The organism is Grimontia hollisae CIP 101886 (assembly GCF_000176515.1).
Classification (GTDB): Bacteria; Pseudomonadota; Gammaproteobacteria; order Enterobacterales; family Vibrionaceae; genus Enterovibrio; species Enterovibrio hollisae.
Genome location: NZ_ADAQ01000010.1, coordinates 229,621 through 287,291 on the forward strand (window position 1 = coordinate 229,621; position 57,671 = coordinate 287,291).

The 57,671-nt window shown below is 48.8% G+C and carries 48 protein-coding genes and 1 pseudogene (2 of these 49 only partly in view); 18 read left to right on the plus strand and 31 right to left on the minus strand.

Going from position 1 to position 57,671, the window contains the following annotated elements; all coding sequences use genetic code 11:
- Positions 1-427 carry the 5' portion of a hotdog fold thioesterase gene (locus tag VHA_RS05845; RefSeq protein ID WP_005502702.1) on the minus strand. It extends 2 nt beyond the left edge of the window, so only the first 427 of its 429 coding nucleotides appear in the window; its start codon is at positions 425-427; its stop codon straddles the left edge of the window (only 1 of its three bases is visible, at position 1).
- A 190-nt stretch (positions 428-617) separates the two neighbouring features.
- Here VHA_RS05845 and VHA_RS05850 point away from each other — a divergent pair, with 190 nt between their 5' ends.
- The gene (locus VHA_RS05850; protein ID WP_005502703.1) at positions 618-1,427 is read left to right on the plus strand and encodes a M48 family metallopeptidase; all 810 of its coding nucleotides are present in this window, start codon (positions 618-620) and stop codon (positions 1,425-1,427) included.
- Positions 1,428-1,493: 66 nt separating this feature from the next.
- Here VHA_RS05850 and VHA_RS05855 read toward each other — a convergent pair whose 3' ends face one another.
- The 6 genes from VHA_RS05855 to VHA_RS05880 all read right to left on the minus strand — a co-directional run bounded on the left by VHA_RS05855 (position 1,494) and on the right by VHA_RS05880 (position 8,534).
- A complete protein-coding gene (locus VHA_RS05855; RefSeq protein WP_005502704.1) occupies positions 1,494-1,922 on the minus strand; it encodes a PAS domain-containing protein in 429 nt (142 codons plus the stop codon).
- A 2-nt stretch (positions 1,923-1,924) separates the two neighbouring features.
- The gene (locus VHA_RS05860) at positions 1,925-2,935 is read right to left on the minus strand and encodes a response regulator (protein WP_005502706.1); all 1,011 of its coding nucleotides are present in this window, start codon (positions 2,933-2,935) and stop codon (positions 1,925-1,927) included.
- Positions 2,936-3,128: 193 nt separating this feature from the next.
- Positions 3,129-3,803: a hypothetical protein gene (locus tag VHA_RS05865; protein ID WP_005502707.1), complete on the minus strand. Its 675-nt coding sequence runs from the start codon at positions 3,801-3,803 to the stop codon at positions 3,129-3,131.
- A 132-nt stretch (positions 3,804-3,935) separates the two neighbouring features.
- On the minus strand, positions 3,936-5,765 hold the full coding sequence (locus tag VHA_RS05870; RefSeq protein ID WP_005502708.1) for a hybrid-cluster NAD(P)-dependent oxidoreductase: 1,830 nt from the start codon (positions 5,763-5,765) through the stop codon (positions 3,936-3,938).
- Between the two features lie 87 nt (positions 5,766-5,852).
- Positions 5,853-7,424, minus strand: coding sequence for a hypothetical protein (locus tag VHA_RS05875; protein WP_005502709.1), 1,572 nt, complete (start codon positions 7,422-7,424; stop codon positions 5,853-5,855).
- 219 nt (positions 7,425-7,643) lie between these two features.
- Entirely contained in the window at positions 7,644-8,534 is an 891-nt protein-coding gene (locus VHA_RS05880; protein WP_005502711.1) for a LysR substrate-binding domain-containing protein, read from the minus strand.
- Positions 8,535-8,733: 199 nt separating this feature from the next.
- Between VHA_RS05880 and dgcN the strand changes: the two genes are divergently transcribed.
- The 5 genes from dgcN (at position 8,734) to VHA_RS05905 (ending at position 12,940) form a co-directional block, all read left to right on the plus strand.
- Positions 8,734-9,759 (plus strand): N-acetyltransferase DgcN, encoded by a 1,026-nt coding sequence (dgcN, locus tag VHA_RS05885; RefSeq protein ID WP_005502712.1) that lies wholly within the window; start codon positions 8,734-8,736, stop codon positions 9,757-9,759.
- The gene (gene dgcA / locus VHA_RS05890; protein ID WP_005502713.1) at positions 9,749-10,684 is read left to right on the plus strand and encodes an N-acetyl-D-Glu racemase DgcA; all 936 of its coding nucleotides are present in this window, start codon (positions 9,749-9,751) and stop codon (positions 10,682-10,684) included. The genes dgcN and dgcA overlap by 11 nt, the downstream gene beginning before the upstream one ends.
- Before the next feature lie 177 nt (positions 10,685-10,861).
- Positions 10,862-11,995: an acyl-CoA desaturase gene (locus VHA_RS05895; RefSeq protein WP_005502715.1), complete on the plus strand. Its 1,134-nt coding sequence runs from the start codon at positions 10,862-10,864 to the stop codon at positions 11,993-11,995.
- 110 nt (positions 11,996-12,105) lie between these two features.
- Positions 12,106-12,573 (plus strand): GNAT family N-acetyltransferase, encoded by a 468-nt coding sequence (locus tag VHA_RS05900; RefSeq protein ID WP_005502723.1) that lies wholly within the window; start codon positions 12,106-12,108, stop codon positions 12,571-12,573.
- 85 nt (positions 12,574-12,658) lie between these two features.
- Positions 12,659-12,940 carry a hypothetical protein gene (locus VHA_RS05905; protein WP_040528298.1) on the plus strand — a complete coding sequence of 94 codons (282 nt, stop codon included), beginning with the start codon at positions 12,659-12,661 and terminating at the stop codon, positions 12,938-12,940.
- A gap of 178 nt (positions 12,941-13,118) precedes the next feature.
- Here VHA_RS05905 and nleH read toward each other — a convergent pair whose 3' ends face one another.
- Entirely contained in the window at positions 13,119-14,111 is a 993-nt protein-coding gene (gene nleH, locus VHA_RS18395) for a type III secretion system effector kinase NleH (protein WP_005502725.1), read from the minus strand.
- Between the two features lie 328 nt (positions 14,112-14,439).
- On the minus strand, positions 14,440-15,420 hold the full coding sequence (locus VHA_RS05915) for a CobW family GTP-binding protein (protein WP_005502726.1): 981 nt from the start codon (positions 15,418-15,420) through the stop codon (positions 14,440-14,442).
- Positions 15,421-15,695: 275 nt separating this feature from the next.
- Here VHA_RS05915 and VHA_RS05920 point away from each other — a divergent pair, with 275 nt between their 5' ends.
- Complete coding sequence (locus VHA_RS05920; protein WP_005502727.1) at positions 15,696-17,081, plus strand: TldD/PmbA family protein; 1,386 nt, start codon at positions 15,696-15,698, stop codon at positions 17,079-17,081.
- Positions 17,081-18,424 carry a TldD/PmbA family protein gene (locus tag VHA_RS05925; protein WP_005502728.1) on the plus strand — a complete coding sequence of 448 codons (1,344 nt, stop codon included), beginning with the start codon at positions 17,081-17,083 and terminating at the stop codon, positions 18,422-18,424. Before VHA_RS05920 ends, VHA_RS05925 begins: the two co-directional genes overlap by 1 nt.
- A 59-nt stretch (positions 18,425-18,483) precedes the next feature.
- Here the strand turns inward: VHA_RS05925 and VHA_RS05930 are convergent, their stop codons facing one another.
- The 5 genes from VHA_RS05930 to VHA_RS05950 all read right to left on the minus strand — a co-directional run bounded on the left by VHA_RS05930 (position 18,484) and on the right by VHA_RS05950 (position 22,137).
- Positions 18,484-18,957, minus strand: coding sequence for an NYN domain-containing protein (locus tag VHA_RS05930; protein ID WP_040528347.1), 474 nt, complete (start codon positions 18,955-18,957; stop codon positions 18,484-18,486).
- Positions 18,958-19,072: 115 nt separating this feature from the next.
- A complete protein-coding gene (locus VHA_RS05935) occupies positions 19,073-19,930 on the minus strand; it encodes an alpha/beta hydrolase (protein ID WP_005502730.1) in 858 nt (285 codons plus the stop codon).
- A gap of 76 nt (positions 19,931-20,006) precedes the next feature.
- Positions 20,007-20,603: a TetR/AcrR family transcriptional regulator gene (locus tag VHA_RS05940; protein WP_005502732.1), complete on the minus strand. Its 597-nt coding sequence runs from the start codon at positions 20,601-20,603 to the stop codon at positions 20,007-20,009.
- A gap of 96 nt (positions 20,604-20,699) precedes the next feature.
- Positions 20,700-21,599, minus strand: coding sequence for a 1-aminocyclopropane-1-carboxylate deaminase/D-cysteine desulfhydrase (locus VHA_RS05945; protein ID WP_005502733.1), 900 nt, complete (start codon positions 21,597-21,599; stop codon positions 20,700-20,702).
- A gap of 64 nt (positions 21,600-21,663) precedes the next feature.
- Positions 21,664-22,137: an Lrp/AsnC family transcriptional regulator gene (locus VHA_RS05950; protein ID WP_005502734.1), complete on the minus strand. Its 474-nt coding sequence runs from the start codon at positions 22,135-22,137 to the stop codon at positions 21,664-21,666.
- Between the two features lie 130 nt (positions 22,138-22,267).
- Here VHA_RS05950 and VHA_RS05955 point away from each other — a divergent pair.
- Positions 22,268-22,774 (plus strand): annotated as a pseudogene (locus VHA_RS05955) (hypothetical protein); the annotation flags it as partial.
- 171 nt (positions 22,775-22,945) lie between these two features.
- On the opposite strand, the gene VHA_RS05960 reads toward VHA_RS05955, so the two are convergent.
- Positions 22,946-23,257, minus strand: a complete 312-nt coding sequence (locus VHA_RS05960; RefSeq protein WP_040528299.1) for a hypothetical protein — start codon at positions 23,255-23,257, stop codon at positions 22,946-22,948.
- Between the two features lie 289 nt (positions 23,258-23,546).
- On the opposite strand from VHA_RS05960, the gene VHA_RS05965 reads away from it, so the two are divergent.
- The 5 genes from VHA_RS05965 to dgt all read left to right on the plus strand — a co-directional run bounded on the left by VHA_RS05965 (position 23,547) and on the right by dgt (position 32,550).
- Entirely contained in the window at positions 23,547-26,771 is a 3,225-nt protein-coding gene (locus tag VHA_RS05965; RefSeq protein ID WP_040528301.1) for an ImpA family metalloprotease, read from the plus strand.
- A 191-nt stretch (positions 26,772-26,962) separates the two neighbouring features.
- A complete protein-coding gene (dctP, locus tag VHA_RS05970; RefSeq protein ID WP_005502738.1) occupies positions 26,963-27,991 on the plus strand; it encodes a TRAP transporter substrate-binding protein DctP in 1,029 nt (342 codons plus the stop codon).
- Between the two features lie 378 nt (positions 27,992-28,369).
- Positions 28,370-28,720 (plus strand): hypothetical protein, encoded by a 351-nt coding sequence (locus VHA_RS05975; RefSeq protein ID WP_226926503.1) that lies wholly within the window; start codon positions 28,370-28,372, stop codon positions 28,718-28,720.
- Between the two features lie 218 nt (positions 28,721-28,938).
- The gene (locus VHA_RS05980) at positions 28,939-30,936 is read left to right on the plus strand and encodes a methyl-accepting chemotaxis protein (RefSeq protein ID WP_005502743.1); all 1,998 of its coding nucleotides are present in this window, start codon (positions 28,939-28,941) and stop codon (positions 30,934-30,936) included.
- Between the two features lie 153 nt (positions 30,937-31,089).
- A complete protein-coding gene (gene dgt / locus VHA_RS05985) occupies positions 31,090-32,550 on the plus strand; it encodes a dGTPase (protein WP_005502745.1) in 1,461 nt (486 codons plus the stop codon).
- 9 nt (positions 32,551-32,559) lie between these two features.
- Here dgt and VHA_RS05990 read toward each other — a convergent pair whose 3' ends face one another.
- The gene (locus VHA_RS05990; RefSeq protein WP_005502746.1) at positions 32,560-33,186 is read right to left on the minus strand and encodes a TetR/AcrR family transcriptional regulator; all 627 of its coding nucleotides are present in this window, start codon (positions 33,184-33,186) and stop codon (positions 32,560-32,562) included.
- 142 nt (positions 33,187-33,328) lie between these two features.
- On the opposite strand from VHA_RS05990, the gene VHA_RS05995 reads away from it, so the two are divergent.
- The 3 genes from VHA_RS05995 (at position 33,329) to VHA_RS06005 (ending at position 42,784) form a co-directional block, all read left to right on the plus strand.
- On the plus strand, positions 33,329-34,420 hold the full coding sequence (locus VHA_RS05995; RefSeq protein WP_040528302.1) for an efflux RND transporter periplasmic adaptor subunit: 1,092 nt from the start codon (positions 33,329-33,331) through the stop codon (positions 34,418-34,420).
- Between the two features lie 6 nt (positions 34,421-34,426).
- Positions 34,427-37,513: an efflux RND transporter permease subunit gene (locus tag VHA_RS06000; RefSeq protein ID WP_005502748.1), complete on the plus strand. Its 3,087-nt coding sequence runs from the start codon at positions 34,427-34,429 to the stop codon at positions 37,511-37,513.
- Positions 37,514-38,227: 714 nt separating this feature from the next.
- Complete coding sequence (locus tag VHA_RS06005; protein WP_040528304.1) at positions 38,228-42,784, plus strand: SslE/AcfD family lipoprotein zinc metalloprotease; 4,557 nt, start codon at positions 38,228-38,230, stop codon at positions 42,782-42,784.
- 149 nt (positions 42,785-42,933) lie between these two features.
- Here the strand turns inward: VHA_RS06005 and VHA_RS06010 are convergent, their stop codons facing one another.
- The gene (locus tag VHA_RS06010; protein ID WP_005502751.1) at positions 42,934-43,950 is read right to left on the minus strand and encodes a protein kinase domain-containing protein; all 1,017 of its coding nucleotides are present in this window, start codon (positions 43,948-43,950) and stop codon (positions 42,934-42,936) included.
- Between the two features lie 404 nt (positions 43,951-44,354).
- Between VHA_RS06010 and VHA_RS06015 the strand changes: the two genes are divergently transcribed.
- Positions 44,355-45,788: an alpha/beta fold hydrolase gene (locus VHA_RS06015; RefSeq protein WP_005502753.1), complete on the plus strand. Its 1,434-nt coding sequence runs from the start codon at positions 44,355-44,357 to the stop codon at positions 45,786-45,788.
- 167 nt (positions 45,789-45,955) lie between these two features.
- Here VHA_RS06015 and phnP read toward each other — a convergent pair whose 3' ends face one another.
- From phnP to VHA_RS06085, 14 genes are all read right to left on the minus strand, one after another.
- The gene (gene phnP / locus VHA_RS06020) at positions 45,956-46,714 is read right to left on the minus strand and encodes a phosphonate metabolism protein PhnP (RefSeq protein ID WP_040528306.1); all 759 of its coding nucleotides are present in this window, start codon (positions 46,712-46,714) and stop codon (positions 45,956-45,958) included.
- Between the two features lie 104 nt (positions 46,715-46,818).
- A complete protein-coding gene (phnN, locus tag VHA_RS06025; protein ID WP_005502759.1) occupies positions 46,819-47,391 on the minus strand; it encodes a ribose 1,5-bisphosphokinase in 573 nt (190 codons plus the stop codon).
- 15 nt (positions 47,392-47,406) lie between these two features.
- Positions 47,407-48,543 (minus strand): alpha-D-ribose 1-methylphosphonate 5-triphosphate diphosphatase, encoded by a 1,137-nt coding sequence (gene phnM / locus VHA_RS06030; protein ID WP_005502761.1) that lies wholly within the window; start codon positions 48,541-48,543, stop codon positions 47,407-47,409.
- A gap of 15 nt (positions 48,544-48,558) precedes the next feature.
- Positions 48,559-49,266 (minus strand): phosphonate C-P lyase system protein PhnL, encoded by a 708-nt coding sequence (gene phnL / locus VHA_RS06035; protein ID WP_081455994.1) that lies wholly within the window; start codon positions 49,264-49,266, stop codon positions 48,559-48,561.
- A 23-nt stretch (positions 49,267-49,289) separates the two neighbouring features.
- Complete coding sequence (gene phnK, locus VHA_RS06040; protein ID WP_005502765.1) at positions 49,290-50,075, minus strand: phosphonate C-P lyase system protein PhnK; 786 nt, start codon at positions 50,073-50,075, stop codon at positions 49,290-49,292.
- Between the two features lie 26 nt (positions 50,076-50,101).
- A complete protein-coding gene (locus VHA_RS06045) occupies positions 50,102-50,989 on the minus strand; it encodes an alpha-D-ribose 1-methylphosphonate 5-phosphate C-P-lyase PhnJ (RefSeq protein WP_005502767.1) in 888 nt (295 codons plus the stop codon).
- Positions 50,986-52,086: a carbon-phosphorus lyase complex subunit gene (locus VHA_RS06050; RefSeq protein ID WP_005502769.1), complete on the minus strand. Its 1,101-nt coding sequence runs from the start codon at positions 52,084-52,086 to the stop codon at positions 50,986-50,988. The genes VHA_RS06045 and VHA_RS06050 overlap by 4 nt, the downstream gene beginning before the upstream one ends.
- Positions 52,077-52,685, minus strand: a complete 609-nt coding sequence (phnH, locus tag VHA_RS06055) for a phosphonate C-P lyase system protein PhnH (protein ID WP_005502771.1) — start codon at positions 52,683-52,685, stop codon at positions 52,077-52,079. Before phnH ends, VHA_RS06050 begins: the two co-directional genes overlap by 10 nt.
- Positions 52,682-53,134: a phosphonate C-P lyase system protein PhnG gene (gene phnG, locus VHA_RS06060; RefSeq protein WP_005502773.1), complete on the minus strand. Its 453-nt coding sequence runs from the start codon at positions 53,132-53,134 to the stop codon at positions 52,682-52,684. The genes phnH and phnG overlap by 4 nt, the downstream gene beginning before the upstream one ends.
- Positions 53,135-53,830: a phosphonate metabolism transcriptional regulator PhnF gene (phnF, locus tag VHA_RS06065; protein ID WP_005502779.1), complete on the minus strand. Its 696-nt coding sequence runs from the start codon at positions 53,828-53,830 to the stop codon at positions 53,135-53,137. It abuts the gene before it with no gap.
- 61 nt (positions 53,831-53,891) lie between these two features.
- Positions 53,892-54,680 (minus strand): phosphonate ABC transporter, permease protein PhnE, encoded by a 789-nt coding sequence (gene phnE, locus VHA_RS06070; protein WP_005502780.1) that lies wholly within the window; start codon positions 54,678-54,680, stop codon positions 53,892-53,894.
- A gap of 71 nt (positions 54,681-54,751) precedes the next feature.
- Complete coding sequence (phnD, locus tag VHA_RS06075; protein WP_040528310.1) at positions 54,752-55,747, minus strand: phosphonate ABC transporter substrate-binding protein; 996 nt, start codon at positions 55,745-55,747, stop codon at positions 54,752-54,754.
- Between the two features lie 27 nt (positions 55,748-55,774).
- A complete protein-coding gene (gene phnC / locus VHA_RS06080; protein ID WP_005502782.1) occupies positions 55,775-56,617 on the minus strand; it encodes a phosphonate ABC transporter ATP-binding protein in 843 nt (280 codons plus the stop codon).
- Positions 56,618-57,011: 394 nt separating this feature from the next.
- Positions 57,012-57,671 carry the 3' portion of an acetate/propionate family kinase gene (locus VHA_RS06085; RefSeq protein ID WP_040528312.1) on the minus strand. The gene runs 546 nt beyond the window's last position, so the window shows 660 of its 1,206 coding nt (coding positions 547-1,206); the start codon falls outside the window, past its right edge; the stop codon is at positions 57,012-57,014.

Here is a 57,671-nt window from a genome sequence, read left to right on the forward strand (position 1 = left end):
ATTTTCCTTTGTGCTGGAGTACAGCCATGGTCAGGCGACTGGTACACACCAACCGGCCACGCTCATCGGTGATCTCAATCTGCCATACCTGAGTTGTTGCCCCCAGATGAACCGCTTTCGCCGTGCCGATAACAAAACCCGAGCGCATTGCACGAATATGGTTGGCATTAATATCCAGACCGACACAATATTTATTTTCTTCCACGGCCATATTGGCTGCCAGCGACCCCAGGGTTTCAGCAAGGACGACAGACGCGCCGCCATGGAGCATCCCAAGGGGTTGATGGGTGCGCGCCTCCACCGGCATGGTACCTGTCAGGCTGTTATCATCAAATGCGGTATATTCAATCCCCACATGTTCAACCAGGGTGTTTTTGGAGGTGGCGTTAAGACGCTCCAGCGAGATCGGTTTTTTCCAGATAGACACAATGGATCCTTACGGCGTTTTGCTGATTTTTAACTATTATCTTTGTTGTCACTTTCTTTCGCCACCGCCATTTATCTCAACGGGACAATACTGCGAATAACGAAGGTCTCGAAAGTCTTATGGTTTAATTTGCGTCTGTAAATACTTTAAGATATCACCCCAAACGATAAAGGGCTTAAAAGGATACTAAATGAAGCTCAACAGGATAATAACCATTCTTGCTGCCGCACTGCTGAGTGCCTTGGTGGCGGGTTGCACCACATCCCCAACCGGACGCAGCCAATTTATTTTGGTGTCAGGTTCGGAAATGGCAACGCTGGGCGCTCAGTCTTTCTCTGAACTGAAAAAGAACGAGAAAATCAGCACAGACAAAAAGACCATCCAATATGTACAGTGCGTGACCGATGCCATTTTGGCGGTAACACCACCGCAGCCTGACTTTGATAAGTGGGAAGTGGCAGTGTTCGACAGTGATCAGGTGAATGCCTTTGCCTTGCCGGGCGGAAAAATCGGCGTCTATACCGGCCTGTTGAAAGTCGCCCGGACGCAAGACCAGCTCGCCTCCGTGATTGGCCATGAAATCGGCCATGTAATGGCGAACCATGGCAGTGAACGCGTTTCCAGCTCACTGGCCGCAAACAGTGCCCTGCAAATCACCAGTGTGGCGCTCGGTGCGGCAGGTTCGCAGAATGCTGACTTGATCATGGCGGGTTTAGGGTTAGGTGTGAACGTGGGTGTGTTACTGCCCTTTAGCCGGACCCATGAATCAGAATCAGATTTGATCGGTGTGCAGTTGATGAATAAAGCGGGCTTTGATCCAAACCAGAGTGTGGCACTCTGGCGCAATATGGCAAAAGCCTCCAAAGGTGCGCCGCCAGAAATTTTGTCCACACACCCTTCCCACGACACGCGGATTTCTGATCTGAAAACGGCAATTAAACAATTGCCACCCCCAACGCGAAAGGCGCCCAATTGCGGCAGCCCCAACCTGTTTGGGTAACCAGCCAAATAAGAACGTAGCCGGCAATAACGCTGGCTTCGTCTTTAAGATGTCTGGAAATAACAGTTATTGGGAGGCCAGCGCTTCACCGGTAACGTCAGCCACTGAGATAAATATATGTTGCGCTTCACCACGCAGATTGACGATGGGGTTAAGCGTGACGTTCTGGTACATATAACTGGCCTGCCCAGTGATAGGACGTACATTCCGGCAATGAAACAGGTAAGGACGCTGTTTCCACACCACAAAACTGCGGCATTTTAATTCAAAGACCGGGCGGCATTTTGCCCGAAACCAGGCTTCGGGTATCTCCGGAAACACAGTGAACAAAGATTGACCTTTGACTTTATTAGGGTGTCTGCCCGTGTGATGAACCATAAAGCCATTCCACATATGGATAGTGAAATCACGGTCGACGACAATCAAGCCCATGTCGATATTCTGAACCATATCGACCATCCAGTTGAATTGTTCAAATTCTGGTGAGTCAATCATGGCTACTCCTCATCGTCCATCAGGTAGGCCAGTTTCGCGTCAAGCAGTGGCAAGGATTCATCCACCAGTAGTAACAACAAATCGCATTTGATGTTGGTGCCATCAATGGCGTAGCTCACTTCAATGGTGACCGTTCGCTTCCAGGTGCCATGCATCTTCTCAACCAGCTTATCAACGGATTGGTGTTGACCGATGATCACCGGATAGCTCTGGGCAAACACCAGCCCTGCCTGCTCACCAATCCCTGATAAGAATGCAGAGATCAAAACATTGCTGACATCCACCAGCACTTCAAGGTCATTATCAACACTGCCATCATCTGGGTAATCCAGAATGCCAAGCAAATCATTCATCGAAGAGTCTGATATCAACATGAGTGCTTCGCCCGCGATTCCCTCGCCGCTGAAACCCTGGCAGATACCGTTTATGTTGTCATTATTCGCCAGATGCTTGATGGTCATGGTGAGCTCACTGACCTCAAGCACGTTCACCTGGGGCAAGGGCATATGGACGAAAACATCGAAGTAACGGGCCAGTGAATCTGCGGCACGTCCCATCGCCAGGTTCACCACTTCCAGATACATTTCACGCCGGCCAATTTTCATGTCCAACGCAGGTTGCGTAGGTTTATCCGCGGATAAAGACGGTGCACTGCCTGTAAACGAAACCAGAAGCTGTGCCAGATTTTCCTGACTGACAGGCTTTCTTACAAAGGCTTTGGCTCCCAGGGAAAGTACCCTTTCCTGAGCTTTGGGCTGAATATCGCCGGAAACAACAAACACAGGCACATTGATATTGTTGGTGCGCATCATTTCCAGTGTTTCAAATCCATCCATCTCTGGCATGGTGAGATCTAAAAACATGACATCGAAACGGGAAGCCTGAAGCTGTTCAATCGCAATTTTGCCATTTTCCGCAAACGTCACATCGGCATGGATAGTGCTTGGCAGAGATCTGGCCAGTTGCTTTCTGGCCAGTGCAGAATCGTCGGTGATTAATACTCGGGTCGTCAAAATTTCTATCCCTAATTCCGGCGGCAGTTACTCATGGTTGGCGTAAGCAAGGCAAAGAAATATAACGCAATTTGCAAAGTAACGAGCCTTACTTCCATAAGCATAGTTGCTAAACATGCCTAATGGTTTTAAAGATAAAAAATTAAATCGGGTAGGAATCTCCGCGAAATGAATGTGTCCCCCTGCTACACGGTCAAGGCTGTTCTGGAAGTGGCATATTGCCAAAGGCAGAAAGCGCCCGCTTCACTTTATCCAGTTCCGCACTCAAACCATCAAACTGTTCGATCATCGCATCATTTTGGGATTTCAGTTCATCGAAGTTGTCGCAATCGGTCTGGGAGACCTTATTCCATGAGTCGCCTTTTTTGAATTCGGCACAGGCTTGCTGACTGAGTTCCAGTTTGTGTGCACCTTTGAGGATTTTTTCATTGAGCTCATTGATCGCTTCGGTCAGGCGATGACGCTCCGCATATAGCTGGTCGGCGTCCTTTATACGATTTTTCAGCTGCATAATCGCAACTGATTGTTTTTCTGTCTGCTTTTTCCATTGCTCAGCCTGCTCAGTATATTTTCGGGCTTTATCATCAAGCTCGGCTTTCAGACTGACAATTTCTGCCGCTTTGGTATCAAGTTGTTCAGTTAACAGAGCAGCCTTCTCCCCTGCCTGCCGGTTTGACGCCTCAAGCTGGGTGATGTGTTGTTGCGCCTCATTCAGCTCTGACTGGCTTTGCGCCAGTTCTGCCTGGGTATCCCCAAGCTCAGATTGGGTATTACCCTCAGCAGAAGACCAATGGTTGGATGTTACCAGGCCACCTAAAACCAGCCCAGCAACAAACAGTAATGCCCCTTTTTTATTTGCATCTGTCATTGAGTATTCCTCGCACCGGTTATACTGGCAAGCACCATTGCTTGTCCCCCAAAAACTGCCTTCATGATAGACCATGATGGCAGTTGTTCGTGTTAGCGTAAGGAAAAAAGTCGTTGAATTTCGGTTGTTTGTTCAAGGTTTAGTCAAGATAACATCACTTTTGGGTACACAGCAGCAGGCCAGTACCAATCCCTCTTCTTTTTCCCCCGGGAAAAGGGCGGGCATATCGGGCTGCTCTACCTCCCCGTCAACCAACCTGAGTTTGCAACAACCACACACACCAGCGCGACAACTGTAATCCACATACACCCCCGCCTCTTCTGCCTGAATCAGAATCGGGCGCTGGTTTTCACCACGGATAAATTCCCCTTCAATCGTAATGTTCACGTCCATCGCTGGCGCATCGTTACCCACAGTGGGTGGCGTGAAGAACTCCTGATGACGTTGAACTTCCGGCACACCCAATGTTTCCAATAGGTTCATTGCCGACGCCATAAAGCCTTCAGGGCCACAGACAAAGACTTCACGCTGGACAAGTTTTGGGATCAGGGCCAGGTGCTCCTGGCACAAACGGCCAGACATTCCCTGCCATTTGTCAGAAGGTTGGCTGAGCAGCATCATGACGTTAAGACCCGGATTCGCTGCTTGCAATGCTTGAAGTTCATCAGCAAACGGTATGTCTTCTTCCGAACGGCATTGGTGGAAAAACACCACATCGTGAATGTCACTGTTGTCTGCCAGCGCGCGTAACATGGCGATCATCGGCGTCACGCCACTGCCCCCGGAAAGGAGCAATAATTTTTGACGCCTCGCGGGATCTTCATCCAGATGGAACTGCCCATCAGGTTGCTGGGCTTTAATACTGGCCCCCACTGCCATGGTGTTGTGTAGCCAGTTTGAGACCAAACCATCCTCGATACGTTTCACCGAAATAGCCAGTTTGTCTGGGCGGGTTGGAGAGGAAGACAAGGTGTACCGGCGATGGATGCGCTCACCATTGATTTCCAGTTCAACAGGAAGATGCTGACCGGCTTTGTATTGTGGTAATGCGCCATGCTGCGGGGTAAACCAGAAGGTTTTGAAATCCCTGGCGATCTCTTCCACTTCACTACAAGTCAATTGCATCTTTGGCGTGGTGTTGTCTTCATAAACCTCCGGTTCCCGAAACTCCAGCACCTGGATCTCATCGTCGGTTGAAATAACACCTTCATTCAACGCAATCAGGTTCATGCCGAAATTGACGTTGCCGTCTTTGTCGGTGCGAAACTGGCTCAATGTGGTAATTGGCTCACCATTGGCGCGAAAGCGGCCGGTGTCCAAATCCAGCGTGGTAAACACACAACGGCTACAAGGCCGTGCCACCTTGAAGGTGACTCCACCAATGCGGATTTTACCCCAGGTGTCTTCTTCAAAGGCTTCACAGCCTGATACCACAATGTTGCTGCGAAACTGATCCATCACGTGCTTGTCTGGCGAGCGCGCGTTCAGCGCCTCCAGCGAGGCTTCTGAAATCACCAGCAGCGGAAAGCCATCCGCAAAGCTCACCTCCGTCTGGGCAGTTTGCGAATAGCGCGGTGACGCCTCTTCCCCGGTAAACAGCAACTGTTTGTTGCCACCCAGCAAATGGCTGAACCAGGCATTCGCGGTGGAGGTGGTCGCGTAACCCAGAAATTCATCTTTCCACACGCCAGTTTGGGTCTCACTCATTGAAAACTGGGCATATTTCAGCACCAAGGGAGACATGGTGGGATGGGTCAACGTAATACCGTTAGACTGGATAGACACTGTCACTTCGGTCAGTTTGGGTTCGGTGCGGCCGGTGACCATTTTGCCAGTGCTGTCGGTGACCATAAAGCGCCTGTCAAAGCTGAGGCCGATTTTCTCTACCCACGCATTGGACAGTGAAATGCCCTTTGCCGACTTCACCGGAAAAATATTTATCTGACTGACTGTTGCGCTCACACTGACTCCTTTCTTGTTATTAAATACCGGTTTCGTATTGTACAGAGTCCTTCTGTTAAATCAGTAACAAACACCACCCGCCTGACACTATTCCTGTTTCGACGCGATGATCCGGTTGAGCCGGTCTGGCTCACTGACCAAGGTAGGAAATTTAAGATACAGATGGTGCAAGCAGGTCAGGCATAACGCAATACAGTTGTTGGTTTTATCCCGGATTTCATCCGCATCCCACCAGGCTTCACCGGACAGGATCAGGTTCCAGTCCGCCACCAAGCTTTCAGCCAGCGCTACCGCATCTTCCACATCGCCTTTCACCAACACATTCACGGCGTTGGCAACGTTTTCGGCATCGGCACCTGCCCCGAAAATGTTCCTCAATGCCAGAATGGCATCCAGCAAGCCATCGAGACGATCAGGCTGGCGTGCCGCACTGAACAGGCGACCAAAGGCTAGCCGGATACCGGTTGAATCGGTGTCTTCCAGCAGTACGCTCCAGTTTTCTAAATCATCCAACACAGCGTTAGTAACAAAGACGGGCTCTTCTGCCTCTTTCACGGTATCAACCGTCTGTTTAGCGCCTTCTAGTGAGAAAGGATCGATATGCCATGCCCATTCCGGTGCAACAAACGGTGGGGTCTGGTCCAGAAAACACATCGCCATACAAAGTGTGATGTTTAATTCGGTGGCAACTTTGTCGTTTTCTGCATCCATCACATCGTCGGGCCACTCGTCGTCTTCGAGCAAATCGCCGACATTAATGGCATAGGCAAAACCGGACTCCAACATAAATCCGCTGTCTTTGCGTTTTGCCATCTGGCTTGGCTGTTGCAACACATATTCTGCAATCGCCGGCGTGTAGCGACGCAGGGTTCCCCATCGGGTATCCAGCGCATCAAAGTCTATCAACGCTGCGTTTCTGAAGCCGACAAATAGCGGTATCTGTGCCACTTCACCGTCTGCCACACTGCGTGCAATTTCCAGCATTTCCAACACGGTTTCAACGAAGATATCGGCCGAGATTGGCCCGCGCACCCGCATCAGGTCATAGCTGTTAATCAACAACGCTGCGGGCAATGAAGAAAGGGTAATAACACCTCGCCCTCCCTTGGAATCTGCATAGTGGCCAAAGGTTTCGCTGGGCTCATTGCCGATGGTCTCAAACACCCTTTCAAACGAGTGATCTTCAATAAAATGGCGGAATAAAGCCTTATGCCCCGGCAGATGCATGATTGCCGCACTTAAATGGCCTGATGCGCGGTAAAACAGGTGCGGGCGGGCACCGGCTTTCACCAAAAACAGGGGATAGAGTTCTGCGGCCACCGTTGACAGGCTTCTGGCAAGGGGATCACTGGTATTCACAGCGGGCGTTATACCGCCATTCTGACGTCGCCAGACGGAGAAGATATGCTGCCCGTTTTGAAGGACATGCGGCAGGCGATGGAAAAACGATTGTTCAATGTCCCCTTGCGCCACCGCGACGGAACGCATCTGGCGGCAAAGCTGGATATAGGAAGAAAGCGTCTCTTTTTGTTTGGCATCCAGCCATCCCTGGTGTTGCAGCACCAGCCGGGCATCAGACTCGGAAATGTTCAGGATATAACTGACAATACGGTGCCCCATGGCTTTGACGAAGTTCGGGATTGGTTCTTTTAACGGCATGTCACCCCCAGCGTCAATCCTCTTCCGCGACACCCTATTTTGCGGAAGAGTCGTTACCCAAACAGCATTTACGAAAGGCCAGTGAAACTCTCTTTCCGTCAAGGCAGGCTGTTTGGTGTTGTTATTGGTATGGTTATCGGCAGCGCGTTAGGAAAATATAGCAGGAAGCTGGCACTATCCTGCCACACCAATCCCCCGTGATACGAATTTATCGCGTTATTATAAAGGCTTATCCGACACAATTTTTTTCAACACCGACCACACTTTTTCCCCGGGTGCGTGCAAACGTGACTGATACCGATAAGCGTAATAAGTCACTTTACGAACATGCTGCTGCTCGCCAATCACGGCTAGACGACCATCCTCCAGTTCCTGGCGAATAGAGAAATCCGGCAGCCACGCCACGCCCTGCCCATTGATGGCCTGCAACTTTAGCATCTCTACCATCGAGGACAGAAACACGGTTCTGAGGTTAAGCGCGGAACGCAGGGAATCTGTTTGCCTGCCCATGTATGAGGCAGGGCTGTAAGCGAGCCAAGGGACAGGCATATCGGATGATAGCGCAAACAGCGGCGCCCCCTTTTCATCTGTGGCGCAAACAGGCAACAAATCCGCATTCCCCACTTCAATGTAATCAAACGGTGGAAGCTTTAGGTGCTCATTGTCAAACGCGAGCAGCAAATCGCACTCCCCTTGCTGCAAGGCATCAACAGCCTCATCAACGTTCATGGCCTCCACACTCAGCATGGGTAACGTGTCCGGCGTAAAAGCACGCTGGATGGACAACGTCATGTCCAGCGCCAGAGAGTGCGCGGAAGCAATACGGACAACACTGCCATCGGAATAGTTCAGCGCACAAATCTGGCTGATCCCTTCTTCTATTTGATGCAACAGGGTTCGGGCGGTCACGCGGAAAATACGGCCACTGGCGGTCAGGGCAACGGGAGTTTGGGAGCGGTCGATGAGCTCTGCGCCGACGGATTGTTCCAGCAAACGGATGCGGCGTGAGAATGCCGGCTGAGTGATATTGCGAAGGGCCGCCGCAGACGAGAAATTCCGTGTCTCAGCCAGTGCCAGAAAATCATCCAGCCATTTACTCTCAATATTCACATCCTGTCCTTAAGCCCATCTCTTTTCTATCGGCATTTTAATGTCAGATAAAAATCAAAAACCAATCAATCTCACAATAATCAGTAAGTTTGATAACAAAATGGCATGACCAAATCATAAATGGCATTTTTCCAGCCCTTCCTTTCAGCCCTATAGTGAATACATCAACAAAAGGACACTTACCGGAGACCGGAGAACCATGAACATCCCATCCCCTTACCTGCTGATGCTCGGTGAAAGCCATGATCCCCTTGCGATTAAAACGGCGCGCGGTATTCACTACTGGCGTCCGGAAAAATGCCTCGGCCAGCTTCGCCTGAATGACGGCGTGCCCTCCCTGGGTCTTCCGGAAATGGATGCCAGGGAAGCAGTAGCGAAAGGCGCCAAAACTTTTGTATTGGGAACCGCCAATGCCGGGGGTGTTCTGGCAGAACATTGGATCCCGATGATTGTGGACGCCATTCAGTTGGGTATGCATGTCGCATCAGGCCTGCACCAACGTCTGGCAGACATCCCGGCTATTGCGGATGCTGCCAACGCCGCTGGCGTCCAGCTGTTCGACCTTCGCCACTATGCCGACAAGCTTGACGTCGGGAACGGTAAAAAACGTGCAGGGCAACGCCTGTTAACCATCGGTACAGATTGCTCCGTCGGCAAAATGTTCACTACTCTCGCCCTGGAAAAAGCGATGAAAGAACGCGGCATGAAAGCAACATTTTGTGCCACCGGGCAAACCGGCATTCTGGTGGAAGGCAAAGGCATTGCCGTGGACGCGGTGATTTCAGACTTTATTGCCGGTGCCGTGGAAGCACTCTCACCAGCCTGCAATGACGACGAATGGCAATTGATTGAAGGTCAGGGCTCGCTGCTGAATCCTGCATTTTCCGGCGTCACCATGGGGCTGTTGCACGGTGCCCAACCGGACGCGCTGGTGCTTTGCCATGAAGCGAACCGTCCCCATACCCGCCATATGCCACATATGCCGATGCCAAAAGTGGAAGACATCATCGAGCTCAGTTTGCGGCTGGCAAAACTGACCAACCCCAATCCACGTTTTGTCGGTATGGCAATCAATACCTCGTCACTCAGTGAAGAAGATGCCAAGGCCTACCTAAAAGCAATGGAAGAAAAACATGGCCTGCCGGCAACGGACCCGGTTCGTTTCGGCGTGGAAAATATCGTCGATAATCTCATCAATACATTCGGGGATTCACATGCAGATTAACACCGACGTTGTCAGTTACACACTCAAGCGCCCTTTCACCATATCTCGTGGCAGCCGCACCAAGGCGGAGGTGATTCAGGTCACCATAGAAAAAGCGGGTAAAACCGGGAAAGGTGAATGCTCGCCAACCGCCCGCTATGGCGAAAGCTTTGACAGTGTGCTGGCGCAAATCCGCTCCGTTCAGGGAAAAGTGTTTGATCGCGACCAATTGCAATCCTTGCTGCCAGCAGGCGCCGCCAGGAATGCGCTGGATTGCGCGCTCTGGGATTTGGAATCAGAGGCATTCCCGCACAACTTCGCCCTCCCGGAGAGGATAGAAACCGCGATGACTGTTTCCATCGCATCACCTAAGCAGATGGCCGAAGAAACAAAAGCCTATGTTGAGCAGGGGGCGACACTCATCAAGGTCAAGCTAAATAGCGAAGACGTGTTTGCACGCCTGTCTGCAGTGCGGCACGCCGCGCCGGACGCAACCCTGATTGTGGATGCCAATGAAGCCTGGGGAGCACTGGATATTGAGGCAACACTTGCCCACATCGCGCCGCTCAATATTGCCATGGTTGAGCAGCCCCTCCCGACCACCGACGATGAAGCCTTGAGGGGAATAACAAGCCCCATTCCTTTGTGCGCCGACGAAAGCTGTCACACCGCCGATGATATCCACAACCTGATTGGCAAATACCAGATGGTGAACATCAAACTGGACAAAACCGGCGGATTAACGGCAGCGTTTACACTGGCGCAGGCTGCAAAAGCAACCGGGATGAAAATCATGGTGGGTTGTATGCTGGGAAGTTCAATCGCCATGCGTTCAGCGCTGCCGGTTGCCGCAACAGCCACTTTAGTGGATTTAGATGGCGCATTCCTTATCAGCGATGATGTGGAAGGCGGTTTGCTGTACCGGCGCGGCCAGATTGTGCTTTAGTTTACTGCCACACTTAGGGTGAGGTGCTTTCATTGTATTTCACCTTTTTTGTGGTTTTGAAACGCTTCGCGCAATTTAAAGGCAAAACTGCAACAAAGTGTTAACGGCCATCTTGACCGCTTATTTCACCGCCATTATTCTAGCGTACATGTGTACGCTGGAATTTGCGGTATTGAAATGGAATCAAAACACACCAATAAACCCCCGATCATTTGGCTGAATGTATCGGTATTCGTTATCACTTTTGCTGTCGCTGCGATTGGAACCCCTCTTTGGGCCTACTATCACGGCTTTGACGGCGCACAGATTGCAATGCTGCTTATTGCGTTCACGTTTTGTGGTATGTCTATCACCGCTGGTTATCACCGCTTGTGGTCTCACAAAACCTACGAAGCCCACCCTGTACTGAAAGTTATCTTTGCCCTTGGCGGTGCATTTGCCGTTCAAAACAGTATCCTGCACTGGTCTTCTGACCATCGCGTGCACCACCGCCATGTGGACGACAATGACATTGACCCCTACTCGGCCAAGCGCGGCTTTTGGTATTCACATATCGGCTGGATGTTGCGTGAATATCAACAACACCGTTATACGGACTACAGCAACTGCCGCGACCTGCAAAAAGACAAGATAGTGATGTGGCAGCATAAGTATTACCTGCCTTTGGTTATTGCCACTAACGCCGGTATCCCCATCTCATTTGGATTGCTTCATGGTGACTTGTGGGGGGCGATTATCCTGATTGGCTTTACCCGTTTAGTGTTGAACCATCATTGCACTTTCTTTATCAATTCACTGGCCCACGTTTGGGGTAACCAACCCTACACCGAGAAAAACACCGCACGTGACAATGGTATCCTGGCTTTTCTGACCTTCGGCGAGGGCTACCATAACTTCCACCATATTTTTGAAAACGATTACCGCAACGGCATTCACTGGTGGCAATTCGATCCAACCAAGTGGCTGATTAAGGCAAGCAGTTGGTTTGGGCTGACTAAGAAGCTGCGCGTGACACCACCGGATCGCATTGAAAAGGCACATGCAGCCATGGTGCTAAAAAACATTCAGGCACGCCTGAACCTGGCCCCAAATGCCAAACACCGCCTGCAACTCGTCGAACAAGAGTATGAAGCCCTGGTTGCCCGCATGAGTGATTATTACGAGGCCCAAAAGCGTCTGCTTGATTTAAAGAAGAAAAATTTGCTGAAAAAATATGAAAAAGCGATTCTGGTTCAACAGCTCCACATCCTGAAGTCAGACTTCCAACAACAAAAACGTAATTGGATGACGCTTGCTGCGGCATACGCGTAATCTTCCGCTCAAGCACCTCATTAATACAACAAGGGCAGTGATACCTGCCCTTTGTTTTAAGCCGCTCTCCGCTTTAGACTGGAGCACAAGCTTTTTCCTGGGAAAAACCCATGATCACTATTCGCCGTTATCGCGAAGGCGAAGAGCCTTTGCTCTGGACACTTTTTTTCAACACAGTGCGAAACATCAACATCCGGGACTACTCTTCGGCACAAGTCTCTGCCTGGGCACCCCACGATTTCGATCCCGCGATCTGGAAACAGAATATACAGGCGATCAATCCCTTCGTCGCTGAATGGGAAGGCAAGATAGCTGGATATGCCGACGTGCAGGCTGACGGGCTTATCGATCATTTCTTCTGTGATAGGGCATTTCAGGGGATAGGCATTGGCCGGGCGTTGATGGAAGCACTCTTTGATGAAGGTCGCCGGTTGGGCGTAACCCGTTACTACGCCCATGTCAGCATAACAGCACGCCCGTTTTTCGAGCATATGGGTTTTACCGTGGTAAAAGAGCAGCAGGTAGACGTGCGCGGCACGGTGTTAACGAATTTTATGATGGAGCACGTCAGGCAGTAATCCTCCCTGCCCCCAAACGCTCACATCGACAAGCGTCAACAGAAGGCATAAAATCCGGTTTTCTTTGAATCGCGGGTCATACGGTATGGCAAAAAAACCGACTCGCATGGATGCAATGAAACAAATCATTGAGCAGGTAAAGCAGGAACTTCCGCTCTATGAATCTGACACTTTTGTCTGCGGGCCTGATGGCAACTGCATTGGCTGCCCGAAAAAATTGCTGGAAATGGTCGATTCTGAACTGACGTATTGGGAATCGGCCATGTCCCGCGGCATTACACCACAATTTGATGAAATCCGTCGCTTTGGGAAGATGTGTACCAGCGTACGCCGCGCTTTAGTGCGCAACAAAATTATTGAGGCATAACCCTCATGATATTATGCTTCAAGATAACGAAGACATACTAAAAACGAAATTTTACGAGCATATGTTGATGGAAAAGGGAAGCTGAAACCTCAGCTTCCTGATTTTAGAACTGAGCCGTTTCCTCAAAAACGGCTTTATCGGGCTGACTACTTATTATCGGAAATAAAAATTCAATACCTTATTGGACATTGAAATTTATTATATCATTCACATATCCAATGATATAATTTCGCCCCCACCCCCAATAGGCATCTAATAACGATTTAGAATTATTCGATCCATTCAAGTCTACTGAACAACTAGTGATATCAATACAATAAAATTTATTTTCATCACTATTATAAAGTATATTTGTTTCTGTTAAATCGCAATGGAATATACCTTTGGATTCCAGGTCTTCTATCATAGACTCGATTTTATTTTTTGCTTTACCAGGAAGCGCATCAATGTTAGCCAATGGCGTGCCATTAATCTTCTTCATTCTTATTCCAAGCATCTCATTATTTGAGATTATGATTGACGCACTGCCTTCTCCGTAACATTTACAAAAACAGTCCACCTCATGTTCAACCTCTTCTTTTGACATTTTTACCTTAAATAACTTAAGGACTTCGTCTGGGTTAGATTTGTTTTCATAAACATCTGCGCATCCACCAAAGCCAATTTTTTTCCCTACATCAAGCGCCACATCACTTTTAAGGTCAAGGTTATCTACAAACTTCACTTTTTTGGATGAAGTCTTATAGTCAGGCTCTGGGTACACGGGGGCCGGCTCACTCCCTCTTGCGGTAGAGGTATCATAATCAGGCTCTGGGTACACAAGGGCTGATGCTCCCCCTCTTGGGGATGAGGTATCATAATCAGGCTCTGGGTACACCAAGGCTGATGCTCTCCCTCTTGGGGATGAGGTCTCATAATCAGGCGCCGGGTACACCAAGGCTGATGCTCCCCCTCTTGCGGTAGAGGTGTCATAATCAGGCGCCGGGAACACAGGAGCTGATACCCTCACTTTTTGAGATGAAATATTATAGTCAGGCCTCGGTATGTTAATAAAACGTTTATTTCCATCAACATGTCTTACAGATGCAATAAATAGAGGTTGCTGAGGTATATTACCTCTTGTCGTTGAAGGAAACGCAAAATTACTCGGGGCATTGTGGTTAATCTTCACTTTACACATCCTTAAAATGCAAAAATAACATCTAATTTTTGCAACAATTTACCAACTCACCAACCAACTCCAGGCTCTCGCTAAACCTCTTTTAAGGTTGGATAATTCGTATCGGATAATAGCCTTTTTTGGAGATTTAATAAAATGTTATTTTTATTTAAAAATCAACAAGGTGGTACTGTTGATTATTATGCATCTATGATTAATGGCTATATCAGAGATCAGGGTTGACTAAGTAATGACCAAACATAGACAGATTTGCCGTCGCCATCCCATCTCATGCCAATCAGGCAAAAAATACCCGACTTGTCATCGGGCATCTTTATCGTTATTGAATAAAAGAAAGCAGGATCGCTTCCAAGTCATCCCAGGGTAATGGCGTTTTATCAATCACTTCCACCCGCGACTCAACCCCCTCAAGGCTGATTGAGCTGACTGTCACCACCTGGTTGACCACGTTGAATGCATACATGCCGTCATCCGTATTCATCACCGCTTTTACACGCTCTGCATTCAGGTTAGAAAACAAACCGTAGAGCGAATCAAAAGGAAACACGGTGTTGGGCTCGAACACCCAGCCACAGCTGACATACCCCTGCCCTTTGTTTTCCTTGCGACGGTATTTCTCCCCGGGTTCCAGCTCAAAAGGGGGCATTTCATCATCATGTGAATGGTGGTGTCCAAACTGCGCATTACGATCAACGCGGGGCAATGCCAGCCATTCCGGATTGAGCTGCCCCTGCTCGACGTATCCGGACGCCAGCTTGGCGATTTCTGAGCTCTGTACGTAACGGTCAAACGCTTCGAGATCAGCCGGTGAGCAAAGGTCTGTTTTGTTAGCGACAACCACATCCGCCAGGGCGAGCTGATCTTGGAAATTCTGGTTTTCCGTGTAGCGTTTGTCGGCAAAATTACGCGGGTCAACCAGAGTGATTGTGGCGTTCAGCGCAATGTAGTTTTCATAATGTTCAGAACGCAGTTTGCCGATAATATCTTTGGGGTGACCCAATCCTGTTGGTTCAATCAATAAACGATCCGGGTTTTGGGCCAGCAGTGCATTAATGCCAATCGCCATTGGCAAGCCTGCCACACAGCACATACAGCCTCCCGGCACTTCCTTCACTATCGCGCCCTGCTCACTCAGGAATGCGCCATCAACCCCGACTTCACCAAACTCATTAACGAGTACTGCCCAGTTTTCGTTTTCCGGTTTTTGTTTGAGCAAACTCAGGATGGCAGTTGTCTTACCGACACCAAGAAAACCGGTGATGATATTGGTGGGGACTTTTTTGGTTAGCTTTTCGGCCATAAAGATTCCTATCCGTGCACTGATCATTGTCAGGCTGCTCAGTGTATCAATCCAGCAGGGATACGAAAGTGTAACTTCATCATAGATAAGCAAACCATCTGAAGACGCTGAATTCTACGCACCTAGGTCTAATGCGCAGTTATTGGCATGACGACGGGTGTTTTTTAGTCAGATAGCCTTCACCGATGCCACTAAAAGGCAAAGATGATTGGTGCCTTTACGTATAGCTGATAACCTCAAAGTAATAGAAAACCGACTCTCTCTAGGAGGAAGGAATGTTAAACCCCTGCACTGCCAAAGCAGTGATAGACCACGCCCTGTTCTTGGGGGCGGACTTTGCCGAATTGTTTGTTGAGCGCCACCATTCCGGCAGCGTAGAGCTGCTTTCCGGTGAGGTTGACAAAGTCAACTCAGGTATCGATTTCGGTATCGGTATCCGGCTATTTTTTGGCCACAAGGTGCTTTATGGCTACACCAACAGTCAGGATGAGGAAAAGCTCAAGCAAGTCACCTCCCTGCTGTGTGCCAAAGACAAACGCGATCAGATTGCGCAAGCCGGGGCATTGAATTTCACCCGTCCGGATGAACGTCATCCGGTAATCATGCCTTTTTCTGCCAACAACCACGTGGAAGAGAAAATTGCTTTCCTGAAACGTGTTGATGCAAAAGCCCGTGCTCAAAGCGACAAGATTTCACAGATCATTGGCCGTATTGCCCAGCGTGAGCAACAAATCGAGATTTTCAACTCGACCGGCCTTCATGTGCAGGATACCCGTCATTATACCCGTATCGCATCGTCCGTGGTCGCAACGCATGGCAACGAACAATCTACCGGTTACGAAGCGCCAGGGATGCTGTCTGGCTGGGAATTTAATACCCAGATTGATCCCGAAGAATTGGGTGAGATGGCCGCAAGACAGGCACTGGTCAAGCTGGGCGCAGACGCCTGCCCGTCTGGTGAAATGCCGGTGGTGATTGGTAACGGTTTCGGCGGCGTGATTTTCCACGAAGCCTGTGGCCACTTGCTGGAAACCACCTCTGTTGCCAAAAAAGCCTCAGTTTTCCATGACAAGATGGGTGAAATGATCGCTAATCCTGTGGTGAACGCTGTGGATGATGGCCTGATGAAAAATGAGTGGGGCTCAATCAACATCGACGATGAAGGCATGGAAACCCAGCGCACCCAATTAATCAAAGATGGAATACTCACCAGCTTTATGGTTGACCACATGGGAAGCCTGAAAACCGGTTACGCGCGCACCGGATCAGGCCGTCGCGAGTCTTACAAATATGCCCCAACCTCGCGCATGCGCAATACCTTTATCGAGCCGGGCGATGCGTCATTTGATGACATGATAAGCGGTGTCGAGCGCGGTATCTATGCCAAGAAAATGGGCGGAGGCTCTGTGCAACCGGGAACCGGTGAATTCAACTTCGCAGTTCAGGAGGCGTACCTGATTGAGAACGGGAAAATCACCAAGCCATTGAAATCGGCCACGTTGATCAGCACCGGTCCCAAGGTGCTGAAAGAGATCAGCATGGTAGGGAAAGATTTCGAGCTTGCTGCCGGCATGTGTGGCTCAGTGAGTGGCTCGGTGCCAACCACCGTGGGACAACCTGCACTTAAAGTCGATAATATTCTGGTAGGAGGTGGCAACTGATGAGTGAATTAAACACATTAGAAAGCGCCATAGAGCAGGTGCTTGAACTGGCGAAAAAAAGTGGCGCCCAGGCAGATGTGATTGCATCCAGCAGCGAAAGTTTCAGTCTGAAAGCGGATCAGGGCGAACTGTCTGAATACAAGGTCACTGCCAGTCAGGTGATTGGCGTTCGGGTGATCAAAGACGAACACGTCGCCATCAGCTACTCCGAATCTCTGGAGCCGGATAATCTTGCCCAGATGGTCGCTCAGGCGCTGACCAATGCCAGCTTTACCAAGAAAGATCCGCTGCAAAAAATCCGCGCTGAGGGATTGAACATCCGCACGGATTATCCTGAAATCTACCAACAGGACAACGCCACGCCAGAGCAGAAAATTGAGCTGGCCCTGTCGCTGGAAAGTAAGATCCGGGAAAAACCCTTGGCAAAAGGCGCGCCGTACAATGGGTACAGTGAAAGCAGCGGTATTACCCTGCTGGGCAACACACTGGGGACCCGCTGTTTCCACCAGTCACGCTCCCTGAGCTGTTATACCGCAGCACTCTTGGATCACAACGACAAACAAGCCATGCATGTCGCCGCTTCGGTTGCCCGCACCTTTGACGGCCTGACGCCGGAGAAAGTGATCAACGATGCTTACGAAATGGCGGAAGCCTTGCTTGAAGGCGCGCCGATTGCCACTGGGCAATATTCGGTGATTTTTGAGCAAGATTGTCTGAACGAGTTACTTGGTGCCTTCGGCAGCTGCTTCTCTGGCGAATCAGCAAAACGCGGTATCAACCCCTGGCGCGATAAAGTAGGCCAACAGGTTGCCAGCCCGTTGCTGACATTCCGGGACGTCGCCTATATGCCGGGCGGCCACGCGATCAAGGCGTTCGACGGTGAAGGCTTTGCTACCGGTGACACCACGCTAATTGAGAATGGCGAACTGGTTGGCCTTTTACATAATTCGGCCACAGCGGCGCATTTTGGTGTGGCGCATACGGCCAATGCTGGCCGCTCACCCAAAGGCACTTTGAGCGTAAGCTCCCGTCATGATGTGATTGGTGCAGGCACCAGCAGTGAAGCGGAAGTGACGGCCGGTGAATACCTTGAACTGGTTGAATTGCAAGGTGTTCACTCCGGTGCCGATGCCATCAGTGGAGACTTCTCGTTTGGAGCAAGCGGTTTCCTTTGCCGTGACGGTAAACGCCTCCAGCCTGTCCGTGGTATCACGGTGGCCGGTAACTTCTACACCATGATCAAGGAAGTGGAAGCGGTTGGTAATACCGTGGTGCCAAACTATGCTGGCCAGTTCTATTCACCACTGATTCGCTTTGCGCGACTGAATATTGCCGGTAAGTAACTGATAAAACGTCAAAGAGCCCGAGATAGGGCTCTTTTAACATAGAAATCTGGCAAGCGTTAAAGCAGCAAGTCGTCTTCAATACCGATAAACCGGTCGACACTGTTAATCAATGAGTTGGCCGTCAGCATGGGCACACCGAACACAATGGCTTCTTTACCATAGCGCTCACGCACTTTGTTCATCAGCAAATCAAAATCACCGTCGCCAGAAAGCAAAACCACGGTATCTACCTCTGGGGCCATTTCCATCACGTCAATAGCAATACCTACATCCCAGTCACCTTTGGTGCTACCATCGCTGCGCTGGATGTAAGGCTTCAGCTTCACTTCAAAACCGATATGGCGAAGGGCATCCTGAAACTTGATTTGCTGGTCGTCATCACGCCTGATGGCGTACGCATTGGCACAGACCACGTCCCCCATTTCCTGAAGACGCTGCCACAATTTCCGGTAGTTAAACTGGCGGCCATATGCCTGACGGGTGGTGTAGTACACGTTTTGAACATCTGCGAATACAGCGATTTTTTTCAAGGAAAAACCCATTGTGAGTGTGACATTTCACGGTGAGAATAGCACAGCAGAGAGTAAAAACGGGGCGAGGAAAAGAGATAACGTAAATTCTGCCTGACCTGTCAGTTTACCCCTATCAGTTCACAACCGACGCAGCGTTGATAAAGACGTCTCTTAACGGTTTGCTTTTTAGCACCCGGCCATGTCCCAAGCCCTCAGTTTCTACCAAAGTGACATGCCCAAAATGCTCAGACGCTTCTTTCGATACGCCAAACGGGGCAAACCTGTCACTTTTGTCATGGACAATAAATACCGGTGATTGACGGGCTGCGAGCTTATTAAATGGATCGATATCTTCAATGCGTACTCCGTATTCTTCACTCACTGTCGCCACCACTTCTTTGAAAAGCTTCATTGAATAACCGGACGCTTCAACCGTACCAAAGAGGTTTTCCCAATATTTAAGTACTGGGGCAACCAGGATAATGGGCTTACCCATCAACACAGGATGCTCACTTTCCAGCAAGGTCGCCCCGCCCATAGAATGGGCAATCACCCCTTCAATGCTTTCCTGGTGGTTCAAAATATCGTCCAATGCCTTCAGAAAGGCAGGTATACTGCCTTCTTTCCCGTCACTTTTCCCATGACCCGGATGGTCGTAGGCCAGCGCAGTAAAACCCGCTGCGGCAATATATTCCATCAGAGGAAAAAACTGGTTTGAGGAACCCGACCACCCATGCGTTAGCATCCAGGTTGGGCCAGAGCCCAACCTATACGTCATCATTTTGCCCTGCGCGGTCTCTACTGTCGCAATTTCCATACCTGCAGGCACTGGATTCACCTCTCGCCCTTTCGCTGGGGTCAGGAACAGTTTGCGAGCGGTCTTCAGCGCATGCTTGGGCGCGATTTTATGGTGGAAACGGCTTGCGATGTTCAACGCTTTTTTGCGGACACTGAACCGGTTGCTATTACCGAAGTAGATTTTGCTACTCATGGGTGCTCCTCTATTTTTAGAACGGTCGTGCTATTTAAATTCAAAGAAAAAGCAGACCAGCAATCCATCTGCTTAATTATGATTTTTTCCGGGCTTTGGCGAACAAATCGTCAATGCCTTTCCAGAATTTCTGGGCACATTCCGATTCCAGTTTTAACGTCCTGAACAGGTGACTGCTGAGATACAAGCCATACAGTTCATAAACCGTCTGCCAACAATCCAGATCATCATGAAACTCGCCGGTTTCAATGCCTTTCTCAAACTGTATTCGCAGGTAGTTGAGCCAGGTTTTAATCGTACCTTCCAGTGCCTGTTGCATTGGGTCATCATCGTTATGGCTCTCTCGCCAGGCATCAAGAAACATGCAGCTTCCCTGAAAGGAATCGTTCCAGGTTAACCAGTTATCCAGCATATGGCGAATCTTGGCCTCAATGCTGGGATGCGACGCATCGCGACAGGGCTCAATAATGCGCGCGACAAAACATTCACTTGCATACCTCACCACCGCTGCCTGCAAATTGGCGCGCGAATTAAAATGGGCAAACAAACCGCTTTTCGACATTCCCACACGCTTTGCCAGTTCACCGATAGTCAGGCTTTCAAGCCCTTCCTGGCTCGCCATTTCAAATGCGGTGTTCAAAATCTGTTCGCGTGTCTGTTGCTTTTTACTCATTCGCCCATTTCTCTTACCTGACATCTAAAAATAGCACGAGCGTTCGATTGATCAACGCTCTCTTTGCTGGTCAGAGTAGTGCATAGCCTGTCATTTTCAGAGGCCAAATCTCCGCTGATAGCGCGGCAACATACTTTCATTGCCAACAATCCCCCCCTGGTGGATATACAAGAGCGTTTTATCAGGGTTGGCTACCCGCCATTGTTGTAAACAACGCCACATCATCGGGTCATACAACAAGTCAAACTCGACCCCGGTTTCATCCAGCAACGCTTTCCACATCCGGTAATCATCCTGGTAAAGTTTACCAAAATGGTGTTTAGCCGATAGTTCAATAATGGTGGGAAAGCAGGATTCACCCAGCTCGCGAAATTGTTCAACCAGATACGCTTTACCACCCACACACGGACAGGTCAGCACGTCAATCCCCTGATTTTTTAGATGTTTATGCAAGAATAGGGCTGTTGTGCCTGTCCCGGAAGGGAGAGCGACGACCAAATTGTTGATTGAATGGGTCTGCGCCCAATTCAGAATCTCCTGGGCAAGCATGGCAACACCTTTTTCTGCCAGTGGTGAACGCCCGCCTTCCGGCACGCACAGACAGTGATTCCCTGTTCGATAGGTGTCAATGTAGTCCTTGGGATGCACAGGAACATCAGAAACGTCAGAGACCGCAATAACCGCCGCCCCTAACGCCAGTGCCTGACGGTAGTTACCAATCGGGTGCGCTTTCAGCCATTGCGGAATACGATCAACATAGAACTCTAATTTCCATCCCTTTATTTGGGCAAGCGCTGCAAGAGATAACAAAGAGTTTGCCTGCGGCGAGCCATAGCCAATCAAGTGTGTGATAGTGTCATCTTCCAACTCCAGCAACGCCATCAGTTTGCGCGCTTTGTTGCCGGAAAAATAGGGGTGTAAAAGATCATCACGCTTTAGGTAGAAAGCATCGCCATTAAACGTGTGCCGGGTGATTGGGGTGTGGGAAAGTTTCATTATTTGCGTCGACAGTTTATGCGTATCCCAAAGCAGCAGGTCTTACTGCTTTTTTATGGGAAGATCAAATTGATATATTTTCTAACCCTATTGCTGTTTCAAACTTCACTTGACGCATAGCCACAGACGTATGGAATTTGCGTATGTTGAGATCGGTGTGCAGCACCCTTTCAACAAACGCTTCATAAGCTTTAATATCGGTGACATTCACGATCAGCACGAAATCATAACTACCAGACGTTTGGTAACACTGGGTCACTTCCGGGGCTTTAAGGATTGAAGTGCGAAACGTCTGATAAATTTCCCGACGGTCCCTTTCCATTTCCACCGATACAATCATTGTCATTTTTACCCCTGCTAACGCCGGGTCCAAAATAGCCACATCACGTGCGATCACTTTCTCGTCACGCAAGCGCTTCACGCGCTTGAGGCATGCAGGCGGCGAAAGTCCAACACGTTCTGCCAAATCAACATTTGCGATTCGGTTGTCCTGTTGCAGTGCGACTAAAATGCGTTTATCGATCCTATCAATGTCCATGCTTCTTAAATCCAATTAAATATCCGTCATAATTTCTTATAACTTTACTAACAAGAAATTTTAAAGCAAACACTCTTGTTAAATGAAAATTCTGTTAACTTCAAACGGGTTACTATAAAACCTTACACAGATTCTCTGGCAGCCAGCAATGGAAAATGCTGCTTCACTGACAGCATGGGGCATCAGCCAATTCCAGAACCTGATATTGGTCTTCGTCATTATCACCGTATTACTCTTCGTACTTAACCTGCTGAAAGTGTTGGGTATAGAACGTTTGATTGCCAAAGCACTAAGCCCATTCCTGCGCCTGCTCGGCATCAGCAAAGAGGCGACCAACCTGACGCTGATTGGTATTACACTTGGCCTGTCATATGGTGGCGGTCTGCTGATCAACGAAGCCAAGAGAGGACACATACCTCCGAAAGATATATTCACTGCCATTACCTTGTTGGGACTGCTTCACAGCCTGATTGAAGATACATTGCTGATGCTGGTGATTGGCGCTGACTTTATAGCGATATTCTGGGTACGGCTGGTGTTTGCGCTGGTATTAGTTGGTGTCATATCAAGATTCATGTGGTTGATTGAAGGTAAACGTTACGAGCAGCTCTTTTTCCGCTCGGTCGTGACGGGTTGACTTATTCGTGTAAAGAGAAATTTGTGGCGGAGAAATCGACGCAGGAAAGCAGAAACAAAATAGGAGGAAAGGCAACAGATAGCGGCACTCTAATGGAGGTTACCCGGGCAAAAAGTCGTGATTTGCCCAGATAACCGCTCGCCAACGATTTACTGTCTTCATTCGATGAACTTAGTGAGTGATCCTGATTTCCACGTTATACGGTGTCTCTAATTGCACATTGTCACCAAACTTTACTATCGTTTCGCGCGCCAGCACTTCACCGGAAAACTTGGCTTTCTTATTTTCAATCAGGTCACGCCAGATAGTGTCCAGCGACAATATGCGTGAATCATTAAAACCTTCAAACGACAAAGTTATACAGTCGTGCCAATCAGTGCCTCTGCCTGTTATTTCGTACTCCGCGCCTACATCACTAACAGTACGCTTGGACGAAATTTCAACATAAAACTCGGCAACTTCTTGTTCTCTCCATGTATTCATCTAGGATGCCTCTCACATTATACCTGTCGAAATTATAGACATACATTCTGATTTTGGTCGCAAAAATGAGACAAATGTGACTTAAAACAGTCCAGGCATCGCCCCAAAATAATGGGATGGAACAGTGTGTATTTGTTATCCACATCTCTTGCGTTTGCCATCTCAGCCTTGATTGCTTTTCGCATATTGAACTGAGATCCACGTCGCGCTATATTCATCATCCTCAAAAAAATACACATAACGTTAAAGACAACCACTCATAAGGTAAGACATTGTTTAACAATGAAAAATGAAAAAGTTAATAGTATTAGTCGCCAGTTCATTTGTATTATGGGGCTGTGGTGACAATAACGAGATTGGGGTAAATACAAACAAACCCGAAAATGCCCAGACGTATCGCGTAAACACAGTACTTGCATCTTCAAACGGTGTTATTTTTCCATCCGAAGCAATGGTGAAACACGGTGAGACTGTCGAGTTCCGTATTACGCCTAATCCAGCATTCTATATCGACAAGGTTGAGGGGTGTGGTGGCACACTCAATGGTCACACATACACAACAGGTGTGCTGACTGAAGATTGCACGATCTCTGTTTCATTTATATCTGATGTAGAACAGGCTCTGGCACATGCTGATCACGCGTTAGCAGCAGAAAGCAGTTTGTTGAAAACGGCATATGCCACGATTGAAAACATCAAAACATCACGTCGAACTGAACTGCCTGCATTTTTTAAAGGCGTGAATACCCTGACCTGGGACCCAACCCACGACTCCATCCACTTTCCTCAATTCGCAAATATCGAAAACACTGACGTACTGCTCCGGGCTAACACAGACCATAGTGGAAACCCGGCAGACAAGGTACTGGCCTTGTACCGCATTGGTAAAAACGGACATCGATCTATCGTGTCTGGCGCGAACATTCTCGCTCTAGCGGAGTCTGGCACGGCGGGTTCTGACTTTAACCAGTTTGCCAAAAACGTGGTCGAGTGGCTGGCAGGTCGCAAAATTGAAGGCTCGAAAACGCCACTGTCTGTCGTGACCTCACACATCCCTAACAGCTACCCTTACTTTGAACATTACCCCAAAATTAAAGCGTGGCTGGAGAAGAATTATCCTGGTCAATACGTGCTGAATGAGCACAAAGCCTGTGATTACAGCAATCTACTCTCTTGTATCCAAACACAATCGCCAGATTTGGTGTTGATCGGCGGTGATGATTACCAGAAGAAAGGCTATGCGGGCATCCGTGACGCTATTCAGTATATGGAACAACATAACATCCCATATATGACGTCACATAATGCCAAGTTCCCGTCGGATCAGCCTATGCTGGAGGCATTCTACCAAGAGCAGATGATCTTTGGTGACACCAACTATTGGGGCAAATACCGCCTCAACAACGCCACCCGTGATGTATTGATTACGGAAACGCCGCTGTATAACAGCATCAGTCAGTTACTTGAGGCCTTCGAGCAGGAACACTTTGATGCTGAGGCGCTTAAAACGTGTGGCAGTAACTTCATCACCTGTAATTCAGATCTTTTCAACAACGCCTTTAAAACGGCCGCAGACTGGTTCCGATGGGCAGCACAAGCCGCTGACCAACAAAATCTGGATCCGTTTAAAACGGACAATCACCTGTTGTTGAAACTGGGACTTCTGCTGGCCGATAAATATCGCGCAGCCATTGACTATCCAATTGATATTAAAGACGTTGCGGAATGGTATCGCGCGATGTTTGCCGACTGGGTGATCAGCTATAGCCGTGCAGACAACCGCGCCCAGCCGGATCTGGGCGAGTTTATAACCGACAGGTCTAATCTGAAAAAAGGGATTAACGCGCACTATCGCTATCCAGAGACTGTTACGGAGCGCAAAACCATCAGTGTGATGTACCCCAACCAGTGGACGACTACCGGTTGGTACGCACTGCCGGGACAAACAATCACGCTCAAGCGTCTGGATAACGGCAACCATAAGGTAAAAGTGAAACTGAACTATCACAGATACAACACCAACCGTGCGTATGAACAACATGTATACCGTGGCCCGCTGGAAATGCTCAGCGAACGCATCTCCATTCCGGCAGGCGGCAGTGCAACGTTTTCAACCCCTTACGGTGGACCCATTTACCTGAGCTTTTACAAAAATGGCGCGGGTGAAGCACTGACAACCGAGATCGAAGCGTCTGGCGTTGCCAAGCATCCAACCATCATGGATTTTTCTGACGAAAAGCAACGTGTAGAGTTTGAACAACGTTTACTGGAAACAGAACTGCCACATGTTGACTTGCGTACCGATTCAGCAGAGCAGCACTTGCGTCGTGACCGCTTTGAAGGCGCGATAGGCAAAGAATATGCGTCAACATCAGCATTGCTCACTGGCATCAGGGAAGACCATTTAGAAACGGTGTATAACCTCGCAGGTTTTAAAGTGCAGGGAAAAACACTCGATGAATCGTTGTCACCGCAAGTGGTTGCCGCCTGTAAATCCGTGATGGGTGAAGATTGTGTGGATGAGTCATTACATATTCGAGCGATTATCCAGCATGCCAACTATGACCAAAATGCACATTGCGGTGTCGGGTGCTCAGGCAACCCCTGGGATTCCAGTGACAGAATTTCACCGACAGGTTGGTTGGATAACCATGAGCTGGGCCACAACCTGCAAACCGGGAAACTTAATGTGCACTATGTGCCAGCAGGCAGTGAAAATACCTGGAGCGCATATCAGAACCGGGCGGGAGAGAACTCAAACAACATCTTCCCGTATGTGTCGCTGTGGCGTAAGCACTATATCCGCGACGGCCAAGTGACAAAGATTGAAGATGGACATATGAACCACAAAGATTTGTTCTTTGCCTTTATGTCTGATGCGGCACAGGTAAAAGATAAATCGGGCAAGCGCGTAGTGCTATACCCCGGCTGTAAAGTGGCAGACGCAGGCGAAAGCCGCTACGAAGCGCTTTGGGCAAACGGTGGTTATGCGGTTCATAACAGTCCACGGATGGCGTTTTATATCCAGATGGCCCTGCGTGCCCATGGCATGACGTTGAGAGATGGTACTACGTTGAAAAACGGGTTCGATATCTTCACCACTTTGTATCTCCACCAACGTATATTTGATAAATACGCAGGAAGTAAAGAGTCGTGGGATCTACACCGCGAACAACTAGGCTTCCCGCTGTTTGAATACAAATCAACCTCCGGTGAAGTGAAACACATGCCAGGAAACGATTTTATGCTGGTGACGTTAAGTTATTACACCGGGTATGACTGGACACCGCATTTTGATCTGCTAGGCCTGAGATACTCTGATTTGGCGAAAAAGCAAGCCGTTCAACATGGTACAAAAGGCAAGTTAGAGATGGGTATGTATGTGCTTGAGAAAGACTTACCGCCACGCACGATGAGTAAGGGTTTAGAGTTTATCAAGTTGTCTCTTAAAGACGGCACAACTAAATGGCCACGGGATAATTCAACGCCGGCAGACTGTAACCCCGCCCTCTAAGATAAAGCATGTATAAAGCAAAAGCCTGGTGACACCATCACCAGGCTTTTTTAGTTCAAAAATCTCAATCACTGCATGGATAAATCGGCTGGTTTGAAAAACACTTATATCCAAACGTACTTCAGTTACCGTGAGCGCGATATGGCCTCCAAGCAGATTCACATTCATTCAACACAGCGGAGAAGCGAGGGATGATCAGACAGCTGAAATGCGCCATGTTGGCCGCCGTCTGCTTCACCATATTTTCTGTCTGTGCCGAAAGCGTGAAAGAACCGATTGTCTGGCGCTTTGGTCTGGAAGAAATTGAAGGTTCGGTACAGGATATTTATGCACAGGAGTTTAAACGCCGTATTGAGGAAAAGTCAGAAGGTAGCGTCCTGGTGGACATTTATTCCTACGGCATGTTGGGCGAATCTGAAGATCTCACGGCACTGACTGCGCTGGGCACCCTGCAATTGACTCATGCTTCTGTCGGCATCATCGGCAACCTAGTGCCGGAAATGCAGGTTTTTAACATTCCCTATATATACTCTCACGACGACGCACTCAATCAGTCAGTGATAGCCAGTAATCCTGTTGTGTATGACGTCATTGGCAATGCCCTTAGCGATCAGGGTCTGCACCTGATAACGCTTTACCTTGAAGGCGATATGGTGTGGTCTACCAACTGGGAAGTCGTCAGTCCAGATGATTTTAAAGGTTTCCGTATGCGGGTGATGAACTCACCACTACTGATTGAATCATTCCGGCTTTACGGTGCAGATACCCAAATTCTTCCCTACTCCCAAGTCTATGGTGCACTTCTGACAAGGATTATAGATGGGCAAACGAATCCCGTTTTCTCGATTGAAGAAATGAAGTTCTATGAAGTGACGGATTACATGATTTGGCCTGGCGGGCATAAATTCACCACGTCAGTCATTGCCAATCAGCAGTGGTATTTATCGTTATCACCGGCGCACAAATCCCTTCTTCGTGAAACCGTTAACGAGCTGACCCGCTATATCTTTGAGCAACAAATGGCCCTGAATAAAGCACAGCTGACAAAGATAAAGTTATTCAAACCCCACATGACCTTTATTACGCTCACCCGCAATCAGCAAAACGCCTTTAAGAAACTGGCATCCCCCCTTCGCGAGCGCTATATCGAACTGACAGGGAAACAGGGAGAACGTCTCTTAAATGCGCTCGATGACGCTTTTGGACATAAACAACAATAAGAGAAAGATATCACTCTCTTACCGTTTCTTTACGCTATCATCCAACGTATTGGAAATCGGTGATAACGATTGATACCCAAGCAACCTGAAAATGCAGGATTCAGCGAGTTTGACCGGCAGGAAAAAAACCTGATGCTTATCGAGACTAAACGTAAAAGAAAAAAAGCCTGTTTAACATCCTTATTCTTTCTACTGTTTTTTTCCGCTATCTCTGTTCAAAATGTTTATGCTTTCGGCAAAAAAACACCGCATTTTGTCGACACATTGAAACTACATGGCTATATCGATAACTACGGTAACATCCGATTAAACAACACTCATTTCACTGAACTTCCAGAATCACTTGAAGTTAAAGGTTTTTTGGACATTGAAGGCAGCATGATAGCGCGCTTACCGGACACGCTTTCAGTGAAAAGTTATGTCAATGCGTCGCACACACCATTAACCCGGTTTCCCAATATTACTGTCGGCGGGTACATCAATCTCACCGGTTCAAACGTCATGGTGCTACCGGGAGGGTTTCAGGTAAAAGGCGATTTAAGCTTAGTGGATACCCCAATCAAGTCACTGCCCCGCAGGTTAACGGTTCAGGGAAATCTCTATCTGGGTAACACTCAGCTGGATGCACTGCCACCGGACCTGAAGGTTGGCGGTGACCTCTATCTTCGGGGGACAAACATCAAAGACGTCCCCGAAACGGTACGTGTGGGTGGAAGGATCTATCGCTAATCCCAACACCTGTCAGGGATTACGCCGCCCGTTTGAGCTGGGCAAACTGTCCAGAATGAAGTTTACGCTGCAGCCAGCCCATAGCGGTAGCACACACGGCCACGTCTCTAAACGCACAACAAATAGCCAACATAAGCCACAAATATATGAATGATTTCTTGTTAACCCTTCACTCGCCTCTACACTTTTAGACAGCAAGTCTACAGGGGTCTATCAATATGTTCAGTGTGATAAAAAACTTAAAAATCAGCCAGAAGCTGATTTTGTTATCAGGTCTGCCTCTACTGCTCGTCATTCTTTTTGGTATTCAAGAAGTCATATCAAGTCGAGAAGGGGTAAAAGCCAGCCTACAAACCCAAGAAGCCATGGAAGCTTTCCGACTTTTAGATAATGTCGCCCATAATTTTGCTGTAGAACGTGGATTAACAGCAGGCTTTCTTGGCTCAAAAGGTGACGCAGGGATGTATGACAAACTTAAGGCGCAACGTAACAACGCCGACGACGCTCAGCGGAAACTCACCGCGTTTACACCTGAACACATTGACACAGTCCTATGGCGCCAAGCCACCGCAGAAGTGATCTCGATATTGCAAGGCAAACAAGCCATGAGACAGCAGGTTGACACTCTCAAACCTGCAAATTCCCCATTCAACTATTATTCAGACCTAAACAAACACGCCATCATCGCCGCATCGATTATCGCCTCCCAGGCTGCTGATCCCAGTGTTGCCCAAGAGCTCAATGCACTGCTTTCACTGATCACCATGAAAGAAAAAGCCGGGCAATCACGGGGAGCCCTGAATGGTATCTGGGCACGAAAAAGTGCCACCCTGGATGGGTATGCGCGCGTACAAAATTACATTGATGAATTTAATTACTCCTCTTTTGCTGTGCAGTCGGTTCTTTCAGGACAGAATGCGAGCAATTTTGAGGCGTTGGCAGGAATGTCAGCCTGGAGAAAAATCAAAGGGATAGAGCAACGCTTTTTATCGCAAAAAGGCAACCTGAACGCGCTGGAAGGGCCTTCTCCTCAAGAATGGTTTCCTCTCGCCACCCAGCGCATTGCCTCGTTGAACAAACTCAAAAACGAGATGATTGATGTCCTTCAGGCGAAGCTGAAAACTGACGCAGACAATGCAGCAACAATAAATACGGTTGTTGTGACTTCACTGGTGGTGGTCGTGCTGTTTATTGTGGCCCTTTCCTACCTCAGTGTTTCCAGCATCAATTCCCGGGTGAAAACGCTTGGAGACAACCTAAAGCGCATTGTTGAACATAAGGACCTTGTCCAATCCACGTATGACGGCGGCAACGACGAAATTGCTGTCATTGAAAAGCACATAGACAAATTCATCGTGAATATGCGTCAGCTGCTGAATGATGCGGCGAAGCTGGCTATGGATGCCGACAACGCCTTGGCGCGTTTGGCGGAAATCGCTCAAAAAGATGTGGACATGGCCCGTCAAACCTCATCACGCTGTGAAACACTGGCTGCCGCGATGACTGAAATGTCACAGAGCAGTGAAGAAGTCGCCCGATACGCCCAAGAAGTCGAAAATGCAACGGAGGCAGCTCGGGATTTCACTCACCAAGCCGTAGGATCAGGGGAGAGGTCTTCAAGTACCACCGGTGAATTGATCGCCAGCATTGACACCACTTTCCGTATGATGGAAGAGCTGCAAAAACAAACCACCAATGTAAAAGAAATCCTCGACAACATTACTGGCATTTCAGAGCAAACGAATCTTCTTGCGTTGAACGCTGCCATAGAGGCCGCACGGGCGGGAGAAATGGGACGCGGGTTTGCAGTGGTTGCTGACGAAGTTCGCAATCTGGCGCAACGCAGCAAACAGTCCACAGAGGAAATTGCCGGTATGCTGGATGATATTCGTAAAAACACGGAATCGTCATTTTCCAATATGCAACAAAGCCGTGATGTCAGTTATCAAACCCAGGAGGCTGTTGATACATCAAAGGTCTCTTTGGTGCAGCTGGGTGAAAATATTGATGACATGGCAAACAAAAATGCGGACATTGCAGAAGCAGCCCGCCAGCAGGCTCAGACGGTTTCCAGTGTATCGAGTGAGCTCGAGCAGCTGGTCGGTATTTCTTTTGAATCGAGAGATGGCTCTCAGTCTATTGAACTTGATTTGAGATCACTGAGGGAGAAAATGCACAGCCTCTCGACGAACATTTCCCAGTTCAAAACCGCCTGAATACCAGAAAAACCTGAAAAATGCCGACACCGTAAGCGTCGGCATTTTTGTCTGCAAACCTCTATTCCGGTTATCGACAACAACAGGTGACAGCATTAAGGTTATGAAAATGCATCGATTATGAAAAACATCGCTTCGACGGTAGGAAACCCCATGTCACACATCGATTTCAGGAAGAAAGTCAGTCTCGCACGCCCCCACCCTTACGGTTCGGATTTACAACGGGCGCTGGAAAGCGATCGCGGGCGCATCATTAACTCCGCCCCGATCCGGCGCCTCCAGCAAAAAACGCAAGTTTTTCCCCTGGAACGAAACTCTGCGGTACGCAGCCGGCTTACTCATTCGATGGAAGTCCAACAGGTGGGCCGTTTTATCGTTCACTCCATCTACGATCGTCTTTCGCCCCAAGACAAAGAGGCATTTGGTCTTAGCGAGTTAGAGCGCGCCATTGAGTCTCTGGTTGAAATCGCCTGCCTGATGCATGACATGGGCAACCCGCCTTTTGGGCACTGCGGTGAAGACGCGATCAACCGTTGGTTCAAAAAAAACCTGAGTCAACTCGAACCAATGAAACAGTTGGCAAGCCAGTTGCCTGAATCGACAATAAACCCGATTATCCATGAACTTTGTCATTTTGACGGGAACGCCCAAGCGATCCGGCTAGTACATTCACTGCACCGCTTTAATCTCACCTACAGCCAGTCAGCCGCTGTGCTGAAATACACCCGACCGGCCACTGAACAACATGATGATGTGCCTGAGGACAAGTCCTATCTCACTAAAAAAGTGGGCTATTACATCACCGAAAGCCGCTATGTTTGCGCACTGATGGAAACGCTAGACATCCAGAAATACTGTCGCCACCCGCTCAGCTACATCATGGAAGCCGCGGACGATATTTCTTACTGTCTGGCAGATCTAGAAGATGCGGTAGAAAAACGGATCCTCTCGCTGGAAACGCTGACCCAACATCTCAAACAAACGTTTATCGAGCTGGAGCCTGACAACCGCCCTATTAAAGGAGAGCTTTGTTTTGGTTCCCTGCTGGATGACGTTTACCGGCATGCACTGAATGACGAAATCAGCCCCACGCATAAGTTTTTTATTAAACTGCGTGTCGAAATGGTCCATCCTTTGGTGAAACATGCATCAAAACAATTTACCGACAACCTCGAAGCGGTCTATCACGGCAAACTGAACCGGGCACTGATTGAAGATAGCAGCCAGTTTCATGCCTTGGCTAAGGCTTTGAAGCAGGTCGCTATCAATCATGTTTTTAATGATCCTGAAGTCGAAAACCTTGAGCTTCAGGGGTACAAAATCATTGGCGGTTTGCTCGATGAATACCGCCCGTTATTAGATATGGACAAAGAAGCCTTCCAGGAAATTGTAGGCGGTAAAGGACGACGTTACCCGGTCGAGCGCAGACTGTTTAACAAGCTCTCCCGCAAACATGTGGCAGCCTATGAGGTCGCCCTGAAAGAAGACGCCGCCATTGACAACGCCGGGTTGTGGGAGTTTTACCTGCGCTGCCGTTTACTCCAGGACTATATTAGCGGCATGACTGATCAATTTGCATTTGATGAATACAAAACCCTGACCGTCAGCGACTAGGGTCAGACCCTAGAGCCTTTCCGCCGGATAACCATAACCACGCAGAAACAGATCGACACAGGAATACACATAGTTGCGGCGAGTCTTCTCATCCTCGCCAGCATCAAAGCCCAGCATCGCCCAATACACCGCCCGGCCATGCAGCATCAAAAGCAATTGCATCGCCGCATCAACGGTGTCTTCACACAAGGGTAAATCACCTTTTTCCACCAACTTCTTCAGGTAGCTACTCACACGTTCAATGTTGCGGACAGGCCCTTGCTCAAGAAAAATTCGGGCAATTTCAGGATGGGTATCAGATTGCCTGACTGTATTCTGAAAGGTGTTCTTGGCTTCTTCTCCCAGCAACATGGTTTGGAACAACCAACCATACTCTCTTAATACAACATGAGCATCACGTGATTCGTGTTCCAGATCCATCTCCAACCCCGCAGAGACACACTTCTCGATAATGCAGGTTTCGAACAACTGATCTTTACTACTGAAGTGGGCGTAAACCGTTTGTTTACTCACATTTGCATGCAGTGCAATTGCATCCATAGAGATACCATAGCCCTGCTTTGAAAAAAGCTCGACGGCAGCTGAAAGAATTTGCTGGCGCTTCTGCGCTTTCCGCTGTGAATGGTGTGACGCCATAGTGTTCCCATATCGACAATTGCACACAAAAAACACAAATCAAACTGGACAGTCTAGTTTGATTGATTTATTTTTATTCTAAATAGACTAGACAGTCCAGTCTAATCTTTTCTGATCCTAAATGGATAACGAGAAAATTTCCATGCAAAAGTGCATTCTATGGTTTGCGGTTGCTGTAAGCCTCACATTACTGACTGCCTGTAACACCAAAACCGAAGAAGTCGTAGACACGCAACCGCAAAAACTGCCTATTGTCAATGTGTTAACGGTCGGTCTCGCTCCCGGTTACCGGGTTAACCGCGAATATGTTGGCACTGTTCAGGCTGGCCAGAGTGCAAGGCTCGGCTTTGAACTCGGCGGAAAAGTGAATGCGTTATTGGTTGATGTAGGCGATACCGTCGAAAAAGGCCAGCCACTGATCACACTGGATACCCAGCTGTTAAATACCGAAGCACAGCAATTGGCAGCACAGCTTGAACAACTGAATGCCCAACTTGATCTGGTGAAAACAAACCTCCAGCGCCAACGTCAGTTAAAGAAAAAAGGCTTCAGTGCCGATGCAGAAACTGACTCTCTGATCAGTCAGCGCGATGCCCTGCTTGCCAACGTGCGCCAGCTTCAAGCCTCACTGGCTTCCAATAAACTGCGTCAGGAAAAATCCACTATTTACGCGCCTTATGCGGGCAAAATCAGTGAGCGTTTTGTTTCCCATGGCGACGTCGTAAACATCGGTGCCCCGACCCTGACTCTGCTCGCCGACAAACTGAAAGAAGCGCACATCGGTGTACCTGTCAGATATCTGCAGTCCCTGGCCAATGAAAAAATGGCTAAAGTACGTGTGGGCAATGACATCTATGATGCCTCACTGCTAAACCCCGGTGCCTCTCTCGACATGCGCTCCCGCACTGTCATTCTACGCTATCTCTTGCCCGAAAATGCCAACGCACTTGATGGTCAACTTGCGTACCTCCAATTCGCCTTCGACACGCCCCACGAAGGATTTTGGATGCCGCTGACAGGGTTAACCGATGGATTGCGCGGCACATGGAATGTCTATGCTGTCGTGCCCGGAGATAACGATCAGCACTTTGTTTCACGCCGTTCTGTTCAGGTTCTTTATGCTGACGATAAAAAAGCCTATGTGTCAGGCGCCATTGCCGATGGGGATAACGTCATCATCGATGGTGTGCACCGCGTGGTCTCCGGCCAGTTTGTAAACCTGTCTTCGGAGTAGCATTTCATGGGGAAGTTACTCACAAATACCCGACTTCTGGTGCTGTTTACTGTCCTGCTTCTGGTGTCGGGATTTTCCGCACTTTCAACCCTGCCCCGGGCCGAAGACCCAGCCCTGACAAACCGTTGGGGAACCATTACGACAGCTTACCCCGGTGCCAGCGCAGAACGTGTGGAAGCCCTGATCACAGAAAAGCTGGAAAACGCACTCCAGGCACTGGATGAGATCAAATTGATTGAATCCCAGTCCCGTCCGGGTATTTCCGTGATAACCGTCGAGCTGAATGATGAACTGACAGACACCGAACCGGTCTGGTCGAAACTGAGAGACAAACTGGGAGACATCTCACCCCGTTTACCTTCCGGCGCCTTGCCCCCCGCGTTTGATAATGACCATTCGAACGCTTTTACCTACATTACCGCGCTGCAATGGCGCGGCGATACTGATGCTGACCTCCTCATTCTGGGTCGTTATGCAGAAGAACTCGCCAAGCGTTGGCGCAACCTTCCCGGCACAGAGTTTGTAGAAACCCACGGTGCTCCCGATGAAGAAATCCTCGTCACACTGGATATTGCCTCTGCCAGTGTGCTCGGTCAATCTGCCCTCTCTCTGTCCAATGCGATTTCCGGTGCGGATGCCAAAAGCGCCGCTGGGGAGTTACATAACGACAAAAACCGCTTCCAGTTAGAAGTTTCCGGTGAACTGGATTCAGTAGACCGTGTAAAGCGTGTGCCGGTGGCGATGGGTGACAATGGCTTTTTAGTCAGGCTGGAAGACATCGCCTCTGTCGAAAGATCACAGGCATTACCACAAACACAGATTGCCTTAATTGACAGACAACCTGTGGTGTTGGTGTCAGCCAGAATGCAGAACACATTCCGTGTCGATCATTGGACAGCCTCGGCAGACAAATTGCTGGATGCATTTCGCGCCGATTTACCGGAAAACATCACCGTTGTGCCAATCTTCCAACAAGCGGGCTATACCGACACCCGGCTCGCTGAACTCGTAGACAGCCTGCTTCTTGGTTTTGGTCTGGTGTTGATTGTGTTGTTTATTACGCTGGGCTTTCGATCAGCCGTTTTGGTGGCACTCTCGCTGCCTATTGCGTCAGCCTTTACGTTGGCAATGATGAGTTTTACCGGCATGCCGATAAACCAGATGTCTGTCACCGGCTTGATCGTATCACTTGGGATCATGGTTGATAATGCTATCGTCATGGTCGACACCATCCAGCATTACCGCCAACTGGGCGTAAAACGTCTGCAATCGGCAATAAACGCCATCAAACACCTTTGGCTGCCCCTGCTGGGTTCCACACTGACGACGATTCTGGCCTTCGCCCCCATTTTCCTGATGCCGGGTCCAGCGGGCGAGTTCGTCGGCGCCATCGCGATCACCGTCAGTTTCTCCTTGATCGGTTCGTATATTGTCTCGCATTTTCTGGTGTCAGGTTTTGCGGCCAGGTGGCTACCTTCAGGTAAAGAAAACAAGCACTGGTATCAGGCTGGCCTGACACTTCCCCGGGTAAACCGCGCTTTCCGGGCATCCATCCGCTGGACAATCCGCCGACCCTGGCTTGCCATTCCCCTTATATTGGTGGTGCCCGTGTCCGGCTTCTGGGCCGCAGGCCAGTTAACCGAGCAGTTTTTCCCGCCTTCTGACCGCGACATGTTTGAGATACAGGTATATCTGGCACCGCAGGCCAGCATTCAATCTACTCTGGCAACAACCCGTGATATTGAAGCAATGATGATTCAGCAAGAAGGGATTGAACAGGTTGGCTGGGTGATTGGGGAAAACTTCCCGTCTTTTTACTACAACATGATGGGGCGCCAGCGCAGTGCGCCAAACTTCGCTCAGGCCATGGTGAAAACCACGGATTTCCGTACCGCCAATGCCCTGATCCCAATATTGCAGGACACCCTGTCCAGACACTTTCCCCACGCACAAATCCTGGTCAGGAAACTGGAACAGGGGCCGCCATTCAATGCACCACTGGAGGTACGTGTGTACGGGCCGAATCTCGACCGCCTTCGCGATATCAGTGAAAATATCCGGTTGCTGATGGCCTCTACGCCCAATGTCATTAATACACGAGAGACCCTACAGCCCGGCACACCGAAAATTCTGGTAGACGTGAACGAAGAAGCCAGCCAGTTAACCGGTATGTCGCTCAGTGATGTCGCCATGCTTCTGAACGCGTCCATGACGGGCATTGTCCAAGGCAGTGTGCTTGAGGAAACGGAGTCAATCCCGGTTCGCGTGCGGGTTGATGATGCGTCCCGTACCAGTATCCATGAACTGAATAAACTTCGGCTGCCCCTTGCTGGCAGTGAGGAACAGGCAGATCTGCCAATTTCCGCGATTGCTGATCTGAGTATAGTGCCCAGTCGAGGCGCTATTCCGCACCGTAATGGCGAGCGTGTTAACGTGATTGAAGGCTATATCACTGCCGGCGTATTGCCACAAACTGCGCTGGATGCGTTCACGGCCAAACTCGACAAGGCAGGTTTGCAGCTGCCGCCGGGTTATCGTATCGAATTCGGTGGCGAATCTGCTGAGCGGAATGATTCGGTTAACCAGTTGCTGGCAAACCTGACTATCGTGATCACCTTGCTTATCGCCGTGGTAGTTGTGTCGTTCAATTCTTTCCGGCTGAGCGCAATTATTTTTCTGGTCGGCATGCAGGCGGCGGGATTAGGTTTGCTGTCCGTCTGGATGTTCGGCTATCCCTTTGGGTTTACTGTGATTATCGGCCTGTTAGGTTTAGTAGGGCTGGCAATCAATGCTTCCATCGTTATCCTTGCTGAACTGAAAGCCAGCCCAGAAGCTAAAGCGGGCGATCGGGAAGCCATTATCGACGCTGTCAGCAGCTGTGGCCGCCACATTACCTCTACCACTATTACTACCATGGGCGGCTTCCTGCCGCTGATTCTGGCGGGAGGCGGATTCTGGCCACCATTTGCTATTGCGATTGCTGGTGGCACATTGCTGACAACCCTGCTTTCTTTCTACTTCGTCCCGGCAGCTTTCAAATTGGCCGTAACTATCTCGCCATTCGACAAACCAAACTCGCTGGAAACGGCATGAAAAAACACAGCCACCGCAACGGTGGCTGTGTTTTTTCCATGACTTAAATCGTATCCGCAAAAGCTAAAACGCAGAAAGAATAGGGCTTGCCATTAAACCCATCAGCAGCAAGATTGGAAACATGATCTTAATAATAAACGGTATCCGCATTATCACATCCCTTTTTAATAGCTCAGCCTAATCGGTAACGCATTAATGCACACATCGCTCACCGGTTCTTCATCCAACAACGCTTGTTAATTATAGACAAAAACTTTTAACAAAATATACAGCATTGCATTCCTTTCTAGTCATTTACTGTTCTATCAGTCAGTTAGAGAAGAAAACTGTCTACACTTTCGTTCGTTTCTGCATTGCTACCGTCAAAATCCCACCGTGTTAGAGAGTGATATGTGCACGTTAATTCAGCCTAAATACAATCCTGAGAAATCATTACCAAACCTGATTAATGCCAACACTCCCTCTTTTTGGACAAAACCGGATAAATTCTTACCAATAACCTGACTACATTTATTGACAGAGACACCCTTGATTACAAGTCAAATAAAACCTTCGAAATTTAAACAAAGTCAATTGTTTATAAAATTTTTGAGATTTATGTCAATTATTTCTCGCATTTATCCGCATTTTTCTGTACAAAAAGGCCGCCTTTTTACGAGTCACATTTTATTTGAAAGCTAAGTGATTAATGCCTTAAGGCTTGAGAGTACATGAATGATTAGAAAGAAACTCCTTTCCGTTTTAATCGTTGCTGCTCTTTCTGGCTGCAACAACGAAGATGTAAATTTTGTATTTCCTGAAACAGGCACACCCGAGATCCCTGGGGGAGGTAATGGGGGCAATCCCAATAACAAGATTCCCGGTGAATTCTCCCTTGATGGAAATCTCGTGTTTGGGCCTTCTGTAACATGTAATGGCGCGCCCGCAAACCAATTCGAAGTTTCCGCTAACGAGGCGATTACCTGTTACTACGAGAGCACTCTGCTCGCATCATTTGACAGCATACACAACGATGCATCCTTGCTCACCGGTGAAACAACCGAACGTGAGCGACTCACGCTGGCTAATGCTGTTGAATTCAAAGATCAGCCAGAGAAATTGCGTAACGCCACTGCGCTGCTTAAAGCGGTTGCCCCCGCTCACGGCAATCAAATCGATATCCAGTTGTCGAGAACACAGGATAAACTGGCTTTCTCGGCCATGTATGAGAATGACTTGAGTCTGTCTAAGGAAGAATTCGACAAGCTGCTGGAAGGTAAGCCTGCGGAAGAAAACCTGACGGATAAGCTGCCAAGTACACACGTACCTGATATTAAGCCAGAAGTAACACCTGGCACATCAACAGACCTCAACGCCAATTTCGTTGCCGCTAACGCGGAAGAGGCCTATCAATACAAACCGACCGAAACCATTTTGTCGAAAGCGGTCATTACTGATTCTGCCGGGATCCCTGTTAAAGGGCTGTCATATTTCAGCCGTGCTTCCCGCGGGAAAACCAATGAAAATGGTGAATTCGAATTTGTCTGGGGTGACACCATTTCCTTTGGTATCGACACCTTCGAACTCGGTAGCTTCCGGGGCAATAAAACTGCCTTTACCCTGACTGACCTTGGCGAGGAACAACGTGGCCGCAATGCAGAAGCGTTAGTCAAACGTTATGCAGAGAAAGAAAACGACAGCCTGGCAATTACTGATAAAGTAGAGAATGTTTTCGCCCAGTACCCGAACGTGATCAATGAAGCCATTTCATTGTCACTGAGCGACAAAGACACCGAACTTTCTTTGGGTAACGGTACAACACAAACAGTTCCTGCTGAATTTGAAAACCAGTTTAAGAGTGGTATTGCCGCCCAAATCGATCAGGCAATTTGTGGCAACTCTTGTGGCAAAACCGATCAAACGCGTTTCTTCTCAGAACCGGTTGTACATACCGCATCGGCAGATATCTCAAACATCCAGGCTGACATCAATAAACTGTGGGGTATCAATGAGGCCGCGAGCCAAGGTTGGAAACCCGTCGACAAATTCCATGTCTTTGCTGACGCAACCAATTTCTACGGCAGTGTGGGCGACGCGCGTGGACAAGCTGCGGTCAATATTTCAAACCGCGCTTTCCCTGTGATGATGGCTCGCAATGACCAGAACTACTGGATCCCATTTGGCCAACCCAAAGCCTATGACGAACGCGGTCTGGCATATATCACAGAAGCCCCCTCTAAGGTGAAGCCAGAGTTGGCTGGGGCAAATACCGCGACCTTTGGCTTGCCTTTTGTCAGCATTGGTGAACTGGGTAAAGGAAAAGTGATGGTAATGGGCAATGCCCGTTACAACTCTATCCTTGTGTGCCCGGATAACTACTCCTGGAATGGCGGAACAACGGCATGTACTGATGGCAAAGATGGCAAAGACATGGAGAACTTTTTCCATAACGTGATTCGCTATCTGACCAATCAGGATGCAAACCAAGGCATCACTAGCCAGAAGATAAAAGTGGGTACCAACATACCGCATGTGTACTTTTCCCGTGGTGGACAAGTACTCGGGCATCAGATGGAATATAAAATTCATGATGTCTTCAATGTTGAAACGCACCAGCTTTCTAGTTTCACAGATGTTAACCCAACCGAATATCCCCTGCTGATCCTGAACGGATTTGAGTACAACGGCTGGACGCATGACCCGTATTTGCCACCTCATACAGCAAACACATCACGTCCAAAACTGACACAAGACGATGTCAATGCCCTGATTGACTACGTCAACAAGGGTGGCAGTATTTTGGTCATGGAAACCGTTCGCGGAACCAATAACGCAGGTGAACTCGGCCGTCTGCTGGATGCCGCAGGCATTGCATTTGGCATGGGTGAATCCGTGGTGCCAAATGGAAACGGTCCAAATTACGGATACATCGACAGAATACGTGCACAGCGCGAATTTGGTTTCTATGTTATCGAACGCTACCCTGCTGCTGAGGGCGGTAACGGAAAAGATCCTAAGCCACCGTATAACATTGACAAAGACGGCAATGTAACGTGGGATTACATCGAACAAAATAAACCAGATGACAAACCGAAACTGGAGGTCGCTCAGTATACTGAGCTAAATGACAAAGGTGAGTCGGTGACTCATAAAGCGTATATCCGGGAAGAGGATTACTTCGTCCGTGACAAACACGGCAAGGTGGATTACGCCAACGGCTACCCTGTTGTTGATACGAAAGGCCTGCGTAAAGCCATTGATGATCTGCTTTCAAAATTTGAAGTTGATGGTAAACGCACTTATGAACTGTGTAAGCTGCCTGATTATCACTACGAAATTAACTGTCTTGAGTACCGCCCGGGCAATGGTATCGCGACCCCCGGAGGTTTGTTCCGCCCTATCTACACCAAACTCGATCTGGGCAGTGAAGAAGCGAAAGCGATGATAAAAGCGGCCGACCTCGGTACCAATATCGAGCGCTTGTATCAACATGAACGCTATTTCCGCACTAAAGGTAAAGAAGGTGAGCGTCTAAGCAGCGTTGATCTGAACCGTATCTACAGCAATATGTCTGTGTGGCTGTGGAACGATCTGGATTATCGCTACGAGTCGAATAAAGAAGACGAACTCGGCTTTAAGCGCTTTACCGAGTTTATGAACTGTTACACCAAGAATAAAGGCGCGAATGGCACAACCTGTCCTGCAGAGTTGGGCACACAGCTTGTTAGCCTGAACATGGTCTACGGACCTGAGCAAGGTGAGTATGCTGGTTACATGAACCCGAGCTATCCGCTTAACTATATGGAGAAGCCGCTGACCCGTCTGATGCTGGGCCGTTCATATTGGGATTACGATGTTAAAGTCGATATTCGTCAATTCCCGGGTGAGCCAATCGGCAACAAAAAAGGTGGCGCATCGATAACACTGGATATGACTAACAATACGGCCGCTTACTTTGCAGGCAACCGTCAGGCAACAGGCCAGTGGGCAGTCGCGCATCAACCTTTCACTGTGTCAGTCTCTGGAAACACCTCACCAGTAACGGTGACGGTTGGCCTACATGACGACCTGACAGGCCGTGAAAAACATGAGCTGGCGCTAAAACGTCCGCCTCGCATGCAAAAGAGCTTCACTGTAGATGCAAATAAGCATGAAACGTTCACCGTTCCATATGGTGGCCTGATTTATGTTCAGGGCGGTGGTAGCAGTAACGTCAACATCACGTTTTCAGGCACAGTTGATGCACCTTTGTACGACAGTAAAAAAGAGATGTGGATTAACGATGCCAGCTCTCCAGCCCCTATCGGTGATGTGGTGTCCGGCGCCTTTATTTACTCGGCACCGAAAGCCAACCTGATGGCTTCAAACATCGAAGGCGGTATTCAGAAATTTGCAGAGGATCTTGATACCTTCGCCAGTGATTTGAACGAGTTCTATGCGCGTGACGAAGGCAAAGATGGCTCAAAGAACAAGTCTTTCACACACAAAGACAGACCGAATAACCGTCATGCCTTTGTCAACGATGTGGCAATCAGTATTGGTGCAGCCCACTCCGGCTATCCGGTGATGAATGGTTCATTCAACCCGAACAGTGAAAACATCCCAACCGTACCATTGAACGATTGGCTGATTTGGCACGAAGTAGGCCACAATGCTGCTGAAGCGCCATTCACTGTAGAAGGTGCAACGGAAGTCGCCAACAACCTTGTGGGACTTTACATGCAGCAAAAATACCTTGGCTACATGGCACGTGTAGAAAATGATATTCGAATCGCGCCTGATTTTGTCAAAACAGAGAACGGCCATGCCTGGGGTGCTGGCGGTGCGGGTGAACGTCTGGTGATGTTTGCGCAGCTGAAAGAGTGGGCAGACACTGAATTTAATCTCTCTGACTGGTATTCAGAAAACGAGATCCCTGCGTTCTATTCAGCATCTGATCGTCCAGATATGAACGGGTTTAACTTGTTTAAACTGATGCACCGCCTCACACGGAATAAATCAGAAAACGGTATAAAACTTAAAGGTGATAACAAGTGTTACAATACAGGACTGGGTAAGAGCGATTCACTGATGTTGTGTGCATCTTACGCTGCACAAACAGATTTGACAGAGTTCTTCCAAGCCTGGAACCCGGGTGTTGTTGCCAATATCTTGCCAGGTGTTGATACCCCACAATACGATGGCGGTGTTACTAAACAAGGTATTGATGCAGTGAAAGCGCTGAAACTGCCGAAGCCGAAACGCGATCCGCTGTCGATTGATTCAGTCACTCACCGCACAGCAACGAACTAAATTAACAGGGAGCCTATCGGCTCCCTTCACGTTGCTTGACTAACCCCGCTTCTTTAGAGCGGGGTTTTCTTTTTTAAGCCTTCGTATGTCGTGGCATTTACCTTGAGGTGTCATCAAAGCCTTATGCACCCTCTTAGTCTATGCCTTTCTTATTGTTCGACGTTTCCAAAAGCTTGAGAAATTAACTGACAGACCGCCTCTTTGGCATCATCAAAGGCCCTTACGTTGTCCGGGTTCATCATTAGCGCCCCTTTTAGTTGCATACCTATAGTGTTAAGAGGGGTTTCAATATTCGTGTTAGTATTTCTACACGTTTTGATAATGCTGTGTAAAGGCCTATGTTTTTGTTTAATTGCCACAGCAGGCTTGTAATGCATTGATGCCAGAGGTGGAACGAGTACATTTCGAGCAACCGTTTCTAGAGCAGAGTTTCCTTTGCAACAAAACACATAATCAATATCCTTAAATTTTACTTTTTCGAATCCTTTATCAGTCTGCGCACGCCCAAAATCAATAATTTTCATTAACATAGTGTTTTGGTCTTTTTCTTGAAGAACCAGTATGTTTTCTTTGTGCAAATCATTATGCGACACTTTATTTACATAGAGTGTTCTTAAAATATCCACAAGCTGACGTGCTAATGACTGACATTGCTCTATGCTTAATCCTGATGATAAAACATCAGACAACATGCTCGTTTTTATACCGTTGTTATACACCGCAAATGTTGCATATTTTCCTGACTGGACTGGATCTTCAGGAAGGCCTTCTTTTGTTTGTAGAGACACAATACTCTTCAAGTCAGGCTTATCCTCACAATAGAGTTCTAGTCCTTCCTCTTTGGTAAAATCCTGCTGCCCTGTTTTTGTTTTTGCATACAGCACACCGCTATCAAGGTTTTTATCTTTATTCACTCCTCCATCCAAAAACGTCATGCTGCTTAAATCTTCATTGGAGAGTCGTACTTGTTTCCTGTGGAGTTCTATTTTATGAGATAATTTCCGGGTGGCGGTTAAGCTATAACCAGGCATGCTAACTTTTGGTTTCTCACTTGTGTGTTTTATTTTCTTCAATTCTAATGAGGACGAGGATGTCGTTATACGGTCAGGTGCACTTATATCTGCTGTAGTGTAACTACCAACTGTTTTACTGCTGAATAATGGCATTTGCTCTCCGTTCACTTTTTATTTTTTAATAAAAATTTAAACTTAACTTAAAGGTTTTTACTTTAGTCTTTATCTTTGACCAAATCCTCTTCTGCATATAGATCAATCACTACAATTGTTCCCGCCAAATATAAGAGGAGAAAATAGATATTTTACTCACATGATTTTTTTATATTGCTCTACCACTAAGAAAAAGTCTACAACCTGTGATCTAATCAAATAATCTAACCAAAGCAACCACCACACGCTCTCGAAATCTTGACCTTCACCCTTTTACATGAATTTTCATATTTTATCTCATTCGCAACTTATCACAGAAATTCAAATCATGTTTTTTCATGATATAACCCCTTTAAAATCAATGTATTGTTGAAGCTCGTTTAAACATCACTTGGTGCAAAAAAATGCCTTCACTCGCAACAGCAACAATTACAACACCAGTAGCGACAGCCACATCACTTTATAGCACATTACCAATAATAAGTGATCACACCCTACCAGTAATAAGTGTAAGTCAGAAAAAGTCATTCAAACAAGAAACTATTAATAAGCTATTATGCTCAGAAGAAAGACAAAAAATTAAAGACGCCCTAGATAAAGTTCCTAACAATGTTGATGCATATAGTCCTGAATTGAAAGAATTATTGGAAGCCAGGAAAGAGTTGTCTAAATGTTCACTCACCAAAGCAGAGTCAACGACAGACCCAAAGCTCAAGGCTAAGTTGTTACAAGATGCTTTATTTAATAATAATAATGGCGGTAAAGAAAATGATCAAAAGATAAGGGAACTAATAAACCAAATAGATAAAAAAGCACTCACTCAAGAAGAAGTGTTGGATCTAAATCTTGCTAGTAAAATAAATACCGAGGCAAGATACCAATCTAGAGTGGCTCGAGGTAAAGATGCTCAAGCACAAAAACTATGGAATTCAGGTAAAAGTGGAGAAGTTACCGTTGATAATGTTCAGACTGCCTATCACTATATAAAAGCAAACGGCGGTGAGCATCATCCTCTTATTATTATATCTCCAGGAAGGGGAGAGCCGATGGAAAATTACATGGAAATGGTTTCAGAATTTAATGCAGCCAATAGAGATGTAATTGTTGTAGGTTATACCGGTAATGGTGATGTTGGTCACCCCGGACATTTAGAAGATTTCTCAGACACAGTTAAAGGATTAGGTGCAATTATAGCACAAAGAGATTTAATCACTGATGTTAGCCACAAGTCTGTTTCTCTTGTGGCTCATTCAACTGGCGCAACGACGGCTACCAGATATTGTGAGGAATATAGAGTGGATCCTGCGGTTAAACAAATGGTTTTGATATCTCCTTTGTTTGAAATTAAAGCCTCATACACATCCCTCTTGGCTGCTAAAGTCGCTGATAAAGTGTTAGACGCGGCCGAATCTATGACTAACATGCTAATGTGGCCATTTACTAATTATCGAGTTAACTTAGATACTATACATATTGCTAATAGAGGCAGTTATTACGATGGTAACGATTACACACAATCATTAGCTAGATACAATCAACTCGTAAAAGTAAGAAATGAGCATAAGGTAATGCCACCTACCGTTAGCTGGGTTCATGAGGCACAAAAGGCCACTCATCTTGCATTAAAAGATGCAGATAAATTAAAAGATGAAAAGATAGATATCTTAGTCTTTATGGCAGGGAAAGATGGTGTGGTAAAAAATGAAAAAACCCGTGAATTTATAGAAAGATCTAAAGCAGAAGGCGTTATGGTTGAAGGTGCTTTGCACTCTTTAGTGCAAGAAGCAGACTCTTATCGTGCTCCAATGATGCAAAAAATACTGAAATTCACCAGATAACATAAAGTTGTAAAAATTCTGGTGTGTTTAAGTAATAAACTTTAAATACAAATACTCAGTTCAATATAGATGCCTCATAATTCATGAGGCATCTTTCTGTGACAGAAAGTAATTGATCATTATTCAAACAACCACTTTCACCGCTCAACGGCGTATTAAGAACAGTATCATATTTTCATGCCGTCATAACCCGCAAGTACCCCTGTTTGCACGTTATTCTCCATCAGCCAGCAATCCAGTTCATGACCGATATGGGTGATAATGAGCGCTTTCGGTTGGAGGTTTTCATAGATCTGATAGGCAGATTCAATGTTACCGTGATTCGAGCCTTCATGGTCTGGCGGAAACGAGCAATCCATAATCAATGCATCCAGCTGTGGTTGGGAAGCCAGAAAATCGCAAGTTTGCGCTGGCAGGCCATACGTATCGGTGAGATAGGCGATGCTTTTTTGTCCATATTCCAGCAGGTAACCAACCGTCGGTCGTGAGTGTTTAAGTTGAAGGGGCGTCACGCGAAGACCGTTAATGTTCACCACATCTCCGTGGTTCATCTCAGGCAAAAATTGCAGACAGCCGGGATGTTTAAGAAGATCGGCACACCCCAACTCGTCATCCGGGCACCAGACAGGAATGGGAGAAGGATTCCCCCACCTTAAATGAAAAAGCCCCTGAACATGGTCGACATGAAAGTGTGTCAGCAGAAAGCCATAATAGGAACCTGCCGGAAAACGCTTATGCAAGTCCATCAGGCCAGCATCAATCAATAACCTTTCGCGATCACTACAATTGCCCCATTCCACCATGGCTGAGCAAGGTTTTCGTTCAAATTCGGTGTGTTTTCTGGCTCTTTGGCATGCAGCACATTCACATCCATAGAGGGGAACGCCCCCTGCCGCCCCTGTTCCCAACAAGGTCACTCTTAGCATTCATCCCCTCCATGCAGAAAAAGTTGGGTAGAAACCCAACGTTAAAATCTATCCGCGAATCAGTGACCACAGTATCACGGCAACCTATTGATTACTCATCCTGTTTATCTCTGCTTATCTCTGTTTTCCTTGCAGAGTGCTTGGTCTAGCTGGCAAGCAAACTGAGCGACAGTGTCTTCAAGCTTTCCACTGTTATCAAAGTGAATGGCGCTGGCCGGACGCACTGCATCATAGTGAATGGCGCGTTCTAACCGTTGGGCAATGTCATCCATGCTTTCCCTTCCACGCGCTTCGAGACGTTCTCTAAGCGCATCAGGGCTGACGGAAATCCACACCACGTTCAGTTGCTCCCCAAACAATCCCTGCGCAAAAGGCAAATATGCCCGGGAGCCATTCACCATCACATCCATACCCGACGCCAACCAGCTTTCTACTTCACGTCCCACGCCGTAACGAAGCCCGTTTGCCCGCCAGTGCATGGAAAACAACGCTTGCCTGATGCGCAGATCAAACTCGGCGTCTGTCAGCGCGATATGGTTCTCACTGCCCGCCGATGCAGGCCGGGTGATGTAGCGGTGCGCCACCATTAACCTGTCGCAGAAACGTTCCCGAGCCGCCTCTATCAGCGAATCCTTCCCCGCCCCCGAAGCGCCCAGCACATAAAACAGCTTTGCCATTTTCCCGATCCCGCTTTAGAACACCCTGTGGCCCTGACGCCAGACTTGCTGCACATAAGGCTGGTCGTGGTAACGATTAACCAGCAGCAGATCCGCACGCATTCCCTCTTTGATGATGCCGCGATCCGCGAGGTTCAGGGCAGAAGCAGGATTACGGGTTGCCAGACAGGTTGCCGCAGCGAGATCCAAGGCATTGCGCTCATCATCTGCGAGGCGAAAAACTGCATCCATCAGACTTCCCGGGAAGTAGTCAGACGACAAGGCATCCAGCACACCCAGCGACGCCAGCTCATGAGCCGCCACATTGCCCGAGTGCGAACCGCCGCGAACCACATTCGGTGCGCCCATCATCACTTTCAATCCAAGCTCATGGGAGCGCTGCGCCGCCTCAACCGTCGTCGGAAATTCCGCCAGAACCAGCCCCAATGCGCGGGATTCATCTACATGGGCACGAGTGGCATCATCATGGCTTGCTAATGGAATCTTTCTGTCGTGGCAAAGCTCAGCAATAGCACGTCGGTTTATATCAGACCACTGTGTCGATTTCTCACGCTGACTTTGCTCAAACTCGGCCATTTCCTGATCGTTGAGGTTGTATTTGCCCTGATAGTATTCGTAATACTTGGTGAGATTAACGAACTGGCGCTGACCCGGAGAATGGTCCATCAGCGACACCATGTGGGTTTGTTCCAAGTCAAGGTAGTGTTTCGCCAGATCGACAGTGGTTTCGTGCGGCAATTCGCAGCGGATATGAATGAAGTGCTCTGCGCGGTTAAGGCCTTTCTCGCCACTTTGAACAATGGTGTTGATCATCTTGTCGAGGTTGTCCTGTCGGTGGCCACCATCACGCACATCTCCGACGGCAATCGCATCCAGCACTGTTGTGATACCTGCACCAATAAGTTGTGCATCGTGCGCTGCCATTGCCGAGAAAGCCGGCCAGCTGACTTTCGGGCGTGGCGTAAAATACTTTTCCAAATTATCGGTATGAAGCTCAATCAGGCCTGGCATCAGCCAACCTTGATTGCCATCAATGGCGCCCGGTTGACGGCTGGGCGAATCGGACATGGCGCAAATAATGCCGTTCTCAACGTCTAACGAGCCATTGATGACTTCGTCTTCCAGCACCAATTGAACATTGGTTATGATCATTGTCGCCTCCTTCCCTTAAGCCTGCTTCAGTGTTGCGGTTGAAATATCATAGAACTTATCTGCCACCTGCTGACGAACATATTCGTCGTGGAAAATACCGACAATCGCCGCCCCCCGCTGCTTGGCCTCCAGAATGAGTTCGATCACCACATCGCGATTCTTTTCATCCAGCGATGCGGTCGGTTCATCCAGCAGCAAAATCGGTGAATCGACGATAAATCCACGCGCGATATTCACTCGCTGCTGCTCGCCACCAGAAAATGTTGCCGGTGCCAGGTGCCAAAGGTGTTCAGGCACATTGAGCCGCTTCAGCAGGGCACCTGCTTTTTCACGCGCAGCTTCTTTGTCTTCACCTTGTTCTACCAAAGGTTGCGCCACCACATCCAGCGCACAGATGCGCGGAATGACACGGAGAAACTGGCTGACCCACCCCAAGGTGTGCTTGCGCACATCCAGAATGTCGCGGGGCAGTGCATTGGCAATATCCACCCAATGCTCGCCATCAACGGCATTATGGTGGCGTACATTGATTTCGCCGCCATCAACGAGGTAGTTCGCATAAAGTGCACGGAGTAAGGTACTTTTGCCTGCACCGGAGTGGCCCAGCAGCACGATGCATTCCCCTTTGCTGACCGCGAAACTTGAATCGGCGAGTACCGAGAGTTTCGCGCTGCCCTGATTGTGAAGGACGAAGGTTTTGCTGACGTTCGACACGTTCAGCATAGTTGTATTTGTCACGGCTTCACCTACCCCTGCAATACTGACGATACGAGCAACTGCGTGTACGGATGTTGCGGGTCGTCAAGCACCTGATCCGTCAGCCCACTTTCAACAATCCGGCTCTCTTTCATCACCACCAGCCGGTGGGCAAGTAATCTCGCCACCGCCAAATCATGGGTCACGATAATCACAGAAAGGCCCAAATCCGTCACCAGATTCCGAATCAAATCCAGCAGCCTTGCCTGCACAGACACATCAAGACCGCCGGTAGGTTCATCCATAAAGATCAGTCTTGGATGCGTCACCAGATTGCGGGCAATTTGCAGTCTTTGCTGCATACCACCGGAAAAGGTGATGGGCATGTCATCAATCCGATCGGTGTGAATTTCAACCTGAGAAAGCCAGTCCAGCGCCTGTTCACGAATATCGCCATAATGTCGGTTACCCACGGCCATCAGGCGCTCGCCAATGTTACCGCCAGCAGAAACCCTCGGGCGCAATCCGTCCATCGGGTGCTGATGCACCACTCCCCAATCGGTGCGCAGCAACCTGCGCCGTTCACTTTCAGAAAGCGCAGACAGGCTGGCCTGAAAACCATCACTGAACTGATAGTTCACCGAACCGGAATCAGGCGTTTCACGCCCGGAAAGCACACGAAGTAACGTACTTTTTCCTGAGCCAGACTCCCCCACAATACCCAGCACTTCCCCCGGCCATAAATCGAAGGAAATGTCCTGGCAGCCTTTGCCCGGTTGGTAAAGCTTTGTCAGCCCCTGCACGTCCAGCAGAGGCAGTAAGCGAGGTGGTGGCATCGTCGCGCCGTCGCGACCTAACTCTGTTACTGACACGCGCGACTCTCCTCTTGTTCACTCTGATGAGCGTTCAATGCCTGTTGCTCCTTACAGTAGTCGGTGTCGGAACACACGAAGATCCGGTTGCCTTTGTCGTCCGTGACGACCTCATCCAGGAAGCTGGTTGTTGAGCCACAAATGCAGCAAGGCTCGTCCCATTTCTGGACCTCAAATGGATGGTCTTCAAAATCCAGGCTCTTCACGTCAGTGTAGGGAGGAATGGCATAGATGCGTTTCTCGCGCCCCGCCCCGAACAGTTGCAGCGCGGGCATTTGGTCCATTTTCGGGTTATCAAATTTTGGGATTGGCGACGGGTCCATGATGTAGCGGCCATTCACACGCACCGGATATGCATAGGCTGTAGAGATATGGCCATAGCGCGCAATATCTTCATAAAGTTTCACATGCATCACGCCATACTCCTCGAGTCCATGCATTTTGCGGGTTTCCGTCTCACGCGGTTCGATAAAACGCAGTGGTTCAGGGATCGGCACCTGATACACCAGCACCTGACCTTCATTGAGTGATTTCTCGGGAATACGGTGACGGGTCTGAATCAAGGTGGCCTGCTCAGTGCATTCTGTGGTTTCAACACCGGCAACCTTTTTAAAAAACTGGCGGATAGAGACCGCATTGGTAGTGTCATCCGCACCTTGGTCAATCACCTTGAGAACATCCGGCTCGCCGATAATGGCAGCGGTGATTTGCATCCCGCCGGTTCCCCACCCGTAAGGCATAGGCATTTCACGGCCACCAAAAGGCACCTGATAACCCGGAATCGCGATAGCTTTCAGCAGCGCACGGCGGATCATGCGTTTGGTCTGTTCGTCGAGGTAGCCGACGTTATAACCGCTCTGGACGGTTTGCGTATTCATTGTGCTTCTCCCTTGCCTGATGCTTCCCGGGCATCACATTCTTTTTGAAGCTTGCGGATAAGTTCGAGCTCGGATTGGAAATCCACGTAGTGAGGCAATTTCAGGTGACTGACAAAGCCCGCTGCTTCCACGTTATCGCCATGGGAAAGCACAAATTCTTCATCTTGCGCAGGCCCTTCCGGCACTTCATCGTATTCACCGCCTTGCAGCGCCCTGTCCACCAGCGCCATCGACATGGCTTTGCGTTCTGAAAAACCAAATGTGACACCGTAACCTCTAGTGAATTTCGCTTTATGCCTTTTGCTGCCCGTGAAGCCATTGATCATCTGGCATTCGGTCATTTCGATGTCGCCAATTTCAATCACAAAACCCAATTCCTCGGGGATGACGTCGAGCGTTACCTTGCCGGAACGGATCTCACTGGCAAAGGGATGATTACGCCCATAACCGCGCTGGGTGGAGTACCCAAGTGCCAGCAGAAAGCCTTCATCACTGCGGGCAAGCTGCTGCAATCTCGCACTGCGGTTTGCAGGAAATGTCGGCGGTTCCATGGTAATGTCGTCCGGCGCTTTGCCGTTATCTTCCTCTTTCACCGTCAGATCGAGGTTCTCGAGAATGCTCATCACCCTTGGGCAAGGCGCTATTTCATCGACACCATTCAATGTGTTGGAATCATCAACCTCCCCGCCCTCTGCCAGCAGCGCAAAATCAAGCAGGCGATGGGTATAATCATAGGTCGGACCAAGCACCTGACCGCCAGGCAAATCTTTGTAGGTGGCGGAAATGCGACGCTCAATTTTCATGGCTTCGGTGTCAACAGGTTCGGTGACGGCCAAGCGCGGCAAGGTTGTGCGATAGGCGCGCAGCAGGAAGATAGCTTCGACCAGATCTCCGCCCGCTTGCTTAATCGCCAGCGCGGCGAGTTCTTTGTCATAGATGCTGCCTTCTGTCATCACGCGGTCAGTCGCGCCCGCCAGTTGCTCAGCAATTTGCTCAACATTCAGTGCCGCATTGGAGAGCGAGCCACGGCGTTTCTTGTCCTGTAATCCGTGCGCGGCTGCGATGGCTTTCTCGCCACCTTTTACGGCTACATACATGCGGCCTCCTCACTCATCAATGTCAGTTCTGTCGAACGTGGTATCGCGACCACGTCATTGCCCGCTGTGAGCAAAATGTCGACCCCTTGGGGAAACGCACCGCGGTGAGCCATGAGTGATGCCAACAACGTGCTGTTCAGCCCTTTGACAAAAAGGCTTTCAGGCGCCTTGATGCCTGGCCCCGTGAATGAGAGTGCCACCCCTCCATCAAAACCGCCGACCTCCAAAATCAGCGTGGTGCTTCTGTCGGGATAAATCTCATCACCGAATGAAAAGCCTTCAAGGCTCTCCGGTTCATCACCTTTTATCAGGGCAAACGCCGACTGTGATTTCTTTGCGACGACAGGTGAAGCACAATGGAAACGGACATTCTCAATCAAGGCTTCATCAGCGCTGAATAAGCGGGATAACCATAATCGGGTTGTATTGTCAGCCAGCGTCAGCAATACCTGTGTTGCCGCGCTGCTCGCGGTGCCAAACTGGGTTGAATGATCGAGCGAAACACATTTGCCCGGACGGGACATTGCCTCCATCAGCTTTCGGAAAACCTGCTGCGCATCATGCACAGGTGAGTCAAACCCTGCCGTTATATTGCTCATTCGTTCTCTCCTCTCACCATGGTGAAAAAGTCGACTTTGCTGGTTGCCACTTCTCTTGCACGCTGCTGCTCTTGTTCGGCTTTTTCTGCGGCGAGTGGCGATATCAGGGCGTGCTGTAATACATCGTGTGCAACGGTTTGCATTAACGCATCGACCACAGCGGCAAGCTCGGCATGCTGTTTGTTTCTTCCTGTGACGTAGCTGTAACCCAGCTCGCCACTCTCCAGCCGAACGACAGCCCGGGTGATAGTGACATCACCGAGATTGAAGGCATTACCCGTTCCTCCCATGCGGGCTCGGACCTGTGCCAAGCCTATTTCCGGCGCACGAACCCGTTGGTATTGCGGCCTCAGAGCAAGCTTTTCCCAGTGCGTTATCAAGGCATTGGCATCCGTTCTGGCGAGAACTGACATCCAGCGTTGACGCGGTGTTTGTTGTTCCTGTTCCATTCAGTGCTCCAAAACAATTTCAACCAGATCAGAACGTGTGTGGGATGACGAAAACTCCACGACCCGGTCGGTTCCTGTAATCACGTTGATGGTTTTAAACACCATGATGGGTGTCTTGCCAGACAGTTGAAGTAACCGGCAATCGGTCTTTTTCGGCATCATGGCTCTGAGTCTTGTGCTTTTACGGGTGAGGTGAACATCCAACTTGTCTTTGAGAAAGGCATGCAGGGAGCCGACTTCGAAATGCTTCACCACCGGCCACCATGCAAGGTCAGCAAGGTAGTGATCGATCACACTGGCTGACATGCCGTTAATCTTGCGAAGGGTGCGAAGCTTGATGATTTGCGATTCCAACCCGATACCAAACATGTCCGCCATTTTCCCGTTAGCCGCCACGAGGCCACGGCTGATCACCTGACTGGTAGGCAAACTGCCCTGCTCCAACAAGTTATCGGTGAAATGTGCGCCGGGGTGAAGTGGATAATCATAAGGCTGGCTGACCACCATATTGCCGCGTCCCTGCTGGCGCTCGATGAGACCTGTGAACACCAGCTCGTCAATAGCTCGCCTCACCGTGTGACGGTTTACGTCATATTTCTTCGCCAATCTGGATTCAGGTGGCAAGTAATCTCCCGCCTGAAAGTGGTTGCGAACTTCCTGTTCGAGATGTCTGGCGATATCTAAATACACGCGCATGGTTTATCCCTCTACCTTTTGGGTTATCTAGACAAGTTGGGTGAAATAAAAAGTCGGGATGTTAAATAAACATCTTGCGAATGTACTGAGATGCAAAGTCAATCAGGCTGACAGTTACAATCACGATCAGCATGATGGCGGCAGTCTGTTGGAACTGGAATCCGCGAATCGCCTCCCAGAGCATCACGCCAATTCCCCCCGCACCGACCATGCCAACAACGGTGGCTGAGCGAACATTCGATTCGAAGCGGTATAGGGTGAATGAAATCCACAACGGCAGTACCTGAGGCAACACGCCGTACATCACTTCTTCAATCTTGTTGGCACCGGTTGCCCGCACGCCTTCTACTGGGCCGATATCAATGGCTTCGACCGCTTCTGAGAACAGCTTAGCCAGCACACCCGTGGTGTGAACAAACAGTGCCAATACCCCAGCGAAAGGCCCAAGCCCAACCGCGACAACAAACAACATGGCGAAGACCATTTCGTTGATAGCACGGGCGGTATCCATCAAACGGCGCATCGGATGGTAAACCCACCAAGGCACGATGTTTTCAGCGCAAAGCAGACCAAATGGAATGGAAAGAAAGACAGAAAGCACGGTTCCCCAAATCGCGATTTGGATAGTGATCAGGGTTTCATCGACATAAAGCTTCCAGTGCGTGAAGTCCGGAGGGAAGAAATCAGAAGCCAGCTCGGCCATGTTTCCGGCGTCTTTCACCAGTTGAGCCGGATTCATCTCTGAGCCCTGCCAGGACCAGGCAAGCACAATGGCGACCAGCAACATGCCAACAACGCGTTTCCAGTGTGACGTCTGTAGTGTGGTTAAAACGGCGGTATCACTGCTCATTATTGCATTCCATCAAGCTAACTAACCGTGTTAGAGAAATAAGCCGGAGAAAATTCCGGCTCAACAAGTGCTTATTCCATTGCTTCCAGTGCGCTCATTTGGCGGTTCAGGGCAGCCAGCACGTTCTTGATATTTGCCAACTCAGCGGCTTGCTCATCAGAAAGCGTGCCCTGACTGCTCAGGCCGCTGAGTTGTTTGTACAGCGCCAGTTGACGGATAGGGAGCAGTTGTAGATCGCTTGATGGTTTAAACGGTGCCCACTCCAGACCTTTCAGAATAGCCACTTCCTGCGCATCACCGGTTGTGCCGTAGTTCATGAAAAAGCTGTAAACGTCTTTTTTCACGTTTTCAGGCAAGTTCTTGCGCCATACGATGGGGTCTGAGGGGATCAGCGGCGATTGCCAAATCACTTTGATCTCTTTGTATTTTTCTGGATTGTTACGCTCGAAACGACGCAGGTTTTCCGTGTTGTTCGTCGCCACATCCACTTGCTTGTTGGCGACAGCGAACAGGTTCACTTCGTGGCTAGAATTCAAGGTGCGCTTGAAATCGGTCGGTTGGATGTTGTTTTTTGCGAACACGTAGTAAGAAGGCACCAGGAAGCCTGACGTTGAGTTTGGATCGCCATTACCAAAAGCCAGTTCTCTGCGGTTGGCAATCATGTCTTCAACGCTGTTGATGGGGCTATCTTTGTGAACCACCAGCAGACTCCAGTAACCGGGGTTACCTTCTGCATCAACCGTTTGCGCGAAGATTTCACCGCCTGAACGGTCAACTGCTTCCATCGCTGATTTGTTACCAAACCATGCAACGTCAACTTTGTTGAAACGCATGCCCTGTATGATGCCCGCATAGTCAGGGGCAAAATAGGCTTTCACTTCCATACCCAGTTTTTTGCTCATATCGGCCAAGAACGGGTTCCACACCGATTTGAGGTTTTGCTGGGATTCGGTCGAAATTATACCGAAGTTCAGCGTGTCCATTGTGTCATCGGCAAAAGCTGGCGCCGTGATAGCCGCAGCCAGCATGCCAAGTCCACAGGTGATTGTGCGTAGTGCTCGTAACATCATCATCGTCCTTTGTGTGTTAACGGTTTAGCTGATGAAAGAAAGTACTGCTTTTTTCACAGAAGCCGGTTGTTCATCCATACCGACGATCCCGACGTCCTGTGTCATGTCAGATTTACGGCCATAGAGATCAGCCAGTGCTTGCTTATCGATTGCTGCACTTTCTCCCTGATAGAAGATCTTGCCATCGCGCAGTGCGACAACGTGTTGGCAGTATTTAAGGGCGTGATCGACCTGATGAAGTGTGACAATCACTGGGATGCCCTCACGTTGGTTGATGTCGCTAAGAAGCTCCATCACGATGCGGGAAGATTCCGGATCCAAAGAAGCGATAGGCTCATCGGCGAAAATGATGCGGGCTTTTTGCATCAGTGCCCTCGCAATGGCCACACGTTGTTGCTGGCCACCGGAAAGCGTAGAAACACGCTGATGGGCGAAGTTCTGCATGCCGACACGTTCAAGCGCAGTCATGGCGTCTTCTTTCTGTTGTCTGGTGAAGTTTCCAGTGAGTGTGCGCCAGAAAGGTGTGTAGTTAAGTGCACCAATCAGTACATTGGTCATGACTGACAAGCGGTTAACCAGATTGAATTGCTGGAATATGTAGCCTGCCTGAGCCCGGCAGGCACGGACCTGACCAGAAGCACGCCCCTGACTTTGCACGGTTTTACCAAGCACTTGGATATGTCCATCAGGGTTTTTATCAGAGAAGACCAGACCGCTCAAATGGCGAAGCAGCGTTGATTTTCCTGAGCCGGAAGGCCCAAGTAGCGCCGCCATTTCTTTGTGTTGGATTTTGAGGTTGATCTGATCGAGCGCTTTGTTTTTTCCAAACGTCTTCGTCAGACCATTCACTTCGATGATGCTATCCATGTTTCAGGGAACCTCGTTATGTGGTGTCCCTATCGTGTGGTCTGTTTGTGTCGTTTTCATAACGACAACGTGTCAACACTGTGACCGTGCTATACACGTAGAAACAGGTCTAAAAACCTGGGAATGGTGCTCTCAAAGAGATTGGTTGGGAGAGATCTAGATATGTTCAGAGACATGTCTAGACAACTGATTAATCAAATGTTCATAGAAGCATCACGTACTTTATCCACCATCAATTTATCTGGGATTGAACCTTCCCAAGCAGCATGACGTGAACAGCAAATCACCGATTAAAAGGGATACCCTGCTATAGATTTAGTCATTGCTAAAATTAAACCTGAATCATAAAAAAGCCACTGATAATCAGTGGCTTATTGATTAAACATATCAATTACTACAGGTTCTTAACCAGTTCCATCGCCTGCGATACGATAACGAACTCTTCGTTGGTTGGCACAACCATCGCCACTGCGCCCAGCAGATCTGATTTACCAATAATGCCGCCTTTACCAAAACGCGCAGCTTCGTTACCCGCTTCATCTTCCACAAAACCAAGCAGTTTGAGGTTTTTCAGGATCTCGCGACGGATTGGCAGTGAGTTTTCACCGATGCCACCGGTAAAGATAATTGCATCCAGCTTGTCCAGCGGGATCATGTAAGAACCGATGTACTTCGCCACACGGTAAGTAAAGACTTCAAACGCCAGCTTCGCACCTTCGTGGCCGTTATCCATCGCTTCCAGAATACCGCGCGCATCTGAGGTCAGACCCGATACACCAAGGAAACCGGATTTCTTGTTCAGGGTTTCGAATACACGCTCCTGACTCCAGCCTTTTTTCAGTAGGAATTCAATGATGCCGGGGTCAAGGTCACCGGAGCGTGTGCCCATCATCAAGCCAGCCAGTGGTGTAAAGCCCATGGAAGTATCAACAGACTTGCCATTGCGAACCGCACACACTGATGCGCCGTTCCCCAGGTGGACCGAAATGAAGTTTGTTTCTTCAATATTCTTGCCCAACTGTTTAGCCGCTTCACGAGTAACGTAGAAGTGACT

Coding starts and splice junctions, on each gene's coding strand:
- VHA_RS05935 (WP_005502730.1), bottom strand. CDS start 19,930: ATGAGTAGCAAAATCTACTTCGGTAATAGCAACCGGTTCAGTGTCCGC.
- VHA_RS05850 (WP_005502703.1), top strand. CDS start 618: ATGAAGCTCAACAGGATAATAACCATTCTTGCTGCCGCACTGCTGAGT.
- phnN (WP_005502759.1), bottom strand. CDS start 47,391: ATGGCAAAGCTGTTTTATGTGCTGGGCGCTTCGGGGGCGGGGAAGGAT.
- phnD (WP_040528310.1), bottom strand. CDS start 55,747: ATGTTACGAGCACTACGCACAATCACCTGTGGACTTGGCATGCTGGCT.
- VHA_RS05980 (WP_005502743.1), top strand. CDS start 28,939: ATGTTCAGTGTGATAAAAAACTTAAAAATCAGCCAGAAGCTGATTTTG.
- VHA_RS05960 (WP_040528299.1), bottom strand. CDS start 23,257: ATGAATACATGGAGAGAACAAGAAGTTGCCGAGTTTTATGTTGAAATT.
- VHA_RS05925 (WP_005502728.1), top strand. CDS start 17,081: ATGAGTGAATTAAACACATTAGAAAGCGCCATAGAGCAGGTGCTTGAA.
- VHA_RS05865 (WP_005502707.1), bottom strand. CDS start 3,803: ATGACAGATGCAAATAAAAAAGGGGCATTACTGTTTGTTGCTGGGCTG.
- VHA_RS05950 (WP_005502734.1), bottom strand. CDS start 22,137: ATGGACATTGATAGGATCGATAAACGCATTTTAGTCGCACTGCAACAG.
- VHA_RS06045 (WP_005502767.1), bottom strand. CDS start 50,989: ATGAATACGCAAACCGTCCAGAGCGGTTATAACGTCGGCTACCTCGAC.
- phnC (WP_005502782.1), bottom strand. CDS start 56,617: ATGGATAGCATCATCGAAGTGAATGGTCTGACGAAGACGTTTGGAAAA.
- VHA_RS05920 (WP_005502727.1), top strand. CDS start 15,696: ATGTTAAACCCCTGCACTGCCAAAGCAGTGATAGACCACGCCCTGTTC.
- VHA_RS06000 (WP_005502748.1), top strand. CDS start 34,427: ATGGGGAAGTTACTCACAAATACCCGACTTCTGGTGCTGTTTACTGTC.
- VHA_RS05995 (WP_040528302.1), top strand. CDS start 33,329: ATGCAAAAGTGCATTCTATGGTTTGCGGTTGCTGTAAGCCTCACATTA.
- VHA_RS05900 (WP_005502723.1), top strand. CDS start 12,106: ATGATCACTATTCGCCGTTATCGCGAAGGCGAAGAGCCTTTGCTCTGG.
- phnH (WP_005502771.1), bottom strand. CDS start 52,685: ATGAGCAATATAACGGCAGGGTTTGACTCACCTGTGCATGATGCGCAG.
- VHA_RS06005 (WP_040528304.1), top strand. CDS start 38,228: ATGATTAGAAAGAAACTCCTTTCCGTTTTAATCGTTGCTGCTCTTTCT.
- dgcN (WP_005502712.1), top strand. CDS start 8,734: ATGAACATCCCATCCCCTTACCTGCTGATGCTCGGTGAAAGCCATGAT.
- VHA_RS05940 (WP_005502732.1), bottom strand. CDS start 20,603: ATGAGTAAAAAGCAACAGACACGCGAACAGATTTTGAACACCGCATTT.
- VHA_RS06050 (WP_005502769.1), bottom strand. CDS start 52,086: ATGTATGTAGCCGTAAAAGGTGGCGAGAAAGCCATCGCAGCCGCGCAC.
- VHA_RS05975 (WP_226926503.1), top strand. CDS start 28,370: ATGATAGCGCGCTTACCGGACACGCTTTCAGTGAAAAGTTATGTCAAT.
- VHA_RS05855 (WP_005502704.1), bottom strand. CDS start 1,922: ATGATTGACTCACCAGAATTTGAACAATTCAACTGGATGGTCGATATG.
- phnK (WP_005502765.1), bottom strand. CDS start 50,075: ATGCCACCACCTCGCTTACTGCCTCTGCTGGACGTGCAGGGGCTGACA.
- VHA_RS05990 (WP_005502746.1), bottom strand. CDS start 33,186: ATGGCGTCACACCATTCACAGCGGAAAGCGCAGAAGCGCCAGCAAATT.
- phnF (WP_005502779.1), bottom strand. CDS start 53,830: ATGCGCGTGTATTTAGATATCGCCAGACATCTCGAACAGGAAGTTCGC.
- dgcA (WP_005502713.1), top strand. CDS start 9,749: ATGCAGATTAACACCGACGTTGTCAGTTACACACTCAAGCGCCCTTTC.
- VHA_RS05905 (WP_040528298.1), top strand. CDS start 12,659: ATGGCAAAAAAACCGACTCGCATGGATGCAATGAAACAAATCATTGAG.
- VHA_RS05895 (WP_005502715.1), top strand. CDS start 10,862: ATGGAATCAAAACACACCAATAAACCCCCGATCATTTGGCTGAATGTA.
- phnP (WP_040528306.1), bottom strand. CDS start 46,714: ATGCTAAGAGTGACCTTGTTGGGAACAGGGGCGGCAGGGGGCGTTCCC.
- phnL (WP_081455994.1), bottom strand. CDS start 49,266: ATGCTGAACGTGTCGAACGTCAGCAAAACCTTCGTCCTTCACAATCAG.
- phnG (WP_005502773.1), bottom strand. CDS start 53,134: ATGGAACAGGAACAACAAACACCGCGTCAACGCTGGATGTCAGTTCTC.
- VHA_RS05915 (WP_005502726.1), bottom strand. CDS start 15,420: ATGGCCGAAAAGCTAACCAAAAAAGTCCCCACCAATATCATCACCGGT.
- VHA_RS05965 (WP_040528301.1), top strand. CDS start 23,547: ATGAAAAAGTTAATAGTATTAGTCGCCAGTTCATTTGTATTATGGGGC.
- dctP (WP_005502738.1), top strand. CDS start 26,963: ATGATCAGACAGCTGAAATGCGCCATGTTGGCCGCCGTCTGCTTCACC.
- phnM (WP_005502761.1), bottom strand. CDS start 48,543: ATGATCATAACCAATGTTCAATTGGTGCTGGAAGACGAAGTCATCAAT.
- dgt (WP_005502745.1), top strand. CDS start 31,090: ATGTCACACATCGATTTCAGGAAGAAAGTCAGTCTCGCACGCCCCCAC.
- VHA_RS05945 (WP_005502733.1), bottom strand. CDS start 21,599: ATGAAACTTTCCCACACCCCAATCACCCGGCACACGTTTAATGGCGAT.
- phnE (WP_005502780.1), bottom strand. CDS start 54,680: ATGAGCAGTGATACCGCCGTTTTAACCACACTACAGACGTCACACTGG.
- VHA_RS05875 (WP_005502709.1), bottom strand. CDS start 7,424: ATGCCGTTAAAAGAACCAATCCCGAACTTCGTCAAAGCCATGGGGCAC.
- VHA_RS06010 (WP_005502751.1), bottom strand. CDS start 43,950: ATGCCATTATTCAGCAGTAAAACAGTTGGTAGTTACACTACAGCAGAT.
- VHA_RS06015 (WP_005502753.1), top strand. CDS start 44,355: ATGCCTTCACTCGCAACAGCAACAATTACAACACCAGTAGCGACAGCC.